The sequence below is a fragment of the Panacibacter ginsenosidivorans genome, from assembly GCF_007971225.1.
Lineage (GTDB): Bacteria > Bacteroidota > Bacteroidia > Chitinophagales > Chitinophagaceae > Panacibacter > Panacibacter ginsenosidivorans.
In genome coordinates this window covers 5,483,817-5,528,026 of sequence record NZ_CP042435.1, presented here as the reverse complement: position 1 = coordinate 5,528,026, position 44,210 = coordinate 5,483,817, and the positions used below count along the sequence as shown (strand labels likewise).

At 38.4% G+C, this 44,210-nt stretch carries 37 protein-coding genes (1 of these 37 only partly in view); 27 read left to right on the top strand and 10 right to left on the bottom strand.

The features are described 5' to 3' along the window. The first annotated feature begins 52 nt into the window (after positions 1-52). The 10 genes from FRZ67_RS23285 (at position 53) to FRZ67_RS23240 (ending at position 8,879) form a co-directional block, all read left to right on the top strand. The gene (locus FRZ67_RS23285) at positions 53-769 is read left to right on the top strand and encodes a hypothetical protein (RefSeq protein WP_225975450.1); all 717 of its coding nucleotides are present in this window, start codon (positions 53-55) and stop codon (positions 767-769) included. 312 nt (positions 770-1,081) lie between these two features. After that, positions 1,082-1,657, top strand: a complete 576-nt coding sequence (locus tag FRZ67_RS23280; protein WP_147187574.1) for a fasciclin domain-containing protein — start codon at positions 1,082-1,084, stop codon at positions 1,655-1,657. A 65-nt stretch (positions 1,658-1,722) separates the two neighbouring features. Continuing rightward, positions 1,723-2,751 carry a nitrous oxide reductase accessory protein NosL gene (locus FRZ67_RS23275; RefSeq protein WP_147187573.1) on the top strand — a complete coding sequence of 343 codons (1,029 nt, stop codon included), beginning with the start codon at positions 1,723-1,725 and terminating at the stop codon, positions 2,749-2,751. A 2-nt stretch (positions 2,752-2,753) separates the two neighbouring features. Further along, complete coding sequence (nosD, locus tag FRZ67_RS23270) at positions 2,754-3,998, top strand: nitrous oxide reductase family maturation protein NosD (protein WP_147187572.1); 1,245 nt, start codon at positions 2,754-2,756, stop codon at positions 3,996-3,998. Further along, positions 3,995-4,696 carry an ABC transporter ATP-binding protein gene (locus tag FRZ67_RS23265; protein WP_147187571.1) on the top strand — a complete coding sequence of 234 codons (702 nt, stop codon included), beginning with the start codon at positions 3,995-3,997 and terminating at the stop codon, positions 4,694-4,696. The genes nosD and FRZ67_RS23265 overlap by 4 nt, the downstream gene beginning before the upstream one ends. A 94-nt stretch (positions 4,697-4,790) precedes the next feature. Next, positions 4,791-5,558, top strand: coding sequence for an ABC transporter permease subunit (locus tag FRZ67_RS23260; RefSeq protein WP_147187570.1), 768 nt, complete (start codon positions 4,791-4,793; stop codon positions 5,556-5,558). A gap of 180 nt (positions 5,559-5,738) precedes the next feature. Next, positions 5,739-6,029 carry a cupin domain-containing protein gene (locus FRZ67_RS23255; RefSeq protein WP_147187569.1) on the top strand — a complete coding sequence of 97 codons (291 nt, stop codon included), beginning with the start codon at positions 5,739-5,741 and terminating at the stop codon, positions 6,027-6,029. Positions 6,030-6,034: 5 nt separating this feature from the next. Then, on the top strand, positions 6,035-6,439 hold the full coding sequence (locus tag FRZ67_RS23250) for a group III truncated hemoglobin (protein ID WP_147187568.1): 405 nt from the start codon (positions 6,035-6,037) through the stop codon (positions 6,437-6,439). Between the two features lie 94 nt (positions 6,440-6,533). After that, on the top strand, positions 6,534-7,808 hold the full coding sequence (locus FRZ67_RS23245; protein WP_147187567.1) for a PAS domain-containing sensor histidine kinase: 1,275 nt from the start codon (positions 6,534-6,536) through the stop codon (positions 7,806-7,808). Between the two features lie 15 nt (positions 7,809-7,823). Continuing rightward, complete coding sequence (locus tag FRZ67_RS23240; RefSeq protein ID WP_147192961.1) at positions 7,824-8,879, top strand: response regulator; 1,056 nt, start codon at positions 7,824-7,826, stop codon at positions 8,877-8,879. 262 nt (positions 8,880-9,141) lie between these two features. Here FRZ67_RS23240 and FRZ67_RS23235 read toward each other — a convergent pair whose 3' ends face one another. Continuing rightward, positions 9,142-9,543, bottom strand: a complete 402-nt coding sequence (locus FRZ67_RS23235) for a hypothetical protein (RefSeq protein ID WP_147192958.1) — start codon at positions 9,541-9,543, stop codon at positions 9,142-9,144. A gap of 156 nt (positions 9,544-9,699) precedes the next feature. Beyond that, a complete protein-coding gene (hemN, locus tag FRZ67_RS23230) occupies positions 9,700-11,076 on the bottom strand; it encodes an oxygen-independent coproporphyrinogen III oxidase (RefSeq protein WP_147192956.1) in 1,377 nt (458 codons plus the stop codon). Positions 11,077-11,228: 152 nt separating this feature from the next. Here hemN and FRZ67_RS23225 point away from each other — a divergent pair, with 152 nt between their 5' ends. The 9 genes from FRZ67_RS23225 to FRZ67_RS23185 all read left to right on the top strand — a co-directional run bounded on the left by FRZ67_RS23225 (position 11,229) and on the right by FRZ67_RS23185 (position 23,003). Beyond that, positions 11,229-13,640, top strand: a complete 2,412-nt coding sequence (locus FRZ67_RS23225; RefSeq protein WP_147192954.1) for a heavy metal translocating P-type ATPase — start codon at positions 11,229-11,231, stop codon at positions 13,638-13,640. A 323-nt stretch (positions 13,641-13,963) separates the two neighbouring features. After that, entirely contained in the window at positions 13,964-14,137 is a 174-nt protein-coding gene (gene ccoS / locus FRZ67_RS23220) for a cbb3-type cytochrome oxidase assembly protein CcoS (RefSeq protein WP_147192952.1), read from the top strand. Further along, positions 14,137-16,311, top strand: coding sequence for a cytochrome-c oxidase, cbb3-type subunit I (gene ccoN / locus FRZ67_RS23215; RefSeq protein ID WP_147192950.1), 2,175 nt, complete (start codon positions 14,137-14,139; stop codon positions 16,309-16,311). The genes ccoS and ccoN overlap by 1 nt, the downstream gene beginning before the upstream one ends. 175 nt (positions 16,312-16,486) lie before the next feature. Beyond that, positions 16,487-16,663, top strand: a complete 177-nt coding sequence (locus FRZ67_RS23210) for a CcoQ/FixQ family Cbb3-type cytochrome c oxidase assembly chaperone (protein ID WP_147192948.1) — start codon at positions 16,487-16,489, stop codon at positions 16,661-16,663. Positions 16,664-16,680: 17 nt separating this feature from the next. After that, complete coding sequence (locus FRZ67_RS23205) at positions 16,681-17,844, top strand: cbb3-type cytochrome c oxidase N-terminal domain-containing protein (RefSeq protein ID WP_147192945.1); 1,164 nt, start codon at positions 16,681-16,683, stop codon at positions 17,842-17,844. 3 nt (positions 17,845-17,847) lie between these two features. Continuing rightward, positions 17,848-19,260 (top strand): cytochrome c oxidase accessory protein CcoG, encoded by a 1,413-nt coding sequence (gene ccoG / locus FRZ67_RS23200; RefSeq protein ID WP_147192943.1) that lies wholly within the window; start codon positions 17,848-17,850, stop codon positions 19,258-19,260. Between the two features lie 239 nt (positions 19,261-19,499). Beyond that, positions 19,500-19,934 (top strand): FixH family protein, encoded by a 435-nt coding sequence (locus FRZ67_RS23195; protein WP_147192942.1) that lies wholly within the window; start codon positions 19,500-19,502, stop codon positions 19,932-19,934. After that, a complete protein-coding gene (locus FRZ67_RS23190; protein ID WP_147192941.1) occupies positions 19,934-20,644 on the top strand; it encodes a sulfite exporter TauE/SafE family protein in 711 nt (236 codons plus the stop codon). The genes FRZ67_RS23195 and FRZ67_RS23190 overlap by 1 nt, the downstream gene beginning before the upstream one ends. 109 nt (positions 20,645-20,753) lie before the next feature. Next, positions 20,754-23,003, top strand: a complete 2,250-nt coding sequence (locus FRZ67_RS23185) for a sigma-54-dependent Fis family transcriptional regulator (RefSeq protein WP_147192940.1) — start codon at positions 20,754-20,756, stop codon at positions 23,001-23,003. Positions 23,004-23,106: 103 nt separating this feature from the next. Here the strand turns inward: FRZ67_RS23185 and FRZ67_RS23180 are convergent, their stop codons facing one another. Both FRZ67_RS23180 and FRZ67_RS23175 read right to left on the bottom strand, forming a co-directional pair. Next, positions 23,107-23,877: a DUF1223 domain-containing protein gene (locus tag FRZ67_RS23180; RefSeq protein WP_147192939.1), complete on the bottom strand. Its 771-nt coding sequence runs from the start codon at positions 23,875-23,877 to the stop codon at positions 23,107-23,109. Beyond that, complete coding sequence (locus tag FRZ67_RS23175) at positions 23,874-24,530, bottom strand: LysE family transporter (RefSeq protein WP_147192938.1); 657 nt, start codon at positions 24,528-24,530, stop codon at positions 23,874-23,876. Before FRZ67_RS23175 ends, FRZ67_RS23180 begins: the two co-directional genes overlap by 4 nt. A 425-nt stretch (positions 24,531-24,955) precedes the next feature. Here FRZ67_RS23175 and FRZ67_RS23170 point away from each other — a divergent pair, with 425 nt between their 5' ends. From FRZ67_RS23170 to FRZ67_RS23720, 8 genes are all read left to right on the top strand, one after another. Further along, positions 24,956-25,288 (top strand): thioredoxin family protein, encoded by a 333-nt coding sequence (locus FRZ67_RS23170; protein ID WP_147192937.1) that lies wholly within the window; start codon positions 24,956-24,958, stop codon positions 25,286-25,288. Positions 25,289-25,326: 38 nt separating this feature from the next. Beyond that, the gene (locus tag FRZ67_RS23165; protein ID WP_147192936.1) at positions 25,327-25,545 is read left to right on the top strand and encodes a hypothetical protein; all 219 of its coding nucleotides are present in this window, start codon (positions 25,327-25,329) and stop codon (positions 25,543-25,545) included. Positions 25,546-25,586: 41 nt separating this feature from the next. After that, a complete protein-coding gene (locus FRZ67_RS23160) occupies positions 25,587-26,267 on the top strand; it encodes a Crp/Fnr family transcriptional regulator (protein WP_147192935.1) in 681 nt (226 codons plus the stop codon). A 77-nt stretch (positions 26,268-26,344) separates the two neighbouring features. Beyond that, positions 26,345-27,574 carry a glycoside hydrolase family 57 protein gene (locus tag FRZ67_RS23155; protein ID WP_147192934.1) on the top strand — a complete coding sequence of 410 codons (1,230 nt, stop codon included), beginning with the start codon at positions 26,345-26,347 and terminating at the stop codon, positions 27,572-27,574. A gap of 20 nt (positions 27,575-27,594) precedes the next feature. After that, a complete protein-coding gene (locus tag FRZ67_RS23150; protein WP_147192933.1) occupies positions 27,595-28,404 on the top strand; it encodes an SDR family oxidoreductase in 810 nt (269 codons plus the stop codon). A gap of 188 nt (positions 28,405-28,592) precedes the next feature. Continuing rightward, positions 28,593-31,268 carry an MGH1-like glycoside hydrolase domain-containing protein gene (locus FRZ67_RS23145; protein WP_147192932.1) on the top strand — a complete coding sequence of 892 codons (2,676 nt, stop codon included), beginning with the start codon at positions 28,593-28,595 and terminating at the stop codon, positions 31,266-31,268. Between the two features lie 184 nt (positions 31,269-31,452). Beyond that, a complete protein-coding gene (locus tag FRZ67_RS23725) occupies positions 31,453-32,352 on the top strand; it encodes a glycogen debranching enzyme N-terminal domain-containing protein (protein ID WP_225975449.1) in 900 nt (299 codons plus the stop codon). After that, positions 32,280-33,479: an amylo-alpha-1,6-glucosidase gene (locus tag FRZ67_RS23720; protein ID WP_317131465.1), complete on the top strand. Its 1,200-nt coding sequence runs from the start codon at positions 32,280-32,282 to the stop codon at positions 33,477-33,479. Before FRZ67_RS23725 ends, FRZ67_RS23720 begins: the two co-directional genes overlap by 73 nt. A 13-nt stretch (positions 33,480-33,492) precedes the next feature. Here FRZ67_RS23720 and FRZ67_RS23135 read toward each other — a convergent pair whose 3' ends face one another. From FRZ67_RS23135 to FRZ67_RS23110, 6 genes are all read right to left on the bottom strand, one after another. Continuing rightward, positions 33,493-34,113 carry a TMEM175 family protein gene (locus tag FRZ67_RS23135; protein ID WP_158638443.1) on the bottom strand — a complete coding sequence of 207 codons (621 nt, stop codon included), beginning with the start codon at positions 34,111-34,113 and terminating at the stop codon, positions 33,493-33,495. Between the two features lie 293 nt (positions 34,114-34,406). Continuing rightward, positions 34,407-35,348, bottom strand: a complete 942-nt coding sequence (locus tag FRZ67_RS23130) for a BT_3987 domain-containing protein (protein ID WP_147192930.1) — start codon at positions 35,346-35,348, stop codon at positions 34,407-34,409. Positions 35,349-35,379: 31 nt separating this feature from the next. After that, on the bottom strand, positions 35,380-36,891 hold the full coding sequence (locus FRZ67_RS23125; RefSeq protein ID WP_147192929.1) for a SusD/RagB family nutrient-binding outer membrane lipoprotein: 1,512 nt from the start codon (positions 36,889-36,891) through the stop codon (positions 35,380-35,382). 282 nt (positions 36,892-37,173) lie between these two features. Then, positions 37,174-40,395: a SusC/RagA family TonB-linked outer membrane protein gene (locus tag FRZ67_RS23120; protein WP_147192928.1), complete on the bottom strand. Its 3,222-nt coding sequence runs from the start codon at positions 40,393-40,395 to the stop codon at positions 37,174-37,176. A gap of 484 nt (positions 40,396-40,879) precedes the next feature. Beyond that, positions 40,880-41,809, bottom strand: coding sequence for a hypothetical protein (locus tag FRZ67_RS23115; protein ID WP_147192927.1), 930 nt, complete (start codon positions 41,807-41,809; stop codon positions 40,880-40,882). Between the two features lie 339 nt (positions 41,810-42,148). Then, positions 42,149-44,210, bottom strand: the 3' portion of a protein-coding gene (locus tag FRZ67_RS23110) for a zinc-dependent metalloprotease (protein WP_147192926.1). It continues 353 nt past the right edge of the window; only the last 2,062 of its 2,415 coding nucleotides appear in the window; its start codon lies off the right edge, out of view; the stop codon is at positions 42,149-42,151.

Sequence of the window (44,210 nt, the reverse complement as noted above, 5' to 3'; positions counted from 1 at the left end):
ATACACTTCATTCTTTGTTTCTTCTGAAATAGTAAAGTGGAATGTAAAAGATTTGAAAGTATTAGATAGAGCCCCAACTTATTATTCTATTGGTCACTTGTGTGTGCCCGGTGGTGATTCTAAAAAACCTAATGCAAAATATGTTATTGCTTATAACAAAATAACAAAAGACAGGTATTTACCAACTGGTCCTGAACTTACACAAAGTGCACAGCTATTTGATATCAGTGGTGATAAGATGCAATTGATACTCGACTTTCCAACTGTTGGTGAACCGCACTATGCACAGGCTTGTCCCGCAGATCTTATCAAAAAGAACAGTGTGAAGTTTTTCAAAATAGAAGACAATGCCAATACATATGTTTCTAAAGGTGAAGGTGAAACAAAAGTGGTAAGAACAGGAAAGAGAGTAGATGTGTACATGACCGTTATTCGTTCTCATATAACTCCTGATAATATTGAAGGCATTAAAGTGGACGATGAAGTTTATTTCCATGTTACCAATCTTGAACAGGATTGGGATATACCACACGGTTTTGCCATCAAAGGAAACAACAATGGAGAATTACTTGTAATGCCCGGCGAAACACAAAGTGTAAAATGGTTACCCGCAAAAACCGGTATCTATCCAATGTATTGTACAGATTTCTGTAGTGCACTGCACCAGGAAATGCAAGGCTACGTAAGGGTTTCAGCTGCAGGTAGCAATGTGCCACTTTTGTTTAGCACGGGTAAAAATCTTCCCCCGGCAGATAGTACAGCAAAATAATACACATGAGAAAAAGGAGTAAGTCAGTTACTTACTCCTTTTAAAAAGTTCATTGAAAAGTTTTTTTATTATGAGCCCTGCAATAGTACTTGTAGCATCGTTGGTTGCGTCACTCACTTGTACATTCAGAACTATTTTGAACAATGTGAAAAGCGAGAGGTGAAAAGCAAAACATTTCTGCACGTTTATTTTTCACTTTTGACCTTTCACTTGCTGATATATGCAATACAGCACAAGAGTGCGACGCAACAACAGCCGTATAGCAATCCTGCTGTTGGTTTCATAAAAAACTTCACTATCAAAACAATTAACATGAAAAAGATTATAAAAATATTTTCACTCGCTTTGGTCACAGGAATTTTTTCCTGCAACAACAATGCAACTGAAGATGCAACAAACACAACAGCAGCAGTAAGCACAGAGCAGGCTGCAACAGGCGGACAGGAAAATGTGCAGGACGATGAGTCTGAAAAAAATGTTGTGAAGATTGCAATGGGCTCAAAAGATCATACAACACTGGTGGCTGCTATTAAGCAGGCAGACCTTGTAACATCCCTTTCCAATGCAGGGCCATTTACAGTTTTTGCACCAACCAATGCAGCATTTGATGCACTTCCGGCGGGCACTGTAGAGGGTTTGATGAAAGATGATAAGAAAGCAGACCTCCAAAACATTTTACAGTATCATGTTTTTCTATCAGCATTAAAAGCAGAAAGTTTAACAGACGGTCAAACACTTGGAATGGTGAATGGAGATAATGTAACAGTTAGTGTGAAAGATGGTAAAGTTACATTGAATGGCAATGCACATATTGTTGCATCTATTCCTGCATCTAACGGTATTATACATGTAATAGATGCAGTGTTATTGCCGCCTGCTAAAAAATAAACATGATCTAAAGCTGTTAGGTTTTTAAAACCAAACAGGTCTGAAAGAAAAGTAAAAATTATTTTATGAAAAAAATGTTGCCATTGTGGATGCGTGTGATAATATTTATTTGCGCATTGGCACTTGTTGGTGTATTGTTTATGCCGTTCTGGAGAATAGAGCTGGATGCACCGCAATATCCTGAAGGTTTATTATTACAGATCTATACCGGCAAACTGGGTGGGGATGTTGACATCATTAATGGCCTCAACCATTATATAGGAATGAAGACCTTACATGCAGCAGATTTTTTTGAATTCAAAATATTGCCATATCTCACTGCAGGCTTTGCCGCACTGTTTATATTTACTGCATTCAGAGGGACCAGCCGTGCATTGCGTTTTTCATTTATCGCATTGCTGGTATTTGGTGTTGTTGCTATGACAGACTTTTGGAAATGGGAATACAACTATGGTCACAATCTAAACCCTGAAGCAGCTATCAAAGTTCCCGGCATGGCTTATCAGCCGCCATTGATCGGTTATAAACAACTGCTGAATTTTGGAGCATATTCTGTTCCTGATATAGGTGGATGGATCTTTATTGCGACAGGCGTTATAATTGGTGCGTTAATGTTTTATGACATTATCTTAAAAAAGAAAGAAAAAAAGGTTTTAAAAGTGAGTTCAAAGATGGCTGGAATAGTTGCCGTAATGTTTGCAATTTCTATTACCTCATGCAATACACAGCCGCAGGCAATTGAAGTTGGAAAAATGAATTGCGACTTCTGCAAAATGACAATCATGGATACAAGATTTGCATCAGAACTTATTACTACAAAAGGCAAGATATACAAGTTTGATGATACGCATTGCCTGCTCTCCTATTTGCATTCAGGTAACATGGAAAAAAAAGAAATAAAAGAAATTTATTTTGTTGATTACAGTAATCCAAAGGAATTTATTCCATCAACTGCTGCATTTCTTTTAAAGAATGAAATATTGCATAGTCCTATGAACGGCAATATTGCTGCATTTGGCAATACTGATGAAAGAGCAAAACTGCATGCACAAATAAACGGAGATACTATTACCTGGAGCGATCTATATAACTAATAATGCGAAATATTTTTATCATATTATTTTTCTTTACTGGTAATCTTTTATCCATAAATGCTTTTGCTTCTACACTTCATATTGGCACCAAAGAAAAATTTTCTGCAATAAAGCAAGCGCTTGGGATTGCTAAAGATGGCGATACATTAATAGTGCATGGAGGGGAATATCATGAACAAAATATAGTTATTGATAAGAAAATTTATTTGAAGGGGATAGACAAACCTGTGCTGGATGGTGATGGGAAATACGAAGTACTAACAGTGCATGCGAACGATGTTTTAATTGAAGGGTTCACCATCCGGCGCACAGGTTTTTCCAGTTTGAATGAATTGGCTGGCATAAAAATTTACAATTGCAGGAATGTAACTGTTACGCATAATACTTTTAAAGAAGTGTATTTTGGTATTTACATACAAGGCGCCATTAATTGTATAGTAAGAGATAATGAGTTAAGTGGTAATGGTGGCACAGAAACAACCAGTGGCGACGGCATTCATTGCTGGAAGAGCGATAGCCTGCAGATCACGCATAATACTATTCATCAATTTAGAGATGGCATCTACCTTGAATTTGTTACCTCATCACTTATCTGGAGAAATACCAGTGAAAAAAACATACGTTATGGCTTGCACTTTATGACGGCGCATAACAATGCTTACATCACCAACATCTTTCGTTTTAATGGTGCAGGCGTTGCGGTTATGTACACACATGGCGTAAAGATGTTCAACAATTATTTTGAAGACAATACCGGGGATGCAGCCTTTGGTTTGTTACTGAAAGAAATTTCCGATAGTAATATTTCCGGCAATCATTTCATGAATAACACGAGTGGTATTTTTATGGAAGGCGGCAATCGCATCGTGGTGCAACGCAATCTTTTCAAAGGTAATGGGTGGGCTTTAAAGATAGAAGCCAACTGTTCAGATGTTGCTGTTAGTAATAATAACTACCTGGCCAACACATTTGATATAAGTACCAACGGAAGCCTTGTATTAAATACGTTCAACAATAATTACTGGGATAAATATGAAGGCTATGATATTAACAAAGACAATATTGGCGATGTTCCTTACAGACCTGTAAGCATGTATTCAATGCTGGTAGAACAAAACCCAACATTAATGATGCTGTACAGGAGTTTTATTACAACATTAATGGATAAAACAGAAAAAGTATTACCCAGTCTCATTCCCGAAGATTTGATAGATAACAGGCCACTCATGAAACCATTACCATTATGATCATCGCAAACAATGTAAATAAATCATTTGGCAAGCTGCAGGTATTGAAAGATGTATCCGTTAACTGCGAAGAAGGGCAATGCATTGCATTGATTGGTCCTAATGGAAGCGGTAAAACAACTTTTATAAAATGCCTGCTGGGTATGGTTGTACCCGATAATGGCTTTATCACTTTTAAAGGCAGCAACATTATACACGATTGGGAATACAGGAAACATATTGGTTATATGCCACAAATAGGCAGGTATCCTGATAACATGACCATCGCACAGGTTTTTGAAATGATGAAAGACATTCGCAAACACAAAACGAATATTGACGAAGAACTGATTCATGCGTTTGGTCTTGATAAACTAATGCAGAAACGTATGCGTACCTTATCTGGTGGTACCAGACAAAAAGTAAGTGCCGCACTTGCATTCTTATTTAATCCTGATGTATTGATATTAGATGAACCCACTGCAGGGCTCGATCCCGTTGCATCAGAAATTTTGAAAGAAAAGATCATCGCAGAAAAACAAAAAGGTAAACTTATTTTGATCACTTCTCACATACTTAGCGAACTCGATGATCTCATTACGCAGGTTATGTATTTACAGGAAGGTCAGTTACGTTTTCATAAGTCCATTGAATTATTACGTAAAGATACAGGTGAAGAAAAACTGGCAAAAGCAATAGCAAGAGTGATGCAATCGTGAAACGTGAATCGAGAATAAATATCAGTTAACAGTAAGCTTCTTCAAAGTCCCTCTCCTTTGGAGAGGGACTTAGGGTGAGGTTAAAACAAGGTAAATGAAAAAAATCATAAAATATGTAATGCTTGACATACTGCGCAGCAAGATCATCATTGGCTATACTTTGTTTCTGCTTGCGGTATCATTAAGTGTCTTCAGCCTGGAAGACAGCAGCAGCAAGGGTTTAATCAGCCTGTTGAATATCATCCTCATAATTGTGCCGCTTGTTGCCATAATATTTTCTACCATTTATGTCTACAACAGCACTGAATTTATTGAGCTGCTGGTAAGTCAGCCTGTTAAAAGAAGAACCTTGTGGCTAAGTATTTTTATTGGTCTTTCCTTTGCATTTCTACTGGCATTTTTTATCGGCGCAGGCATTCCCATTTTATTGTATCAGCCCGATGCCACAGGAATAACAATGCTTTTAACAGGCATGCTGCTTTCCGTAATTTTTGTTTCCATTGCATTACTCGCATCTGTAAAAACAAGAGATAAAGCCAGAGGCATTGGTCTATCCATTTTATTGTGGTTTTATTTTTCCATCATTTTCGATGGGCTGGTTTTATTTATATTATTTCAATTCCAGGATTACCCTATGGAAAAACCCATGCTCCTTTTTTCAGCCCTAAACCCAATTGATCTTACCCGGATACTTATTTTATTACACATGGATATGTCAGCACTCATGGGTTACACAGGCGCTATATTCAGAAATTTTTTCGATAGCGCAACAGGCTCTGTAATTGCTTTATTCATTTTATTGTTGTGGGCATTTTTGCCATTGTGGTTTTCTGTAAGAAATTTTTCCAGGAAAGATCTTTAGATATTTTGTTTACGGGCTACGGTGCAGGTGGCATCGCCGGTTGTGTCACTCACTTGTACATTCGGAAAAGCCGTCGACAGTTGACAGTCGACTGTCGACAGAGGGATAAACAGTACAAGTGTGCGACGCAACGAAAGTATCATAGCATTACTAAAGCATGGCTCAAAAAAAATTATTATTATGAAAGTAGAAAATATTTACCAGCAGGCAATACATGATAGCATTAGTAAAAAGCAATTGTATAAAAATGAACGTTTCCATGTTTTACTGCTGCAAATGAAAGAAGGCGAATTATTAAAAACACACACCTCTCCCACAGATGCATTCTTACTGGTATTAGATGGAGACATATTATTTTTGCTGGTAGAAAAAGAATACCTGTTGAAAAAGGGTGACAGCTTTACCTTTAGGGCGGGAGAGAAACATGCAGTGCAGGCATTAACGGATACTTCTTTCTTACTTGTAAAATAAATGCTATGAAAAAAGACATTGAAAATATTGAGGATATAAAACTTTTGATAAACAGCTTTTATGATAAAGTGAAAGCAGATAAAACCATTGGCTATATATTTAATGATATTGCTAAAGTAAATTGGGAAAAACATTTACCGGTGATGTATAATTTCTGGGAGAATGTAATATTTTTTACCGGCTCTTATAATGGCAACCCAATGACGGCGCATGTTAAGATGCATAGCATAGTGCATTTTACTACAGATCATTTTGAGCAGTGGATAAAATTATTTACATCTACCGTTGACCGGCTTTTCGAAGGCGACAAAGCTGAGCTTGCCAAGCAAAGAGCTATAAGTATAGCCACAGTTATGCAATTGAAGATATTACACGAAAACAGCCCGATACAACAGATAAATAAAACATAGTTCCCTGCTTCATAAACTCACATGAATTATTCTGCCGTTTATGCTGTAATTTCCCTGTAAATTATATTTGTAAATAACAAGGGAATGAATCAGTATGAAGGATAATAACGACAAGCAAATTGTTTCAATTTCTGTTGACGGCAGTCAGCAGCTGGAAGCACTTTTTAATTTTGCTTCCATTGGTATTGTTGTAACGAACCATAACGGTGAGATTCTTAACTTTAATAAGTTTGCAGAGAACCAGTTTGGCTACACGAAAGAAGAGATAGTAGGGAAAAGAGTTGAAGTACTCTTACCACAGGCAATACATTCGCGGCATGTAAATTATCGCCACCAGTATTATGAACATCCTGAGCCAAGAGTAATGGGCCATGGCAGGGATCTTTATGCAACCAATAAGAATGGCGGTACTTTCCCCGTGGAAGTAAGTCTTAGTCATTACAAAATAGGGAACGAAACTTTTGTAATTGCTTTTGTAATTGATATAACCGTTCGCAAGAAGCAGGAAAGTCTTGTATTGGATCAAAAGAAAGAGCTGGAAAGAGTAACTACAGAGATCAGGGAAATGAATAGCGAACTGGAACAAAAAATAGACGATCGCACAAAAATGCTGCGGGAAGCATTGGTAGAGCTTGAAAAATCAAAAGAAGAACTTAGCGAAGCTTATGAAAATGAAAAAGAGTTGAGCGAATTGAAATCAAGATTTGTAACCATGGCTTCTCATGAGTTCAGAACTCCTTTAAGTACTATTCTTTCCTCGGCTTACCTGCTTGAAAAATATACCGAACAACTACCCGATGAAAAAATAAACAAACATATACTTCGCATCAAAGCTGCAGTAGGCGGTATGAAAAGTATTCTGGAAGATTTTCTTTCGCTGGGTAAACTCGAAGAAGGCAGGGTAAAAGTGCAGATGGAAAAAACAGAGGCTGTAACCGTAATTGAAATAATCCGGAACGTAATACAGGAAATGGATGGTATGCTAAAAACCGGCCAGCACATTCAGCTTAACGATTCTATTTATAACGATGTATTGGTTGACAAGCAGCTTTTAAAAAATATTCTCATCAACCTGGTATCAAATGCAATTAAATTTACACAGGAACACTCAAGCATTAATATCTCCTGCGATCTATCAGATGTGGATCTTATTATTGCCATCAGGGATAATGGCATTGGTATTTCACAGGAAGACCAGGAGCATTTGTTTGAACGTTTCTTCAGGGCAAAAAATGCAGCAAACATACAGGGCACAGGGCTTGGATTGCATATAGTAGCCAAATATCTTGAGCTGATGAATGGAAGAATTGAAATTAAAAGCAAACTTGAAGAAGGTTCAGTATTCACCATTTATATTCCACAAAATTAATTTTCAACTGAAGGCATGAAAACAATTCTGATCATAGAAGACAACATGGAAGTAAGGGAAAATACCGCAGAGATCGTGGCACTTTCCAATTATAAAGTCCTTACTGCGGAGAATGGAAAACAGGGCGTAGAAATTGCTTTGAAAGAATTACCAGACCTCATCGTATGCGATATTATGATGCCGGTGCTGGATGGCTATGGCGTGCTTCACCTGTTAAGTAAGCACAAAGAGACATCTGCCATTCCTTTTATTTTCTTAACAGCAAAATCAGAAAAAACAGATCTGCGAAAAGGTATGGAAATGGGCGCCGATGATTATATAACAAAGCCATTTGATGGCATTGAATTATTAAATGCAATAGAAGCAAGACTAAAAAAGGCTTCATTGGTAAAAAACCGTTATGAAGGCCCGGGAGCAGTAAATGATTTTCTTGCAGATGTTCAGAAAACCGGTAAGGTTAAACTTGTATCAGATGAACGCGAAGTAAACGCTTACAGTAAAAAATACTCACTTTATAAAGAAGGGCAGCGCCCCCGTGCTGTGTACCATATTATATCAGGCAAGGTAAAAACAGCAAGGTGCAATGATGATGGAAAAGAATTTATCACGGGCATATACGGGCCGGGAGATTTCTTTGGCTACACACCTGTAATGGAAAATACAAGCTATAAAGAAGAAGCGCAAATACTGGAAGATGCACAGTTAATGCTTATACCACGTGAAGATTTTCTTCAACTCATATCAGGCGATATGCAGATAGCACAAACATTTATAAAGATCATTACACAGAATATAGCCGAGAAAGAAGAAAGCCTGCTAAACCTTGCTTATAATTCATTAAGAAAAAAAGTTGCGTTCGGCCTTATACAGTTATTGGAAAAATACCGCACAGAGCAGGAAGAAAATCCAATACTCAATCTTTCCCGCGAACACATGGCACAATCAGTTGGCATAGCTACAGAATCACTGATAAGAACGCTTGGAGATTTTAAAGATGAAAAGCTGATAGATATTCAACATGGTAAAGTAATCATTACAGATGAAAAAAAATTGAGGAACCTGCCTTATTAATTTTTAGGTACCCGGCTTTGTTTTAACTGAAGTATCTATTATTTTAGTTTCAGTTAATACTGTAGATATATTGTAAGTCAGCTACAGCATTTTATGGCATCTTCGTTGCGTCGCACACTTGTACTGTAAAATAGCTGTGAGCTTTTAGCTGCGAGCCACGAGTGAAAGACCCGAAGCTCAAAGCTCGCCGCCCGAAGCTGAAATGTACAAGTGAGTGACACAGCGATGCTGAAGTGACCGTTGTTGCTGGACACAAAAAAAATTATTCTTTCACCGGCGGAAGTTTCATTTCAGAACTGATAAATTTTCCTGCATTGTTCTGCTCTTCCAGTGTCCAGTTTTCTGTGAGCGAAATCGTATTCCACACATTTCCGGATTTTCGTGATATCTGCACAAGTAAACCCAACTGTTGTATGCAATCATCTTCAACCTGTGCAATGGTGCGTTTGTTTTCTATTCTAAGTTTTACTGGCATCATTGCATTGGTTATATTTTTTATACTGTCCTGAGGTAAAACCTTCCTGGATTTTTGCAAGCTTTGACTATTGCTTTGCAGTTTTGAGAATTCTATTTTCAGAAAGGGATAAAAACTGCTAAAAATTTCCTGTATGTCTGATACCAGTGTGTCTTCTGTGATTAATATTTCCCTGGCCTGGTTTGTCATTTTTGAAAATAGTTACGCTTGTCTTTGTAATTTTTATGCTTTAAGTCGCTCTGTATGGTTACTGATTTTACAAAGCTATAATGTTGTAAAGGCTAAATAATTAGCCTGCATCACCTGCCGTTATGATTGTGATCAGCAAAGAAAAAAGCCTGCAGATCATATAGCTTTGCTAAATAAAAGTTTTTCATTTTCAATTTTATTTCGCTGCAGATGCAAATCAAACGCACTGCAAATATTCCTTATAAAATAATGTCCCTTCTCAGTTAACACGCAACCATCTGAATCAAACTGAACAAGTCCATCCTCCGCCAGTAATGATAGCTGAGAAAAACTGTATTCTTTCAGCAAAGGCAACTGCTCTTCTGCGAAAGTTGTTTTACCGATACAGCTTATATCTTTTATATTTTTCCTGAAAAGCAGGTCTTCCTGATTAAGTATGTAACCTTTTTTTATAGGCAATTTATACTCTTCAAGAGCAGTGTAGTAGCCGCTTAATGTTTTATCATTCTGGGCAAACGCAGTGCCTGCATCACTTATAGCTGATACACCAAGGCCCAGCAGCACGCTGGTATGTTGCGTGGTATAACCCATAAAATTCCTGTGTAAACTTCCGTCTATACGTGCTTTATACAATGCATCATGCGGTAAAGCAAAATGATCCATACCTATATCTGCATAACCATTTTCAAGTAATAGTTGCTTGCCGGTCAGGTATAATCCTATTTTATCTTCAGCAGATGGAAGGTCTGTTTCATCAAAGAGGCGTTGTGCTTTACTTGTCCAGGGCACGTGTGCATAACTGTAAAAAGCAATACGATCGGGCATTAATGTTATTACCTGTTCTATTGTTTTCTTTATACTATCTTTTGTTTGAAAAGGCAAGCCATAGATAAGATCAAAATTCACAGAAGTAAACCCAGTTGCTCTTGCATTTTCAGTTGCCGATTTTACATGTTCAAACGGCTGAATGCGGTTTATGATCTTTTGCACAGTTGGGTCATTATCCTGCACGCCATAGCTAATGCGCCTGAAACCTAGTTTATATAAAGTTTCTAATTGTTCAATGGTTGTATTATTAGGGTGGCCTTCTATGCTAAACTCATGCAAGGGATGAACGATGGTATCTTTTAGAACTAGTTGAAGTATTCTTTCCAGGTTGGTGGCAGAAAAAAATGTGGGTGTGCCTCCTCCGAGATGTAATTCTCTTATTACCGGCGCCTGTTGCATCAGCTCCCTGTAAAGTTCCCATTCCTTTTCTAACGCAGCAATATATCTTTCTTCTACGCTGTGATTAGTTGTAATTTTTTTGTTACAACCGCAATAGGTGCAAAGACTTTCACAAAAAGGAAGATGCAGGTAAAGGCTGATACCCTGACCGTTCGCTGCTGCAAATTTTGTTTGAATAATATTTTTCCACTCTCCTGTGTCTATTGTTTCCTTCCACGAAGGAACAGTTGGATAGCTTGTATACCTGGGAACAGGCTGGTTATATTTCCTTATCAATGCAGCAGGTACATCAAAATCATTTTTCATCGTACGAAAATAGAAATGCTTTCTGCCAAACAATATGATTCTGGTCAGCCTCTTTCCTGGGTTACATGACCATGATCATGTTTATAGTTGAGACGCATCAGCAACGCAGGCGTTCATTGAGGATAGCTTTGCAGCGTTTACATAAAATCAACATGGACCAACAGACTATTCATCAACAAACAACCTGTTATCATTGTGGGGAAGATTGTGGTAAAAATCCACTGGTTGCTTACGGAAAAAATTTTTGCTGTGAAGGTTGCAAAATGGTATACGGCATATTAAACACAAATGGCCTGTGTGATTATTATTCCATTTCAAAAAATCCCGGTAGTAACAGAAAGGTAGTTGTACGAAAAGATAAATTCAATTTTCTTAATGATGAAAAGATACAGCGCTCTCTTCTTGATTATACCGATAAAACCCAATCCCACGTTACCTTTTACCTGCCCCAAATACATTGCAGCAGTTGCCTGTGGTTATTAGAGAATCTACACCGGCTTAATGAACATATTATAAGCAGTAAAGTAAATTTTGTAAAAAAAGAAGTAAGTATAATATTCAACCATACAGGCATTTCTTTAAAACAGGTAGCAGAACTACTTACGAGTATCGGATACGAGCCGTATATAAGCTTCAATGATATGAAGAAGGCCAAACCTGGCTTGAACAGGTCAAAAATTTATAAACTTGGTGTAGCGGGTTTTTGCTTCGCCAATATTATGTTATTAAGTTTTCCTGAGTACCTGGGTATCGATGCTAAAGAACAGGATCTGCTTAGTTTATTCCGCATTCTTAATGTGATCTTAAGTTTACCTGTTTTCTTTTATAGTGCGTCAGAATTTTATATCAGCGCCTGGAAGAGCTTGCGCCATAAATTCTTAAACATAGATGCCCCAATAGTGCTGGCAGTTTGGGTAACTTTTGGCAGAAGCCTGTATGAAGTATTTACCAACACAGGAAGTGGCTACTTTGATAGTATGTCCGGCATTGTTTTTTTTATGCTGATTGGCAGGATATTGCAGGATAAAACTTATGAGCAATTAAGTTTTGAAAGAGATTATACATCTTATTTTCCCATAGCCGTTACCAAACTTGTACTTGCTATGGAAGAGACAGTTGCATTGCCCGATATAAAACTAAATGACACCCTGCTAATTCATAATGAAGAATTGATTCCGGCAGATGGCATACTAACCCGCGGCCGTGCATTTATTGATTACAGTTTTGTAACAGGCGAAAGTTTACCCATACAAAAAGAAATGGGTGAAATTGTTTATGCCGGGGGAAAACAAACCGGCGCAAATATTGAAATACTGGTAATAAAAGAAGTGGCGCAAAGCTACCTCACAAAACTCTGGAACCGCGATGAGATAAAGGAAGACAAGAATACAAAGCAGTTATCATTCGTGCATTTGCTAAGCAGGTATTTCACCTGGATCGTTTTCTCTATAGCATTGGCTACCGCAATATTCTGGTATTTTAATGACGTCTCAAAAATATGGCCTGCAGTTACTGCTGTGCTTATTATTGCCTGCCCATGTGCACTTTTATTAAGCAACACTTTTACCAACGGAAATATTTTACGCATTCTTGGCCGCAATAAATTTTATCTGCGCAATGCACAGGTAATAGAAGAAATAGCCAATGTTGAGCATATTGTTTTTGACAAAACAGGAACGCTTACAACCGGCGCTGGTGCAGATATCGACTACAAAGGCGAATACCTTTCCGGCCGTTTGAAAAATAAGATCGCAACGCTGGCCGCACAATCCACGCACCCTATGAGTAAAGCAGTGTTTTCTTATTTGAATAGCCCATCAAAAATGCCTTTAAAAGATTTTTCTGAAATACCCGGTTATGGCATTGAAGGCATTGTGGATGGAGATTTGATTTCCGTTGGCTCACGAAAATTTGTAACGGGGGATAATACTAACAATGAAAGCTCCGCAGTATATGTTTCCGTAAAAGAAAAAGTGATGGGGAAATTTATTTTCAGAAATCATTACCGCAATAACATTCCATCCCTTATCACAAAACTTAAAAATAAATATGGCCTTTCTGTTTTAAGTGGCGATAATGACAGTGAAAGAGCTGCGCTCAACAAAATATTTGGCAGTGAGACTGAACTTTCCTTTCAGCAAGGCCCGGATGATAAGCTGGAGAAAATAAAAAAATTACAAAGAGCGGTTAAGAAAGTAATGATGCTTGGCGATGGATTAAATGATGCAGGCGCATTGAAACAGGCAGATGTTGGAATTGCTATTAGTGATCACAGCAACAATTTTACACCGGCCAGCGATGCGATTCTCGAAGCAGACGAATTACCAAAGCTGTATAAGTTTATTCAATTATGCAAGATCAATAAAAAAATAGTGCTGGCAAGTTTCGCAATCTCGATACTGTATAATATTATAGGAATATATTTTGCCGTACAGGGCAACCTCTCTCCTATGATCGCTGCTATTCTTATGCCCGCAAGCAGCCTTAGTATTTTACTGGTAACATTTGGCGCAAGCAATGTTGCAGCATGGAAAATGAACCTCACCAAACAAAATAAGGAGTAATAATATTTTGCTACCAGCTTTCAATTGTTGTGGCATCGCATGTTGTGTCACTCACTTTTACGTTCGGAACTTTATTAAGCAAGTGAAAAGTAAAAGCCAAATTGAAAACCCCTTTCCCTTCTCACTTTTGACTTTTCACTGTTGCTATATATTCTTCCGCACAAGTGTGCGACGCAACAGTTGTTTCGCATTGTTTTACAGCCGGGCACATAAACTTTCTTATACAATACATTCAAAAACATGACAACAATCATAAGACAGGTTGAGTAACGTCAAAAACAGCACAGCCACCGCATTCTACATTTGATGCATATAAAATAAGCATGAGTGTTATTATCATTTTACTGATTGCAAGTATTACAGTAGCAGCCATTTTTCTGATCGCATTTCTATGGAGCATAAAAAAAGGCCAGTTTGATGATGAAGAAAGTCCCCCTTTAAGAATATTATTTGATGATGCACCAGTTTCTAAAAACCAAAATAAAAAAATCGATTAATGTCAGCTTATTTCACACCATCAGCACTAAATGACCAGCCTGTTGCAACTGAAAGATTTTACTATGATAATAAGATAGTAAAGATGTTTGTGTATGCCACGCTTTTCTGGGGCGTAGTAGGCATGCTTGCAGGTCTTTTTGCATCTATTCAGCTTTTCTTTCCTGCTGCTAATCTTGATACTGCAGCAACTTCATTCGGAAGAGTTAGACCGGTACATACCAATGCGGTAATATTTGCTTTTGTAGGCAATGGTATTTTTATGGGTGTATATTATTCATTACAGCGTTTATGTAAAGCAAGGATGTTTAGCGATAAGCTAAGCAAAATTCATTTCTGGGGTTGGCAATTGATTATTGTTTCTGCGGCCATTACTTTATTAATGGGTTATACAACAGGTAAGGAATATGCAGAACTGGAATGGCCCATTGATATTGCTATTACCATTGTATGGGTTGTGTTTGGGGTAAATATGTTTGGTACAATTCTTAAACGCAGGGAAAGTCATTTGTATGTTGCCATCTGGTTTTATATCGCAACCTGGGTTACTGTTGCAATGCTGCATATTGTAAACTCATTTGAATTACCTGTTTCCTTTTTTAAAAGCTATAGCTGGTATGCAGGCGTGCAGGATGCATTAGTGCAATGGTGGTATGGGCATAATGCAGTAGCATTTTTCTTAACTACGCCTTACCTGGGATTGATGTATTACTTTCTTCCCAAAGCCGCTAACAGACCGGTTTACAGCTATCGTTTATCAATCGTTCACTTCTGGGCACTGATATTTATTTATATCTGGGCTGGCCCGCACCACTTATTATACACAGCGTTACCTGATTGGGCACAAAGTCTTGGTGTGGTATTCAGCGTAATGCTTATTGCACCAAGCTGGGGCGGCATGTTAAATGGATTGTTTACACTAAGAGGTGCGTGGGATAAAGTAAGAGAAGACCCTATTTTGAAGTTCATGGTGGTTGCTGTAACCTGTTATGGTATGGCAACTTTTGAAGGCCCGATGTTAAGCCTTAAGAATGTAAACGCTATTGCACACTTTACAGACTGGATTATTGCGCACGTACACGTTGGTGCACTTGGCTGGAATGGCTTCTTAACCTTTGGTGTTATCTATTGGATCATTCCAAAAATTTTCAAAACACCGCTTTACTCAAAGAAATTAGCTAATACACATTTCTGGATCGGTACTATAGGGATAGTTCTTTATGTAGTGCCATTGTATTGGGCAGGCTTTACACAAAGCATGATGTGGAAGACCTTTACAGAAGAAGGACAATTGAAATTTCAATTCCTCGAAACAGTTACCAACATTCTTCCCGAATACATGGCAAGAAGCACTGGTGGCACCTTATACCTTATTGGTGTATTCATCATGATCTATAATGTGTACAAAACAATTAAAGCAGGAAGTCTTGTTGCAGATGAAGCTGCTGAAGCCGCACCATTACCAAAAGTAATTAAGGCACATGGCAAAGAGCATTGGCATCGCTGGATAGAAAGAAAACCTGTACAAATGTTAGTGTTTAGCTTAATAGCAGTTGCTATTGGTGGTATTCTTGAAATTGTTCCTACATTTCTTATCAAGAGCAATGTACCAACCATTGCATCAGTTAAACCCTATACGCCACTTGAATTACAGGGCCGCGATATTTATGTTCGTGAAGGTTGTTATACCTGTCACTCACAAATGATCCGCCCTTTCAGAGATGAAGTGGCGCGTTATGGAGAGTATAGTAAAGCCGGTGAATTTATTTATGATCACCCTTTCCAGTGGGGCAGTAAAAGAACAGGGCCTGATCTTGCACGTATCGGAGGCAAATATCCTGATAGCTGGCATTACAACCACATGTTCGATCCAAGAAGTATGTCGCCGGGTTCTATTATGCCTTCTTATCCGTGGTTGATGGATAATAAACTTGATACAGGCTCTACTCCTGCCAAAATAAGGGCCATGCAAACATTAGGAGTGCCTTATGCACCCGGTTATGATCTGCAGGCAAACACTGATCTTATAGCGCAGGCAAATAAAATAAAAGCTGATCTTAAAAAAGATAAACTTAATGCACCTGCCAACAGCGAAATAATTGCGCTGATAGCATACCTGCAAAGAGTTGGAACAGATATTAAAGCAGAATCAAAACAGGTTGCAGAAAATAAATAGCAAGTATTTTTTATAGCCAGCTATAGCTCTTTGTTCATCGTTCCTTGCGTCGCACACTTGTACTGAAGATTAGCTATCAGCTAAAGGCTAACAGCTGCATATAGTTCCGAACGCAAAAGTGAGTGACACAACGAAAGCTTAATAGTTATTCAAAAGTTCATTAAAAAAAATTCAAATGCAATTCATAAACTATTTAGAAAAAATAACGGGTGTAGACATTTTTGGCTTGTCCTCATTCATGATCTTCTTTGTGTTTTTTGTGGTGATGGGTTTGTGGGCATGGCGTGCAGATAAAAAACTGATCGATGTAATGAAACATATTCCATTAGACGGAGCAGAAATAAATAATTAACTGAAAACTTTTTGAAAATGAAACCAACAGGCCGGAAACAATTGTTTAAAGCTACCGCATTAACAGGTGTACTTGCATTATGTGCAATGGTAAATGTATTTGCAGCAGGCCCGCCGCCACCATCCCAGTTAGATAATCCTTTAGCGGTTTCACTAATTGTTGTTGCTGGGGCGCTATTGCTTGCTATTGTAATGCTGGGGCGTTTATTAATTAATGTTGCACAGATCAAGGCAGAAAGAGAAAAAGAAGAAAAAAAGAATTCGATAATTCCCGCAAAAACTTTAATGGTATTATTATTCTGCACAATCTCTTATATATCTTTTTCGCAGAATGTTGCAGCACCCGCACAAGAGGCGGCAGCATCTTACGGTGGCCTGTCAGCATTTTCATTTTATACGATCATCGGTGTAATCGCATTGGAAATACTAGTGATAACTGCTATGTTATTTTCGCTGAAAGGTCTGCTGGCAAAAGAAAAAATTATTTCAGTTGTAGCAGAAGAAGCACGGGCCCCTAAAGAATCAATATGGAAAAAATGGTGGGCAAAAATAAACAATTTCAGACCTGCACATGAAGAAGTTGATCTTGGCCACGACTATGATGGCATACGCGAACTGGATAACCGTTTGCCGCCATGGTGGCTGTATGGATTCTATATCTGTATTGTATTTGCAGCTGTATATCTCTATCGCGCCAATGTATCGCATACTGCACCATCCAGCCAGGAAGAATACTTTGCTGCTGTTGCAAAAGCTGATGAAGAAAAGGCAGAATATTTAAAGAAAGCCGCTAATAAAGTTGATGAAAATTCAGTAACCCTTTTAACAGATGGGGCTGCTTTGGGAGAAGGCAAAAAAATATTCAGCAGCACCTGCGCACCTTGCCATGGACCCGAAGGTCAGGGTGTGGTTGGGCCTAATTTAACTGACGATTACTGGTTACATAAAGGCGGTATAAAAGATATTTTTAAAACTATTAAATATGGTGTACCTGAAAAAGGAATGAAATCATGGGAGGCTGATTTCAGCCCGGTACAACTTGCAGAGATAGCAAGCTATATAAAATCTCTGCATGGCACCAAACCTGCCAATCCAAAAGAACCGCAGGGCGATTTGTATAATGAAGAGGCTCCGGTAAAAGACTCTGTAAAAGTTGTGGGCCAGGCACAAGCAGCAAACTAAACAATGGAAAATCACTTACAGAAAAAAAATAAAGAAAGTTTTCGCGATCATCTTGCAACAGTAGATGCAGGTGGTAAACGTAACTGGATCTATGCGCAGAAACCAAAGGGAAAATTTTACAGACTGCGCACATGGCTAAGCTTAGTATATTTTATTGTTTTCTTTGGGTTGCCTTTTGTGCAGGTTAATGACAGACCATTATTCATGTTTAATATTCCGCAGGCAAAATTTATTTTGTTTGGAAAAGTTTTCTGGCCACAGGATTTCTTTATCCTCGGCCTTGGCATGATAACATTCATTTTTTTCATTATTCTTTTTACAGCATCATTTGGAAGATTGTTTTGTGGTTGGGCCTGCCCACAAACAAACTTTATGGAAATGATGTTCCGTAAGATCGAGTATTGGATAGAAGGCGATGCAACTCAACAGAAAATGCTTGCAAAAGCACCATGGAATGGGAAAAAAATAGCCAGAAAGACTTTTAAACATGTGGTGTTTTATTTACTGTCATTCATCATTGCAAACTTTTTTCTTTCTTACATCATTGGCATAAAAGAATTAGAAAAAATTATTACAGAACCAATCTCTGAGCATGTCGGTGGTTTTAGCGCATTACTTATTTTCAGTGCCGTATTTTATGGTGTGTATGCATTTTTCAGGGAGCAGGCATGTACAGTAGTTTGTCCTTATGGCCGTTTACAGGGTGTGTTGCTTGATAAAAATTCCATGATAGTTGCATATGATTATAAGCGTGGAGAACCCAGAGGTGTTGCTAAAAAGAATGAAGAAACAATTCATGGCGATTGCATTGATTGCTTTCAGTGTGTGAAAGTTTGCCCTACGGGTATCGATATTCGCAATGGCGTGCAACTTGAATGTGTTGGCTGTACTGCCTGTATTGATGCCTGTGATAATATCATGGATAAGATCGGCAAACCACGCGGCCTTATTCGTTATGCAAGTGAGAACAGTATTGCAAACGGAGAGCCTTTGCGCTACACACCAAGAATGAAAATGTACACAGCATTATGCGGCGTGGTGGTAATTATTTTATCAGCTATATTATTTACGAGAAAAGATATTGATGTAACAGTAATGCGCACACCTGGTATACTTTACCAGGAACGCGGCCATGATAGCATTTCTAATTTATACAATATAAAACTGGCCAATAAAACAGTTGATGAACTGCACATGTCTGTACAGCTGGAAGATGCAGATGGTAAAGTGGAACTTGTAGGAAAGCCTTTTATTACGGTAGCAAAGGAAGGCCAGGGCAGCGGTTCGTTTTTTATAATATTGCCAGAGTCATCAATAAAAAACAGGAAGACAGAATTGAAACTTGGTTTATATCAGTCCGGCAAAAAAATCACAACTGTCACTACAAGTTTTTTGGGGCCTGTTGAAGATGATTAATTTCCTGAACAAGATAATAATGAGCCTGGCATTTGTTCTTTGAGCATCGTTCCTTGCGTCGCACTCTTGTACTGAAGAAACGCTGTGAGCTTTTAGCGGGGGGTCACGAGCAAAAGACCCGAAGCTCATACCTCGCCGCTCGAAGCTGAAAAGTACAAGTGAGTGACACAACAGGCGATGCCACCAGTACAAAAGATAGCTATCAAAAAAGTTTTTATAAAATATTAAAATAGAAATGTATGACCTGGGGAAATAAATTGCTGATCGTATTTATTCTGTTCGGCACTTTAATAGGAACGCTTGTATATAAATGCATGCAACAAAATTTTGAACTTGTTTCAAAAGATTATTATGGTGAAGAGCTCCGTTACCAGGATAAAATTGATGGTGTTACTAATGCAAACAAACTAAGCGGGGTAAAGGTTACAGAAGATATTGCAGATGTTTCTATTCAATTGCCAAAGGAATTAAACGGCGCTGCACTTACAGGTGAGGCATGGTTTTATTGTGCAAACAATGCCTCAAACGATAGAAAGATCCCATTAAATATCAGTGACAGCGGAACAATGCTTATTGCAAAAAATAAACTGGCTAAAACAAAATACCTGCTAAAGCTTACGTGGGAATCTGGTAAAGAAAAATTTTACACCGAACAAAATGTTGAAGTGAAATAATGAGCTGGCAAATATTCATATCAGCTTTTAGTATTGGTCTGCTAAGCAGTTTCCATTGCGTGGGAATGTGCGGTGCCATTGCATTTTCGCTGCCAACACAAAACCTGCCACAACTAAAAAAAATAACTGCCATAGTTTTATATAATACCGGCCGCATTGTTACTTACGCAACGCTGGGAACGATATTTGGATTGGCAGGCAGACAAATTTATCTCGGTGGTTTTCAGCAGTGGTTCTCTATTATTGCCGGGTGCGTAATACTGGTGATAGCAATTCAATCATTGCTCAGATATTCCTTTTTTCATTTGCGTAGTTTTAATAAGCTAAACTTATTTGTGCAGCAGCTTGTTTCAAAATTTATAAACAACAGTTCTCTCAAAAGTGTTTTTCTGCTGGGTATGGCAAACGGGCTTTTGCCTTGCGGCCTTGTATACCTGGCTATAGCAGGCGCCCTGGGCACAGGCAGTGTTGATGGTGCTGCATTTTTTATGATGTCTTTCGGGCTTGGTACTTTTCCTGCCATGTTTGCACTTTCTTATTTTGGATTTTTTATAAACATCTCGGTACGTAACACCATCAAAAAAGCAGTGCCCTGGTTTATTGCTGCAATGGGTGCGCTGCTGATCGTAAGAGGAATGGGTTTGGGCATTGCATATCTCAGTCCCGAATTAACCAATACTGCGCAGCACACAATTTCCTGCCATAAATAATTCATACCAATGCACCACAAGGCGCATAACACACTCATTTGAAATTACAGTTATAAATTCCTTTGTTTAACTTTAGCTGCCGAACTAACCATTTTTATTAATCCGTTTTATGCAAAAAAATTCTTCTAAGGAGTTTGAAAAGGAACAGCTACTCTCCCATTTTACTATGGAAAATATCCATGAAGCTGTATTTTGGGTAGACTCTAAACAAAATATTTTCCTTGTTAATGATACGGCTTGCCAAATGACAGGTTATGCCAAAGAAGAACTTACAAAGAAAAAAGTAACAGATATTAATCCTACTGCATTAATGATGGATTTCCCCGCATTTTGGAATAGACTGAAGAAAGAAAAAAAAATAACCTGGGAATCTCAGCACCGTCACAAAACGGGTTACGTATATGATGTGGAAATAACCGGAAATTATATTGAGTTTGAGGGTAAAGAATATTCCTGCAGTATTGTAAGGGATATACACAAAAGAAAATTAGAAGAAGAATTACTGAGGACTATTTCCGAAGCCACATCCGGATTAATTGGAAAAGATTTTTTTGTACAGCTTGCCAAATATATTACACTTACACTTTCCATGCGTTACGCCTTGATAACAGAATGTGCCAACCACGAGAAAACAAGGTTACGTTCCATCTGCTATCTTGATAAAGATCAAATCCTCGATAATGTAGAATATGATACAGCAGGCACGCCATGCGAGATCATCATGCGTGGTGAAAATTATTTTACATCCAGTAAGTTACAGGAATATTTCCCTAAAGAAAAAGGTCTCGAATCTTACATAGGCGTGCCCATCTTTAGCCCATCTACAGGTGAAGTAATGGGGCATATCATTGCAGTAGACCCAAACCCAATAACGCTTGAGAAAAATCAAACGGCTGTTCTTAAAATATTTGCCAACAGGGCTGGTGCAGAACTTGACCGGCTTGCTGCGCAAAAGAAACTGGAAGAAGCAAATGCTCAGCTTAAGATCTTACTTAAAGAAAGTGAAGAACGTTTCCGCGATCTCTTTGAAGAAGCACCTATTGCTTACGTACATGAAGGCCTTGACTCAAAATTCATTAAAGCCAACAGGGCCGCATTACGCATTCTTGGCGTAAAACCTGAAGAAGTTCCTTACACTTATGGAAAAAAAATGGCGCCTGATACACCAGATGCGCAACGACGCATGGAAGAAGCTTTTGCATCTGTGGGCCGCGGCACTGACACAAGTGGCGTGGTACTTGAACTGCGCCGCCGGGACAATGGCAACCCAATCTGGATTCAATGGTGGTCAAATCCTGATATTGGCGGACAATTTACCCGCACCATGTTCATAGATATTACCGACAAGGTTTTAATGGAACAGGAACAGGTCCGTTTGCAGGCGCAGAACCAATACCTGCAGGATGAAATAAAAGTGAATTATAATTTTGAAGAGATCGTAAGTAAAAGCAAAAAATTTCATCGCATATTGCAACAACTAGAACAGGTAGCAGCCACTGATGCAACTGTTTTGATTCTCGGCGAATCCGGTACAGGTAAGGAATTACTGGCACGTGCAGTGCACAACATCAGTAACAGAAGTAAAAGGCCATTGGTAAAAGTAAACTGTGCCACCCTGCCTGCCAATCTTATAGAAAGCGAATTGTTTGGTCATGAAAAAGGTGCGTTCACAGGCGCTATGGATAGAAAGATCGGCCGCTTTGAATTGGCAGATGGTGGCACCATTTTTTTGGATGAAATTGCAGAACTCCCCTTCGATCTGCAGTCAAAACTATTGCGCATTTTACAGGAAGGTGAGTTTGAAAGATTAGGCAATCCAAAAACAATGAAAGTAAATGCACGCATTATTGCTGCCACCAACCGCAATCTTGAACAGGCCATTGAGAAAAAAGAATTTCGCGAAGATCTTTTTTACAGGCTTAATGTGTTTCCTATTATTAGTCCGCCGTTACGTGAAAGAAAAGAAGATATCCCTTTACTGGTAAAACATTTCTGCCAGAAGTATGAAGCAAAGATCGGGAAGAAGATCACACATATCCCTTCCAAAACAATGGATGCGTTGATGGAATACGATTGGCCCGGCAATATTCGAGAACTTGAAAATATTATAGAGCGTGCATTGATATTAAGTCGTGATGGCATTTTAGAACATGGCGATTGGTTACCTGCTATAAAAACTTCTTCCGCTAAAAGCAATGTAAAACACAAAATGGAAGATGTAGAGAAAGATCACATCATCGCTGTGCTCAATAAAACCAATTGGAAAGTAAGTGGCGAAAAAGGAGCAGCAAAAATATTGGGTTTAAATCCTACAACGCTTGAAGCAAGAATGAAAAAGCTGGGTATCAAAAGAGAATAATTTTTTGATACCAGCATTTGCTTTTCATAGCATCACCTGTTGCGTCGCAATCCTTTCATCGTTCGGTTATAAGGCATCTGCAACGTTTATCATATGAAAATTATTACTGAAGTAAGCTTTCTGTAACCGCTTTTACATGCAGATCATTTGCATCCTGCAAATAAGCAATCACCTTACAGTCCTTTGCCGACAAGCCTTTTGGAACATCAAGACTAATGCCGCCCTGCGATTGTTCATTAACATGTACTGTTTTAAAATCTCTCACAATATTTGTGTGTTGTAAAATATGTCCGCTGTTCTCTCCCCCTTTAACGGCTGTTTCTCCATGCAACTGAATAAGTGCAATATTCAGCAAAGCATTTGATGTTGTATCAACATTATAAGAAACACCAATACTTTTTTCATTTAACATTTTAGATTGCAGTGTTATAATTTGTGTAGCAGTATCTTTCAGTTCATGAAGAATATTACTGCGAATATTTGTTTCATCAGAACCAACCATTTCATGTCTTCCATTGATAATGACTTGTGGTGTATAAATAGAATTCAAATGAAACAATACAGCATACTTTTCCTGACGCCTGCTAAAAGTTGCATTGCTAAAACTATCTGTCCAGCCAAGCCTGTTCCAGTAATCTACATGAAACTCCAGCGCAAGTACCTTTTCTTTGTACTCCTTTGAAAGTTTCGCCAGCACTGCGTCTGCAGCCGGACAACTGGAACATCCTTCTGATGTAAATAATTCCAGCACCGCGAATCTATCACCGGCAGGCTCCAGCACGTTAGTTGCCTTATTCTTGGCTACAGACATATTACAGGCAACTGCTGCAAATAATAAAAACACTATGCCGGTAAATTTATTATTCTTCTTCATATGATCTGTGTTTTTAAAGGAAGCTTCTTACCCATTATTTTGTACAATTGTACTAAAGCAGTTATAAGCAATATGGTACCAACAATCCAGTTAACAATATTTTGTCTTTGTCCTGCCTGCTGAATAATATATTCTCCACCGTATACAAAAACAAGAAATCCCATCATTGTTCCAATACTTATTCCCGTTGCATAAATAACATAATTTTTTTTACCAGGTATCAATATCTTTTTATTGATCAATATTGTCGTCCATCCAATCCAGAATGGAATATGTAATGGGTTAAGGCTACTCAACAGCAAGCCAAATAAAAAGGGCGGAAGATGATAAGCAGTAAACACACTTGCACCAAAAGCTTTCATTTTATAGGCAGCTAAAAAACTTCCTGCCGCCATTACAAGAATAAGGATCATTGTTAACCATTCAAACAGCCGGAATATTTTTTGCCGCTTACATATCCAGTCCATTGCAACTAATACAAAACAAAGGCACCCGGTTTCTATACATAAACAACCTAATGAAAATAAAACACCTGCATACACATTTTCATTAACAGTGATGTTTGTTGCTGTAACATTTACAGTTCCCAAAGGCAAAGAACCAAGAAAGCTGATAAACATTCCCCAGAAAAATATTTTAAAAATACGACTCATGAAATTGGCTTTATTCTGTTAAAGAAAGAATAACCTGCTGCGATGAACTGAATACGTGCAGGAGGAAAAATCCTTTCAACTGTAATGCTATGAATATTATTCAATTCAAAAAGTCATATATAAGACTTTTTACCACTTGAATAAAGTGTAGGACGTATAAGAGTGCGACGCAACAAAAGCCTGATATATATTCATCACTCCGGCTCATAAACACCATCACAAACTTTATATTATCCCATCTTTTCACTCACAATATTTTGGGAAATTCCCAATATTTTGTGAAGACGATGTGCTTATTTGTTTGAAATTTGTTAAACCATAAAATTGCTGAAACCCTTTACTGTAAGGCATTTCAGCCTACTTCGTATTAGCGTTAAATTTTTTGGCACAGCAGTTGGCTATATACCGGCACAAACACAACCAAAATGAACCGGACGCTTTCAGGTATAGATTTTACAAACAGGATCATAAAAGGAAAAGGAATAGCTATAGTACAATTTAAAACAGAATGGAACGGCGGGTGCCAGATCATTGCCCCGATTTATGAAGAGCTGAGTAAGTCTTACGCATCAAAAGCAAATTTTTTTACCATTGATACGCAGGAGAATAATTTGATTGCAAAAGAGTATGGCATTATTGAACTACCTGCGATCTTAATTTTTAAGAATGGAGAATTGATAGATCACTTAATTGGATTGAAACCAAAAAATATTCTGATAACAAAAATTGAAAATGCAATTGCAGGTAATGAACAATAAAGTGTAATTAAAATTTACCAACAACTAAAACTGTAAACATGAAAAATAGTAACCGCAGGTTTATCAAAGACGAATGGAACATTTTTGAAAATCTTTCACAAACACAAATGAAACAGTTATGTCTTGGTGAAATAATATTCACGGACGTTACGGGTTTCCTGTTTATAAGCAAACATTTTAGCAGCTGTAAAAAGCTAATTCCAAGGCAACAACTTTACAACAGCATGAAAGAAACATTAATGCTTTCTCAAAACTAATCATACCAAACACGGATCATTTACACTAAAAACCATCTATCATGTACGAAGAAGTAAAATACATTTATCTAAAGAGTCACCCCTTGTTTGCAAATGCAGGTGAGCAACTTACTAAAGATGCAACTGCACTGATGAAAGTAAGAACCATCAGCAAAGGTGAAAACATTAATTATGGTGAAGGTGCTTACAGCAAGATATACCTGCTAATACAAGGCAAAATAAAACTTTCTGATTTCAGTGATTCAGATGATGAACTGATCAAGGACATCCTTACCGCACCGGATATCTTCGGAGATCTTAGTTTAAGCAACAACAAAACTGTAGATGAGTTTGCAGAAGCACTTACTGCAAATACGGTTATCTGTTGTTTTAATGCAGCAGATTTTAAAAAATTACTACAGGAGAATCCAATGATGGCATTGAGTTATGCCAATATGGTAAACAATAAACTGAAGAAACTGGAAAGCCGTCATTCTGATCTTGTATTCTGCGATGCAAAAGCAAGACTGATCCGCTTTATTAAGAATTGGGCAACAACGGATGGCAATCGTATGGGCAATAAAATAGTGCTGAATAACTATTTAACGCATAGTGATATTGCTGCAGTAATAGCTACATCAAGGCAAAGTGTAAACGTATTATTCAATGAATTGAGAGATTCAGGCATGTTATTTTACAACCGTAAAAAAATCGAGTTAAATGATCAATTCATCCGGAACTAATATCTGTTGTTAATTATCATTTCGCTGACAATTCAGGGCCTCTGCTATTACTACTTTTACAATGCTTAATACAATCTATGTCTTCCGTTTGCTTATTCTTTAAAGTGCACCATCCTTTTCAATTAAAACAATACAGCTCAAAAGAAGTGGGTGTAAGTCACTGTTATGAAGACGCAACGGCTGATGTAGCTGCGATCGATACTTTAGCAGATGCCTGTTATTTACCAGCCAACAAGATCATTTTATCTGCCATCATTAAACATGCGGGTAAATTCAAAGTCAATTTTTCCTTAAGTGGTGTATTGATTGATCTGCTACAAAAACACAGGCCCGATGTGATTGATTCTTTTAAAGAACTGGTTGATACAGGCTACGTAGAGATACTGGCAGAAACGTATTATCACTCCTTAAGCTTTTTACATTCTAAAAAAGAATTTGACAGGCAGGTTGAAAAACATAGTCATTTAATTGAAGAAATTTTTGGAATGAAGCCCGGTGTATTCCGTAATACAGAACTGATTTATAATAACAATCTGGCAGCACATATTTCTGCGCTTGGTTATAAAGGCATCTTATGTGAAGGAATTGAAAGGTTACTAAAAGGCAAAACAAATAATAAGATATATAAAGCACCGGGGATTGATAGCTTTGGTTTACTGCTGCGGAATTCTGTTTTATCAGATGATATTTCTTTTCGTTTTAATGATGCATCGTGGAATGAGCACCCTTTATCTGCTGATAAGTTTGCGGAATGGATTCATGCCCATCCCGGTGAGACAGATATTATTAATCTCTTTATGGATTACGAAACATTTGGTGTGCACAAAAAAGAAAGCTCAGGCATATTTGATTTTCTGGAAGCTTTACCGGCAGAGGTTTTGAAAGAAACGAGTTTTGATTTTGCAACCGCTTCAGGTGCCATAGATAATTATGAAGCTTTAGATGTGTATGATGTACCGCACACCATTTCATGGGAAGATAAAACAAAAGAATGTTGTGTATGGTGCGATAATATGATGCAGAATAACACACTTAAAAAAATTTATAGCCTGGAGAAAATGGTAATGTATACAAATGATCCGTATTTGCTGGAAGTATGGAGCAGATTACAGGCTGCTGATTATTTTTATTATATGGCCAATAAGAATTGCAACAATAGCCATCATTACCCTAATCCTTTTGAGACTGCTGAGGATGTTTATAAATATTACACTAACATTATAACAGACTTTGAAATTTCATTGATCAAAAAAGCATTGGAAGGAAAAGAATTTGCAACATATTCTTCCATAGGAACACTCTATTAACAATAAAACAAAATACAAACATGGATAAAAAATTAAACGGACAAATAGCTATCATTACCGGTGCCAGCAGTGGCATAGGTGCAGGATGTGCAAAGGAAATGGCTAAAGCCGGTGCAACTGTAATAGTTAATTACCCGGTAGCCGGCGCAAAACCTATGGCAGATGCAGTTGTGGCAAATATTACAGCAGCAGGTGGTAAAGCAATCTCTTATCAATGCGATGTAAGTAAAGAAGATGAAGTGATAAAAATGTTTACAGATACTATTGCTCAATTTGGCACAGTTGATATACTGGTAAACAATGCAGGCCTCCAGCGTGATGCAAAATTTGTAGAAATGACATTGGAACAATGGAACTTTGTATTAGGCGTAAATCTTACCGGGCAGTTCCTTTGTGCAAGGGAAGCCATCAAAGAATTTTTGAGAAGAGGTATTGATGAAACTAAAAGCAAAGCAGCAGGAAAAATTATTTGCATGAGCAGTGTGCATGAAGTTATTCCATGGGCCGGCCATGCAAATTATGCAGCCAGTAAAGGTGGCGTGATGTTAATGATGAAAACCATTGCCCAGGAATATGCGCCAAAGAAAATCCGCATCAACAGTATTGCGCCGGGCGCAATTGCAACGCCTATCAATCATGATGCATGGGACACGCAGGCGCACCTGCAGGAATTACTCAAACTCATTCCTGAAAAACGCATCGGCCAGGTAGAAGATATTGGTAAAGCTGCGGTGTTTTTAGCAAGCGATGACGCGGACTATATTAACGGCACTACCTTGTTTGTGGATGGCGGAATGACTTTATACCCGGGCTTTGAGGATAATGGATAGAAATATATAAGCACTTATATTCTTTAGCAGGAAATTTATTTACCCGGCCGTTGTATACTATGGCACCACCTGTTGCGTCGCACTCTTGTACGTTTTGTTCATTGCTCATCATTGTTCAGAACGTACAAGTGAGTGACACAAGCAAAGCATCATAGCATAACAAAAGCTCACTACATAAAAATAAAAACATGAACAGCGAACAGCATCGTTTGCAAAATCCACTTTGGAAAAAATGGGGCCCATATTTAAGTGAACGTCAATGGGGCACTGTACGTGAGGACTACAGCGAGTATGGTAATGCCTGGGATTATTTTCCGCACGATCATGCACGCAGCCGTGTGTACCGCTGGGGCGAAGATGGTATTGCAGGTATCAGCGATGATATGCAACGCATTTGTTTTTCTATTGCCATGTGGAATGGAAAAGATCCCATTTTAAAAGAGCGTTTGTTTGGGCTTACAGGCAATGAAGGTAATCATGGTGAAGATGTAAAAGAGTTATATTACTATCTGGATAATACGCCTACGCATTCTTACATGAAACATTTGTATAAGTATCCACAGGCAGTATTTCCTTATGCTGATCTTGTAAATACAAATCGCAACCGTAACAAATTTGAAAAAGAATATGAATTGCTTGATACGGGCTTGTTTGACAATGGAAATTATTTTGATGTATTTACAGAGTATGCAAAAAATACAGAAGAAGATATCTGCATTCGTATCACCGTACATAACCGCAGTAAGTCTGCGGCTTACATAGCTTTACTGCCAACGATCTGGATGCGCAACCACTGGAGTTTTGGATTAATGCATCAGAAACCTTTTATCGCTCTTAGAGAAATGAATGACAGGTATGGCATGGCAGAAGTAAATCATTATTGGGTGGATGAATATCATTTATATTTTGAAAAACCGGATAGAACTTTATTCACCGAAAATGAAACCAACAAAGAACGTTTATACGGCACACCCAATGAAAGCCCTTTTGTAAAAGATGCATTTCATCATGCAGTTATAAATAATGATTACAAATTGCTGCAAGGCAAAGAGTCTGGCACCAAATTTTCGCCGTTGTATCATCTGAATATTGCCGGAGGTTCATCCGAAACGATAAAGCTTCGTTTGAGCAAGCATGTATTAATGCATGAAAATCCATTGGGGGATGCATACGATTTTATTTTTGAAGAGCGTGTACAGGATGCAGATGAATTTTACAATAATATTCATACTACAAAAGACGAGGATCTGCGTAACATACAGCGCCAGGCATTTGCAGGTATGTTATGGAGTAAACAATATTTCAACATAGATATTCCGCGGTGGCTGAACGGAGACGAAGGGCAGCCACCACCACCTGAACAGCGCAAGCATGGACGCAATCATAAATGGCATACACTCAACAATGAAGATATTATTTCTATGCCCGATAAATGGGAATACCCGTGGTATGCCGCATGGGACCTGGCTTTTCATTGTGTGCCACTTTCTATGATCGATCCGCAGTTTGCCAAAGACCAGCTTATACTTTTTTTGCGTGAGTGGTACATGCATCCCAATGGACAATTGCCTGCATACGAATGGGCCTTTAGTGATGTAAACCCTCCTGTGCATGCATGGAGTTGTTTGCAGGTATATAAAATGGATAAAGCAAAAACAGGCAAAGGAGATATTGATTTTCTTGAAAAGGTTTTTCAAAAACTACTCATCAATTTTACCTGGTGGGTTAACCGAAAAGACCATCATGGCAAAAATGTTTTTGAAGGAGGCTTCTTAGGTCTTGATAACATTGGCGTATTCGACCGCAGCAGTGCAATTCCAGGTGGAGGCATGTTAGAACAAGCTGATGGAACCAGCTGGATGGCGATGTATTGTTTGAATATGTTGGAAATGGCGCTTGAAATTTCGCAGCACAATCCCAATTATGAAGATGTAACCACCAAATTCTTTGAGCATTTTATTTATATAGCAGAATCACTTAATCGCCTCGGTGAAGATTGGACGGGAAGCTGGGATGATGAAGAAGGATTTTTTTATGATGTACTCTCAATGCCCGGTGGCAAATATATTCCTGTGAAAGTAAGAAGCCTTGTTGGCCTGAGTACTTTGTTTGCTGTGTTTGTTTTGAAAAAAGATCTGCTCGATAAAGTACCGGAGTTTCACCGAAGGTTAAAATGGTTCCAGAAATATCGTGAGCATAACCAGCAATATTTAGTGATCGAAGAATTAAAAGATCATGACGATATTTTATTATCACTCGTGCCAAGAAAAAGATTAGAAAAATTATTGAAAGCATTGCTGGATGAAAATGAATTTTTAAGCAAGGGCGGCATACGTTCTATTTCAGAGATTCATAAACATGGTTATCACGTAACAATAGATGGGCAGGAATTCGGCTTGGATTATCAGCCAGGTGAAGGAACCAGTTCATTGTTTGGCGGCAATAGTAATTGGCGCGGCCCTGTGTGGATGCCGATGAATTATTTACTGGTGCTGGCTTTGCAGCAATATTGCGATTACTACAAAGGAGAATCAAAAGTTGAATTGCCAACAGGCTCGGGAAATATAGTTAAGATAAGAGATGTGGCGAATGACATTGCAAACCGGCTGGTTTCAATTTTTAGAAAGGATGAAAATGGTAACAGGCCTGTGAATGATAACTATGCACTGTACCGCGATGATCCACATTTCAAAGACCTTGTTTTATTCTATGAATATTTTCATGGAGATACGGCACGCGGTGTTGGCGCTTCACATCAAACAGGCTGGACGGGTGTTGTGGCAGAACTGATACAAAGAATATCAACACCTCTAATAGAAAATACAGAAGAAAAAATTATGAGCCCTGCAGCAGAACAGGTATGATGCTTTTGTTGCGTCGCACACTTGTGCTGAATAATGGGTTTCAGCAATCAGCAATCAGGTTTCGGTTAAATATGTTTGGCATTACAGAATGCTGATACGTGATAGCTGACAACTGTTTTGAAAGTACAAGTGAGTGACACAACTATGTTGAAGAAAGTTATACTGCTTACTACAAAAAAAATTTATGCTGTTACAAAAAAATAAAACTGTGCTGTCAGACTATAATGAAGCAATTCAACATGAATGGCTTGAAACCAATGGCCTTGGCGGTTGGAGCGGTTCATCTGTTATTGGCTGCAATACAAGACGCTATCACAGTTTATTAATGGCCGCAACTGTGCCACCTGCAGAACGAATGAACCTTATAAGCAAACTTGATGAAACGATCATTATTAACAACGAACGGTTTGAATTAGGAACAAACAATTACGGCGATACTATTGCACCACAAGGCTATCAATACCTTTCATCATTTAAGAAAGAAATATTTCCGGAGTGGATCCATGAAGTGAATGGTGTCGAAGTAAAGAAAACGATTGCAATGGTTCATGGAGAAAATACAACAGTTATAATTTATGAAGTTGTAAAAGCGGCAAAGACATTTACACTGGAACTGCTTCCATTACTAGCTGTTCGTGGTTATCACAGCATGATGCATGCAAACAATGATGCGCATTGGGATGTATTATTCAACAACAATGTCTTTAAAACAAAAGTTTACGAAAGCACGCCTGAAATATTTATAAAAGTTCCCGATGCAAAATATGAACACCATCCAAACTGGTTTTATAATTTCAATTACAGCATAGAACAATACCGGGGATTGGATTTTGTGGAAGACTTATTCAATCATGGAAAATTTTTAGTTGAACTAAAACAAGGTGATACCCTTGGCATCATTCTTACAACAGAGGATCCCTCCGGTAAAAATGCAATTGAATTATTATTGAAAGAAAAACAAAGAAGAGAAGGCTTACTAGAACAACCTTTCAGCAGTACAGTTGAACAAATATTAACATTAGCAGCAGACCAGTTCATTGTAAAAAGAACAATTCCGAAAGTCTCCCTCACCGGGGGGATTTAGAGGGGGCTACAGTTATTGCAGGCTATCACTGGTTCACCGATTGGGGGCGTGATACCATGATATCCTTATCTGGCTTATGTTTGAGCACCGGCAGGTATGAAGATGCAAAGAAAATTCTTGCATCTTTTGCCAAAAGTGTGAGTATGGGTATGTTACCCAATCGCTTCCAGGATAATGGTGAAGCTCCGGAATATAACAATGTGGATGGAACGTTATGGTATTTCATCGCCATAAAAAAATATTTGGAAGCAACAGGTGACAGAGATTTTGTCATACATGAAATTTTACCTGTAATAAAAGAAATCATCGACTGGCATTATAAAGGCACCCGTTACAATATCCATGTTGAGGAAGATGGATTATTGTATGCAGGAGAATTTGGTCAGCAGTTAACATGGATGGATGCACGTATAGGAACATGGGTAGTTACGCCACGTATGGGTAAGCCGGTAGAGATACAGGCTTTGTGGTATAATGCTTTAAAAATATTTGCTGACTTACTACGCATGAATGAACAGGAAAATGATGCAGACATTGTTGAGTTAAGTGCAGCAAAAACAAAACAAAGTTTCGAAGAAAAGTTTTGGTATGCAGAAGGTAATTATCTCTATGATGTGATCGGTGAAAACAATTATCCTGATCCAACACTAAGACCAAACCAATTGTTTGCAATCAGTTTGCCGTATCCCTTAATAGAAGAAGCAAAAGCTGCTGCAGTATTGCAGGTTGTAGAAGACAACCTTTACACGCCGGTGGGACTTAAAAGCCTTCCTAAAACAGATTCACATTATATACCTGTCTATGGTGGAGATGCCTGGCATCGTGACTCTGCTTATCATGAAGGTACCGTTTGGAGCTGGCTGCTTGGCCCGTATGTTGATGCATTAATGAAAGTGAAAAGTCAAAAGTCAAAAGTGAAAAAGATCATTGATGATTTTGCTTATCACTTAAATGAAGGTTGTATCGGAAGTGTATCAGAAATATTTGATGCAGATGCCCCCCATCATCCGAGAGGCTGCGTGGCGCAGGCCTGGGGAGTGGCTGAGGTATTAAGAGTGATAAAAGATTATAATCTTACTGAAGATGTTTCTTCGATAAAGAAAGCGAGGGAAAAAGCAGAAGTCTGATACTTCTGCTTTTTTATGCTATCCATATCCAATAGATCCACATTACAAAACTTAACAACAACGAAATCCATGGATTAATGAATGCAACCAGCATTATAATAATGTTGCACACTAACCCAATATTTTCACTTTTTGTGGTTTGGTTTATTTGTGCATCAGTAATACCGTGCACCAATAAATTTTTGTTACGAGATGCAGTGTACCAAAGCAGTTTAAAAGCAATACTGATCAGTACAAAATAGCCGGTATAAAATATAACTGCTGTTTTCAGCGCATCAGTTATCAGGAACATACCCAATGTTTTTGTAGGAAATGGCACCAACGCCACAAGCATTAAGAGCAAACCGTTACTTATCATTACAGCATTGTCAGTATCTCTCAAGTTTTTAAACAATCCATGATGCCCGATCCATGCCAGCAGCACATTTACAAAACTAATTACATAGGCAAGACATATCGGCCATTTACTGATCAGTGCTTCAGTTAAATCTTTATCTGTCGTATGCCCTGTAACCTCCACTCCTATCTCTATCGATAATAACGTAATAGCTATACAAAAAACGCCATCGCTAAATGTTTCAACTCTTACCGTTTCCTTTTGATGTTCTAATGAAGTAGCTTTTGTTTCGCTCATGACTAAATAATTAATCATGCAAACTGTTTAAAAACAGCTGCACAATTAGTCATAGAGTTTACAATGGTTGTGTAATAACTTTTATGAGCCGGGGCTACATTACTACTATTATACTTTCGTTGCGTCGCACTCTTCAGCGGTTTACGCTTTGGTGAGCAAAGAACAGGAAGTACAAGAGTGCGACGCAACCTGGTTTAATACGTGTTACATCAGATAGGGAAAAAGTATACTATCATAAAAAAAACCGCTTCAAAATAGTTGAAACGGTTTTACAATTTTGGTTCCTGTTTTATTTATTGCTTTACCAGTATTTCTTCTGTAACCCGCCAGCCAGTTGATCCCTGGTAGCCATAGCGAACATAAAAAGTATGCGTTGCGGGATCATAAGTATTGTTACACTGAGCAGAGCCATCCCATTGTGCTGTATAGCCGGGATTTGTTGTTGGTAATCCATCGTCAAATTGCGTATAGGGTGCACCTGCTGCGCCGGGGGCTGCTGTTACAGTTACCTTATTGGTAACAGGATCTACGGTAAGCCAGGCTTCATAACCGGCACCACCCAGATCACCTAATGTTACCGATACAGTATTGGCGTCGATGGTTGAAACTGTTTTGTTATCAGCCAGACTACGTGGTGCACTTGGATGATACAAATATCCTGTAGATGTATAAATACCATCGTATGCATTTTTGATAACTAAAGCTACGATACCCGTCTTCAAATTCCCGCTGATAGTATAACCGGATTCCTGGATACTGGTTATTTCAAAACCAACGGCCCATGCGCCTCCCAGAAAATCAGAAGGTTTAAATTTTATTTTCAAAAATCCTGTATGGGAGCCTTTTGGAATGGTTACCACGCCGCCATCTTCAACAGAAAAGAAGGCAGATGGATCTCCGTATTCACTTCCATTTGCTGCATTATAATTATCCACCAAACTCTGCTTTGGCGATAATGTTATATGCAGGTCTTCCGGTGCGGCATCATGTGTTGCAAGATTTACAGGTATCAGATCAACAGTTGTATCTGCATCAGAATTATCGTAAGATGCAATCAGGAAATTGCTTACATCTCCTGCTGTTAATTTTATTTCTACCACGCTTGGTGTCGCACCTGTTGCATGCACAGATTGAATAAGGCCATTGTCATAATCCTTGTCTTTAAGGCAACCTGTAAGACTTACAGCCATTAACGCAACGGCTAATGCAGAAGAATTTATTTTATGTAGTTTCATATTAGTTTTCTTTTTTAGTCAGTAAGTTCGATTAAGGTTCCCAGAAAATTTTTGTGGTAAACTGGTTAATGGTTCCAACAGCCTGCACGCTTTCTGCATTGGTAGTGTATTCACTTTGCGGATATAGTAAGCGCAACGGTAACTCATCTGCAAGCCTGCTTGGGTTAAACGTTATAAAACCTTCGGGTAAAAAATGTAATCTCCTTTGGTCTGCCCATGCTTCTCTTGCGTCTATACAGGTAATGGCTATGTATTTCTGCAATGCAATAAATTTAGCCTGGTCTTCTGCGGTTTCTCCGGCATTATCCCAGTTGGCAATATCTGTATTGGCAATATAATCTGCGGCCGCAGTTTCTGCATCTTCCACACCAAGCCAAACAAATGATTCTGTTATGGCAGCTTCAAAAGCTGTTCTTGCATCACCGGGCATCCATCCTCTGGCAATAGCCTCTGCTTCAAAGAACATGCTTTCAAATGATGGGATCAGCCATTGATCCTGATCTCCACTTTTTGCTATACCCTCACCAAAATAAGAGGCTTGTGCGCCAAACGGATTACCAGTAATCAACCCATAATCACAACCAACATAAAAGCCGCCAACTGTTGTAAAGAACCTTTCGATTCTTGGATCATTGGTAGAGCCTAAAATGTTCAGAATATAATTGTTAGGCGCATAGCCTGTGGCGGCTTTATTTCCTGTGGTAGTAAAACCATAATTGCCATAGAAAGGAGATTGTTTGTATTGTGCATTTGAAAAACCCGGATTAACAGATACTGATTCACCTGCACCCAGCACACCACCTTTTGCTTCTATTTTAGCGATCTCTGTTGCCGGATTAAATCCTGGAACCTCAGATTGTCTTATCAGCAAACGAAGCTTAAGTGTGTTTGCAAATTTTTGCCACTTTGTTTGATCGCCATGATTTACCACATCTACAGTTGCAAAAGATGCAGGGGCATCCTCATCCATGTAGATGATGGCAGAATCTAGACTTAACTGCAGATCATTATAGATATCCTGTGCTTTATCATAAACAGGATGCTTGTAAACATTTGTTTGAAAAGCCTGGCTGTAAGGAACATCGCCATACGTATCCACAACATCCTGGAATAATTTTGCAGATAAGATCATTGCAGCACCGGCCAATACCTTATTGCCATTTGCAAGTGCTTTTGTTTTTGCCTGGTAGAGGTCAAACAATGTTCCGTAATCTCTTTGCCATGCATTATCGCCAAAAGCAAAGTCTATGTTGTAAGATGATTCAATTTGCGGTAGTGCAAAGTCTCCGGTATTTGACATGTAGCCAACCCAGTCCTGCGCAAATTGCAGGTCGATGGTTGAGCCTTCACTTCCCGGAGAAGCGCCTATGTGTCTCATTGCAACATTGGTTGCGGCCTGTGTAAATATGAGATCAGGCGTTATGTTATCGTCTGTAGTGCGGTTGGGATCGCTGTTTACATTCAGATAATCTTTATTGCAACCTGCCAGGCAAGATGCCAGTGCAAGTGTTGCAATCAATATGCTGTTTTGTATTTTTTTCATGTATAATCAGTTTAATTATTTTTATCAGTGTTTCAACTATTTATAATTTTTTGTACTTAACTGCGTTGCTGCTATTTGGCTGCTGTTGTGTCACTCACTTGTGCTGCATATCTTCGGGCGGCGAGCTGTGAGCTTCGGGCATAAAATTTTCTTTTCAAGAGAGCTCGTAGCCCGCAGCTAATTGCTCATAGCTATTCAACAGTACAAGAGTGCGACGCAACAGAAGCCTCATTTCATTACAATTGTTTGGTTCAAAAAAATCTCTCTAAACATTTTAAGCAGTTAGAATTGTACAAGCAATGAACCACCGAATAATCTTGAAGCCGGTGACTGGAACGAGCTTGCAAGACCAAACGTATTGCCCAGCGATGAATAGTTGAATTCAGGATCTCCCCATTGATTTGATTTTGGAACAAACAACAGGAGATTTTTACCAACTGCAGCAACAGTAACCTTCTTAATGAACTTTGTTCCTGCGATCCATTTGTTTGGCAGGGTATAAGAAATATTTACTTCGCGCAAACGAATAGATGCAGCACTTGAAAAATAGTTGGTAGCGATGGCCGTGTTTACATTTCCTGCAGACCAGAAACCATAGTTACCATCCTGTACCTGTATGCTTGTGTTGTCAACATATTTTGATCCATCCCAATACACAGAGTTTGGAAAAACAAAACGCTGACGGCCGTATTCTGCACTTCTTGCAGAAATACCCGCGAAGTCCATATCTGTTCCAAGACCAGAGAAGAAATCATGACCACCTTTGTAGTCCCACGTCATGCTAAAAGAAAAATTACCAATTGAATAAGATGGAGTAGCGCCTATAACCCACAGAGGTATTGATCTTCCTTTAATAACCTGCGAACCAGCCTGGGAAGGCATACCGGTAACAGCATCAACAATTACTTTTCCTGTTGCAGGATCTCTTGCATAGTCTGTAAGCTGGAAGGCAAATGCAGGCATTCCAACAACGGCTATATTATTTGCTGTTGGTGAGCTGGTAGACGTTTGTATAAAATTATTGGTACCACCAACGATCACTGATGTGTTGCCAAGTGTACGTGTAACTTTATTATCGTTATAAGTTGCATTCAGCTTTAGATCAATACGGCCTTTACCAATCTTAACAATAGGGCTTAAACCAAGATCCATTTCAACACCATAGTTTTTAAAATCTGCAGCATTTGCTAAACCAAAAGCATAACCTGTGGTAGTAGACTGAGAAACAAATAAGATCTGGTTGGTGTTATTTTGATTGAAGTAAGTTGCTTCAACATTTATCCTGTTCTTTAAAAATCCTAATTCAATACCAACTTCTTTTGTGTTTACAAACTCTGGTTTTATGCTTGCATCAGGAATAGTTGGGTCTGAAGTAAACCCGGCAACATTTCCATAAGGAAAGTTTATCGGCTGCGAATAAGTTGAAGACAGCGAATATGGATTAAGATTTACATTACCTGATTTAGAGATAGCACCGCGTACTTTCAAATAAGAAATTACAGCACTGTTTTGTAAAGAGGGTATTGCATCTGAAAGAACTATTGACAGGTTTGCTGCAGGATAAAAGAATGATCGGTTGGCTTTATTTAGTCTGCTATCCCAATCATTTCTTCCGGTAAATTCTACATTGGCCCAACTTTTATAACTAAAGCCAATGCTTCCGTAAACAGAAATAAGCCTTGACAGAATATCATAATTATAACTGCCCAGTAAAGTGTTGGTGCTGTTATTGGTTGTACCGTTAAATGTTGGCACATAAGCATCTCCGCTACGTACAGCGACATTAAACAATTGTGGCACTACAAGATTGTTACCGCCAATACCTATGTCTTTGGTGCGGTTTTGTCTTACTGTTCCACCGGCAACATATTTTACATTCAGGTCTTTTGTTATTTTATGATCACCGCTTAAATAATAATCAAGATTAATGCGTGATACATAACTTTCATCATCAAACACAGAACCTGGCTGGTTGGAGAAATTTGTCGGGCTCCTTGTTGCATGCGCAAAATCTGAAACAACAATTGGCGCATTGGTGTTTTTAAAGTTTGCAAAAGAAAGGTTAGAGCTCAGGCGTGCAGTGGCTTTCAGCCATGGAAATAATTGATAATTCACATCAACATTTCCAATAAGATTATCGCTGCGGCCTTTTGTTCTTATATTTCCAATGAACCAATATGGGCTAACAGCAAAATCATTGTAATAATTTGAGTAAGTAGAGAACTTGCCATTCTGCCAATCTTTATAATCAAGCAGCGGAACATTGCTTGCCACCTGCATTACAAGAAAAAACAAACCACCATTATATGCACCGGGAATAGAATTTTGCAAACCTGCTTCATTTACTACGTCGTAGTTCTGAAGTATATAGTTTAGGCCATAGTTAACAGAAAAATTCCCATACTTTTTATTGCCATTAAAACGGAAACTGGTACGCCTGTTTTGATCATCTGGAATTAAGCCTTTTATTTTTGCATCTTCAATGCTTACATAAAAATCTTCACCTGAAATGGTTGCAGAATTCTGCCAGGTAAAACCGGTATTCCAAAATTTTATTTTGTCTTTGTAATGCGCATTGGTGTATGGCAGCATTTGTATAGAGCCATCTTCCAATGGTCTGCCAACAGGTTGAATACTTCCATCAAATGCAGGCCCGTATTGCTGGTTTTCGTAAGGCACATAACCATAATTGCCATACGGGTCTATTACTTCACCGGCACCATTTCCAAATTCTTTCTGGATCTTTGGAAAGAACGAAACCTGCGTTGCCTGCAATGTAGAAGTTAATGTAACAGTAGGAACTTTACCACCACGCTTGGTTGTAATTACTATCACACCATTAACTGCATCAGGGCCGTAAATGGCTGCAGATGCAGCGCTCTTCAACACTGTTAAGCTCTGCACATCATCCGGCGGAATAGAAGAAAGATAACCCAATGGTGTTGGTGCACCATCCACAACAAGCATGGGTTGATTGTTACCCGTTAATGAACGAATGCCACGAATATTGATCTTGGCATTTTCAAATACACCACTGTTAACTGTAGAGATATTCAAGCCGGAAACCTTACCATTTAAAGCCTGTTCTATATTAACGCTCTTTCCTTGTGTAAGCGTTTTATTAGTAATGGTTGTAGAAGAATAACCAAGATCTTTCGCCTGTCTTTGAATACCCAGTGCAGTTGTTACAACCACATTCTGTAATTCATTGGATGTTCTGTTGATAACAATGGTAAGAAGAGCAGTTGATGATCCTACTTTTATTTCTGCCGGATCAAAATTAATGGCAGTAACTACAAGCACATCACCCGCCTTTGCCTGAATGGTAAAAACACCATCTGTTGAAGCTGCAGTTGCATTGCTGGTTCCTTTAACTGTAACGGTGGCACCCGATACAGGATTATTTGTTTGGTCAACAACCTTACCGCTAACACTACGTACCTGCGATCTCGCCATAACCGTAGTTAGCATTGCCATTAAAAAAAGAAAGACAATTTTTTTCATAATAATTGATGTTTTGGTTGTGCGTTTTTTAAATTATATGTACACATGAGGTTACATCCAGTCTTAATGATCAACAGTTGCATTTCATTCAACGCATATTCAATAATTGATTTCGCATTTAGCATGATGCAACAGATTAGTGTGTTGACTACATTGTTTATTCACTAAGAAAGTGTGAATAAATTCCTGACATGCTAAATTGAAAGTTTGCTGTTCATTAACAGGTTGTAAATTCCCGAAGCATGATTTTTATTTACCAAAACATGAAATCATCTGTTTAAAAAAAAGTGCGCAGAAAAAGACAAAAGAAAATTTGTTTACAGGCTTGTGTCTCTCAGGGCATCGCCTGTTGTGTCACTCACTTGTGCGGTTTGAAGATAAATGAGCTGATTGCGGAGAAGCTATAGTGCATATGATATCCTCAAAGGAAAATACCCTTACGTTAAAAAAAGAATATAGAAATGTATTTTTATTGCAAGCAGTGTTAGTCAAGTGTTTCTATTTCTAAAACTGATGTCCTATTTTGAAACCCTAAATTCATTGTTCTTTTAAAAAATGATTTTTGAACAAGGCCTTTTGAAAATTCAATTTGTTGCATTGTGCTTTCTGAAATTTCCAAATTGGCTTTTCCAATTTCATCGTCAATTGTTTTTGCGTCTGCTTTCGATATTTTTTTTACATACTCGATTACCGCCGCCTTTACGGCGTTACCATCAATCGTTTTATTGGTTTCTATGACACAAGTTGAGCTCTTATTGTCAAGTTTGGTTAGTTGCACTTTTTCAACTGCATCAAAAGGTTGTCCTCCCAGCGGGTTAGGGAACTTAATATCATTTGTTTGCACGTAGTCGAGCTTATAAGTAAATCCGAAAGAAAAATTATAAAACTTAATTTGTTTTAGTAAAGCAATCTCTAATCCTTTTTTTGTAGTAATAAGTTGTTTTGCAGCTTTATACTGAATGTTCATTGTTGGATTTGAGGAACTGCCTGCAATTAATTCATCTACTGATTTATCGGCAAAAGCTTTCACATCATTTACATTTATAAGTTCCTTGAACCTGCCAGTGTTTGAAAGCCTGATGATCATCTTAACATTAATCAACTTAGCGATAATCTGACTTTCAAGTACTGGTTCGTTATTGGCTAATTTTGAATCTGTATATGTCCACTCAACCTGATACCCGCTATCAGTAATTGCAAGCACTTTAAAATTTGCTTCAAAGTTCGAAATATAATTCTGTGTTTTGCCATTACTAAAATCTGATGTGGTAGTTATTATTTTTACCGAATGAGCTTCGTCTACTTTCCAGTGCGGTTTTACATCAACTGAGTTGTCGCTTGTTTGTGATCGTCCGGAAAGGTAAGCTGCCAAAAAAATCAACAATATCAAAAGGCTTAGTGTTTTTTGTTTCATGTTTTATTTAAGGTTGTGTTTGAAAAATTGTCTTCAATATTCTTCCTTGCCGGAAGATAACCATTAGTTAATATTACAAGAAAAATAAATATTTTTGCAGACTTACTTTGCCTACACTATGAAGATAGATTAGTACCAACAGGTTATTACACCACACAGCCATACACAAACCTATACGTATGACTTATAATAACAAATCCTATTATGTTCTCATAGGCCATAATTGTTTAGAAAGTACAAGTGTGCAACGCAAGAGGTGATGCCATAAAATACTATGGTTTGTCTCATAATAGAGCCGGCAATAAATTACCGGCTCTATTATTTAAAATATCGTTTAAATTATTCATCAATATCACAACCGATTGGTGCGCCCGGTGGCATTTCTTCATGCAAAGTTGGCTTTGCCTCTGCAGGCGTTTTCATTCTGTCCAATGCCAGCATAAGATGTGCAGTATAAGATTCATCTTTTGAAATTTTCATTTGCGCATCAATAAAAGTTTTGAGATCTGCAAGCGCTTTCTTTGCATCAGCTCTTGCCTGGTAAGATGCATCGTTGTTTACACTCAGTGCAAGCATGTAAGTAAGCAACACCTGCTCCGTTTGTTGCTGAATTAGTTTTTCCATACCTGTTCTGCGTGGCGCTTTCCATGTACGTTTAATAAGCGTATCGATCATTTCATTTACGCCCAGACCGCCATTGGCAGCGTATTGCTCCATGCGGCTAACACGTTCTGCATTAAACAAAAAAGACAGCGGAAAATCTGCAGCAGTTTCTGCAGGTGACAAAGCATCAAATGCAAGTCCTGTGCGCTTATTAAATAATTCCCTGGAATCATTATAACCAGCGGGCCTTGGAGGAATGAGCGAAAAAATTTTATCAGGCAACATCAAAATTTTTGGATCAATACAATCAATAATTGCATTCAATGCCTTTTGTTGTTCTGTTTTTGAAATTGCTTTCGTAGTAATTTGCCCATCTCCTCTCAATGCATAATTATAATTAAGGCCGCCAACCAATTTTGTTACTGCTTCTAATTGATACCTGTGACCAAAATATACAGGCACCAATACATCTTCCAGCATTGCCATTGGTGTTCCAGGGCGAATATCGTTCTCACCAAATTTATTCAACGCCTGCTGGCGAACTTTCATTACATCTTTTAATCCATCAATTACATTGCTTCCATTATCCCATAAATGCGCATAAGGGCTCAAAGCGCTTGCAGGTCTTGCGTCCTGGTCTGTTAAAAAACGCAAACCTTTTTTATATGCAGTAGTAAGAATATTGTTTAACACTTCCTGTTCATCGGTGCCATTACTAAATTCTGAATAGCCCCATGTAATAGAAGTTTTATCCCAGTCCCCTATTTTATTCTCATAAGCATTGGCTAAATTAATTTCTCCGTTAGCATCTAAAGCTGCAAGTGGATGCGGATAATCCATCACACTTGAGCGCTCAACAGTACTTGCAGAATAATTATGCATCAACCCAAGTGTGTGACCAACTTCATGTGCAGCCAGTTGTCTTATTCTTGCAAGTGCCATCTTCAACATTTTATCATCTTTTGGTAAGCCATTTTCGAATGGTGCTAATAAACCCTGGGCAATTAAATAGTCCTGTCGCACCCGCAATGAACCAAGTGTTACATTCCCTTTTATGATCTCTCCTGTGCGTGGATCAATAACCGCAGCACCATAACTCCAGCCACGAGTAGAGCGATGTACCCAGTTGATCATGTTATATCTTATATCCATTGGATCTGCACCATCAGGTAATATTCTTACCTGGAATGCATTTTTAAATCCCGCTGCTTCAAAAGCCTGGTTCCACCAACCAGCGCCTTCAAGCAATGCGCTGCGTATTGGTTCGGGTGTTCCATTATCAACGTAGTAAACGATTGGTTTTACCGCTTCACTTATTGCTGCAGTTGGATATTTCTTTTCAAGCCTGTGGCGACAAACAAAATATTTTATGACCGGCTCGGAAACAGGTGTGCTATAATCGTAATAACTGATATCAAAAAAACTTGAACGCGGATCAAACACACGTGGCTTGTAATTATTATCAGGCAACTGAACAAATGAATGATGCATGCGAAGAGTTATTGCTTCTGTTGATGGCGCAACAGCGGCAACATAATTTCCTGCATTGCCTGAATTATTTACAAACGTTATAGTTGTTTCAAACTCTGTGTTCAAAGGAAAATCCTTTGTGCGCTCCATATACATTGCAGAACGTGATGGATCAAGTGAATAAGCTCCCTGGTTCATTCTGCTGATCGTGTTTGAAACATTCATTGCATCCCGCATAAGAAAATCTGTAGCATCTACAAGTATCGTATCATGCGATGCTGCAATTTCTGTAAATCCCCAAATGATCGATTGTGCAAATGATTGTTCA

Coding starts and splice junctions, on each gene's coding strand:
- FRZ67_RS23280 (WP_147187574.1), top strand. CDS start 1,082: ATGAAAAAGATTATAAAAATATTTTCACTCGCTTTGGTCACAGGAATT.
- FRZ67_RS23275 (WP_147187573.1), top strand. CDS start 1,723: ATGAAAAAAATGTTGCCATTGTGGATGCGTGTGATAATATTTATTTGC.
- nosD (WP_147187572.1), top strand. CDS start 2,754: ATGCGAAATATTTTTATCATATTATTTTTCTTTACTGGTAATCTTTTA.
- FRZ67_RS23265 (WP_147187571.1), top strand. CDS start 3,995: ATGATCATCGCAAACAATGTAAATAAATCATTTGGCAAGCTGCAGGTA.
- FRZ67_RS23260 (WP_147187570.1), top strand. CDS start 4,791: ATGAAAAAAATCATAAAATATGTAATGCTTGACATACTGCGCAGCAAG.
- FRZ67_RS23255 (WP_147187569.1), top strand. CDS start 5,739: ATGAAAGTAGAAAATATTTACCAGCAGGCAATACATGATAGCATTAGT.
- FRZ67_RS23250 (WP_147187568.1), top strand. CDS start 6,035: ATGAAAAAAGACATTGAAAATATTGAGGATATAAAACTTTTGATAAAC.
- FRZ67_RS23245 (WP_147187567.1), top strand. CDS start 6,534: ATGAAGGATAATAACGACAAGCAAATTGTTTCAATTTCTGTTGACGGC.
- FRZ67_RS23240 (WP_147192961.1), top strand. CDS start 7,824: ATGAAAACAATTCTGATCATAGAAGACAACATGGAAGTAAGGGAAAAT.
- FRZ67_RS23235 (WP_147192958.1), bottom strand. CDS start 9,543: ATGACAAACCAGGCCAGGGAAATATTAATCACAGAAGACACACTGGTA.
- hemN (WP_147192956.1), bottom strand. CDS start 11,076: ATGAAAAATGATTTTGATGTACCTGCTGCATTGATAAGGAAATATAAC.
- FRZ67_RS23225 (WP_147192954.1), top strand. CDS start 11,229: ATGGACCAACAGACTATTCATCAACAAACAACCTGTTATCATTGTGGG.
- ccoS (WP_147192952.1), top strand. CDS start 13,964: ATGAGTGTTATTATCATTTTACTGATTGCAAGTATTACAGTAGCAGCC.
- ccoN (WP_147192950.1), top strand. CDS start 14,137: ATGTCAGCTTATTTCACACCATCAGCACTAAATGACCAGCCTGTTGCA.
- FRZ67_RS23210 (WP_147192948.1), top strand. CDS start 16,487: ATGCAATTCATAAACTATTTAGAAAAAATAACGGGTGTAGACATTTTT.
- FRZ67_RS23205 (WP_147192945.1), top strand. CDS start 16,681: ATGAAACCAACAGGCCGGAAACAATTGTTTAAAGCTACCGCATTAACA.
- ccoG (WP_147192943.1), top strand. CDS start 17,848: ATGGAAAATCACTTACAGAAAAAAAATAAAGAAAGTTTTCGCGATCAT.
- FRZ67_RS23195 (WP_147192942.1), top strand. CDS start 19,500: ATGACCTGGGGAAATAAATTGCTGATCGTATTTATTCTGTTCGGCACT.
- FRZ67_RS23190 (WP_147192941.1), top strand. CDS start 19,934: ATGAGCTGGCAAATATTCATATCAGCTTTTAGTATTGGTCTGCTAAGC.
- FRZ67_RS23185 (WP_147192940.1), top strand. CDS start 20,754: ATGCAAAAAAATTCTTCTAAGGAGTTTGAAAAGGAACAGCTACTCTCC.
- FRZ67_RS23180 (WP_147192939.1), bottom strand. CDS start 23,877: ATGAAGAAGAATAATAAATTTACCGGCATAGTGTTTTTATTATTTGCA.
- FRZ67_RS23175 (WP_147192938.1), bottom strand. CDS start 24,530: ATGAGTCGTATTTTTAAAATATTTTTCTGGGGAATGTTTATCAGCTTT.
- FRZ67_RS23170 (WP_147192937.1), top strand. CDS start 24,956: ATGAACCGGACGCTTTCAGGTATAGATTTTACAAACAGGATCATAAAA.
- FRZ67_RS23165 (WP_147192936.1), top strand. CDS start 25,327: ATGAAAAATAGTAACCGCAGGTTTATCAAAGACGAATGGAACATTTTT.
- FRZ67_RS23160 (WP_147192935.1), top strand. CDS start 25,587: ATGTACGAAGAAGTAAAATACATTTATCTAAAGAGTCACCCCTTGTTT.
- FRZ67_RS23155 (WP_147192934.1), top strand. CDS start 26,345: ATGTCTTCCGTTTGCTTATTCTTTAAAGTGCACCATCCTTTTCAATTA.
- FRZ67_RS23150 (WP_147192933.1), top strand. CDS start 27,595: ATGGATAAAAAATTAAACGGACAAATAGCTATCATTACCGGTGCCAGC.
- FRZ67_RS23145 (WP_147192932.1), top strand. CDS start 28,593: ATGAACAGCGAACAGCATCGTTTGCAAAATCCACTTTGGAAAAAATGG.
- FRZ67_RS23725 (WP_225975449.1), top strand. CDS start 31,453: ATGCTGTTACAAAAAAATAAAACTGTGCTGTCAGACTATAATGAAGCA.
- FRZ67_RS23135 (WP_158638443.1), bottom strand. CDS start 34,113: ATGAGCGAAACAAAAGCTACTTCATTAGAACATCAAAAGGAAACGGTA.
- FRZ67_RS23130 (WP_147192930.1), bottom strand. CDS start 35,348: ATGAAACTACATAAAATAAATTCTTCTGCATTAGCCGTTGCGTTAATG.
- FRZ67_RS23125 (WP_147192929.1), bottom strand. CDS start 36,891: ATGAAAAAAATACAAAACAGCATATTGATTGCAACACTTGCACTGGCA.
- FRZ67_RS23120 (WP_147192928.1), bottom strand. CDS start 40,395: ATGAAAAAAATTGTCTTTCTTTTTTTAATGGCAATGCTAACTACGGTT.
- FRZ67_RS23115 (WP_147192927.1), bottom strand. CDS start 41,809: ATGAAACAAAAAACACTAAGCCTTTTGATATTGTTGATTTTTTTGGCA.